Here is a 57,671-nt window from a genome sequence, read left to right as displayed (position 1 = left end):
TCGTATGCACCTTATGCCCGCGCTCTGCATCGGATCTGTGCGGAAGAAAAGTTCCACGCCCAGCACGGGGAGAGTATCGTCTTGGAGTTGGCAGAAGGCACCGATGAACAGCGCCAAATGCTGCAAGATGCCATCCATCGTTGGTGGCCTGCCCTCTTGATGTTTTTCGGACCGCCGGAAAACGGCAACATTACGAGCAATCAGGAAGCCAACATGCGCTACAAGATTCGTACACAGACCAATGAAGAATTACGCCAAGTATTCCTGAAAAAGTACTTGCCGCGTATTTTCCACCTCGGCTGCACAGTTCCAGACGATACGATTTACTTCGACGAGGCAGAAGACAAATGGGTCTACCAACAGCCTGATTGGGAAGAGTTCAAGCAAATCGTCAAGGGGAACGGACCACGCTCCGCTCACCGTCTGAATCTTCGGGTAATGTCTTATGAGGAAACCAAATGGGTGCGCGATGCGATTATGTCGTACGGCCGACAAGTAGGGTAGGTGAATGTGGATGAGCAACGAAAACTTTTTCATATACGAAGTATTCAGCCAAAAAAGCGTAAATGCTCCGTTCGTCCAACAGTTCAGTTTGTTGGCACCCAATAAAGAAGTCGCATTGAGCATGGCGAGGGAGAATTTCTTGCGCCGTGAGCCTTGTTTTAATTTGTGGGTAGTCAAGCGCGACGACATTTTTGGACTTCCGCCAGAGGAGCGTCCTTTTCTGGAAAGACTCGACAACAAGAGCTATCGGGAGACCAAAGGGTACGGCGACTTGCAGTCAAGATGGCGCCACCATCGCGAGCAGTACGAAGAAAAACAGAAGCATGCAGGCAACGGCAGTTAAGCAGGAGGGATACAATCATGGGCGACCGTTTACATGTAGAAACAGTAGAAGCAGCAAACCAAAACCCGTCATTTGCAAAAGCCTTGACCGACCTGTTGTTCCAGCTTGCTGATGACGATTTTATATTGGCTTATCGTGGATCGGAATGGCTGGGGCTTGCTCCGCATATTGAAGAAGATGTGGCGTTTTCATCGATGTCTCAGGACATGATGGGCCATGCGGTGATGTTCTATGAAATGCTTGAGCAACTAGGAATAGGCAAAGCAGACGATCTCGCACAGCTCCGCGAGGCGAAGGTGTTTTCCAATGCGATCTTGGTAGAGCGTAAAAACGGCGACGGCGATTACAACGATCATCCTCATTACGATTGGGCTTATGCGATTGTTCGCAGCTATGTGTACGGCTTATACAAGCAGGTTCGCTTGGAGGCTCTTACGCAGTCGTCATACGCACCACTTGCGCTTGTCAGCCGCAAAATGATGACAGAGCATCGCTATCATCTGATGCACTGGCAAGTTTGGTTGAAGCAATTGGCGAACAGTACGGCTGATGCGCGTCAGAGACTGGAGGCAGCCATTGCAGAAGTTTGGAAGGATGCCGGGGAGCTGCCTCATCTTGGACCAAACCAGAGCGATATCGTTCAATTTGGCTTGATTGCAGAAGAAGAGCAACTGAAACAAAAATGGCTGACTTTGACCAAAGACATTTTCGAAAAAGCAGGACTCGACTGGCCGGGTGAGCCAGGAGTGCCACAAGAGCGCGGCCGTCACGGTGAACATACTGCTGATCTGGTGCAAGCTTTGGCTACCTTGTCTGAAGTGTATCGCATTGATCCGGCTGCAGGCTGGTAAAAAGGAGTGATTCTCTCATGGCGCAAGAAGAACTGCAACTGCATGAAGGGCTTGAAGCGACATGCTGGGAACTGCTGCAGCAAGTAACGGATCCCGAAATTCCGGTGATCAGCATGGTGGAGATGGGGATGATTCACAAAGTGCGCATCGAGGCAGACATCGTACACGTCGAGGTGCTCCCTACCTTTGTCGGTTGTCCGGCACTCGAGATCATGAAGAAGAACATCACAGAAAAGCTGGTGGAGGCAGAAGGAATCAATCAGGTCCAGGTAACGTTCGTCTATGATCCAGCCTGGACATCTGATCGTATCGCCTTGGATGCTCGCGATAAGCTGAAAAGCTTTGGCATCGCGCCGCCACCGCTTGACTTCAAACCGGGGGATACATGGGAGGTAGCCTGTCCCTATTGTGATTCTCCGTATACACAAATTGAGAATCTGTTTGGCCCTGCTGCTTGTCGAAGTATCTTGTATTGCCGGCATTGCAAGAATCCGTTTGAGGCCCTAAAACCAATCTATTGAGAGAGATTGAGAGGAGCGAATGTCATGGGAGAGTACAAGCAAATGTTTATTAATGGAGAATGGGTGACTGCCGAGAGTGGAGAATCCATTCAGATTACGAATCCTGCTACAGGGGAAACAGTTGGAACAGTAACCTTCGGCGATGGTCGCGATGCCAACAAGGCCATCGACGCTGCTCATCAGGCATTCCCAAGCTGGTCTCGATTGACCGCTCGCGAGCGCGCCAAATATTTGTACAACTTGTCTGAGCTGGTGAAAAACAATCGGGACGAACTGGCGGGCATCATTTCTGCTGAGATGGGTAAGCCTTTGGGCGAGGCAAAAGGCGAAGTGCTGGGTGCCGCTGATAACTTTGTCTGGTACGCAGAAGAAGCCAAGAGAGTCAACGGAGAAACGATCCCATCCTCGGTTGCGAACAAGCGCATCATGGTGCTGCGTCAGCCTGTAGGGGTGGTAGGGGCGATTACCCCGTGGAACTTCCCGGTGAACATGGTTGCACGTAAGATCGCTCCGGCGTTGGCTGCCGGTTGCACGGTAGTTTTAAAGCCAGCAGAAAGCACGCCGCTGTCTGCGATTCGCATGTTTGAGCTGATTGAGCAGGCTGGCTTTCCAAAAGGCGTCGTAAACCTCGTCATTGGAAATCCTGAATCGATTGGGAAGGAGTTCATCGACAATCCGAAGCTCTCCAAAATTGGATTTACAGGCTCCACTCGTGTCGGCAAGCTGCTGATGGAGGGCGCGGCAAAGCAAGTGAAGCGCGTCAGCATGGAGCTTGGTGGTCACGCGCCGTTCATCGTATTCCCGGATGCCGATCTGGATGCAGCCGTAAAAGGTCTGTTTGAGAGCAAGTTCCGTAACTCCGGTCAAATGTGCATTTGCACGAACCGTCTGTACGTCCACGAGGATGTCGCAGACGCTTTCACAGAAAAGCTGGTAGAGCGTCTGAAGCGTGCGAAGGTAGGGGATGGTCGCCAGAAAGAGACAGAAATCGGTCCACTGGTGAACGAGCGTGCCCTGAACAAGGTGCTCGAGCATATCGAGGACGCCAAGGACAAAGGCGGGCAAGTAGTATACGGCGGAAATCGTCTGGTTGAAGGTGATTATGCGAAGGGCTTCTATTGCGAACCGACCTTGCTTGCTGGTGTTACATCGGATATGAAAATCTCCTTTGAGGAAACGTTCGGTCCTGTCGTTCCACTCGTGCGTTTTACAGAGGAAGCGGATGTCGTACAGATGGCAAACGACACGCGGTACGGCTTGGCTGCTTATGTGTACACTCGAGATAATCAGCGTTGCTTCCGCATGGCTGAGCTCCTCGAATACGGAATCGTTGGGATCAATGACGGATCGCCTACCCAGACACAAGCGCCGTTTGGCGGTTTCAAGGAAAGCGGAATCGGCCGTGAGGGTGGCCGCTACGGAATGGATGAGTACTTGGAGACGAAGTTCGTTTCCTTTGGACTGTAAGATAAGAAGAGAGGAAGAGTTCAGACAAGATCTGGACTCTTTTTATTTTCATATAGGAAAGGTTTAAAAAGGTATCGATGAACCAATAAAGCTGGTGAGAAGAAAAAGCACAGGTCTCGTAGACCTTGACAAAGCCTACCCAGTCTCCACTTCCAAAAGGGGACCCGCTTGTCGAACACTTCTTCCTTGAGAATCTTCCGCCCGTAGGGTGGCTTTGGCTCGACGGTCCCCTTTTGGAAGTGGAGACGGACAGTCAATCCCCTTGCGGGCGTGTCAGAGTCGAAGAGAGCTGTGCTTTTTCTTCTCCTCCACTATGTTGACTCAAACAAAAAGAGTCTTCTCTTTTAATATGTCTATTTTGTGAATGGTATTGTTCAACACTTTGTTCATTTTTGTCTACAAAGAAAAAGGGAATCAACGGTATAATGGAGATTGGATCAAGGGTAACATTTAATAGATAAAAATTGGTATTTCATATTGACACAAAACGTACATATGACGACGCCCAGCGAGTGAGGTATCGTCCAAGATTTTACATTTGGAAGGGAGGATATAAACATGGGGAATGAACATCAAATGCACGAGATGTCACCGGCTGCAGGATCAGCAACCTTCTCGGATTTATGGAGTCCGGATGTGATGCTTTTGTCGTTGCTTGTGACGACTGTCTACTTTCTCGTAACAGGTCCTATGCATAAACGTTTTGAAAACGCTACACCGGCGACTGGCAAGCAAAGATTGCTTTTTGTGTTGGCAATCGTGTTGTTTTACGCCGCACAAGGAAGCCCTATCAGTTATTACGGCCATCATTACATGTTTAGTTTGCACATGCTCCAACAATCGATCTTGTACTTTGCCCTGCCGCCGCTTATGCTTCTGGCAATGCCTGAATGGCTTTTGGCCAAGATTTTCCGTCCGAAAGCGCTAAAGTTCATCCTGAACTCTTTGACACATCCGTTAGTGGCAGCGCTGTTGTTCAACTCACTGTTTTCGTTTTACCATGTTCCGTTTATCTTTGATGCCGTCGCGATCAACCATGAGTGGATGACGTTTTATCATGTCATTCTCGTGATTGCTGCATTTGCGATGTGGTGGCCAATTGTGAGTCCGTTGTCTGATAACAAGCGACAACTGGCCGGATTGAAAAAACTATCGTACGTTTTTGCAAACGGTGTCTTGATTACGCCAGCCTGTGCGCTGATTATTTTTGCCTCGGAACCGCTGTACGCTACGTATATAGCTGCTCCACAGCTATTCCAGAGCCTCGACGCTTTTAACGATCAGCGTCTTGGCGGAATCATTATGAAGCTGGTTCAGGAGCTTGTTTACGGCTGCGTGCTGGCCTATGTCTTCTACCATTGGTACAAGGCAGAGAAGCAGGACGACATGCCGATGGATCAATCTTTCGGTGCTGAAAAGCCGACTTTTTAAATACGCGCGAACAGCAGAAACGCTTGTTGAATGAGGTGGAAAAATGGGGCTCATATTGCCTACGGTAAGTACGGCTTTTATTGTCATTAGCGGAATTCTCGTTGCGATTGGCTGGTACGCCATTGCGAAAAAGCAAGTAGAAAAGCATATGAAGATTATGAAGTGGGCTGCGATCTGTGCCACGATCTTCTTTATCACGTATGTTTCCAGAACGGCGTTTATCGGAAACACGCATTTTGGCGGGCCAGACAGCATCAAACCAATCTATCAGACATTCTTGTTCTTCCACATCATCCTGGCAACAGTCGGTGGTGTGATGGGGCTGATTACACTCAGATACGCTTACACGAAAAACTATGCTTCTCATCGTAAGATCGGTCCTTGGACTTCCATTGTGTGGTTTGTCACCTCGATTACGGGAGCTGCGGTTTATCTGCTGCTGTACTGGATTTATCCAGGTGGCGAAACATCTGGCGTGCTGGATGTAATTTTTGGTAAGTAATCGTTTTCGTAGTTTTTGGGGCATTGGATACAATGTAGTTAGTTTATCCAGTCATGATTCGGATGTTCAGATAGAAGGAAACAGGAGGTACAAAACGTGGACCAGCAAATGACCGTGCAGGAATCGCTTGATGCCGATGCTTCTTTGCAGACACAGCCGGTAGGGCCAGCTACCTTTCGGGATTACGTACAACTGACGAAGCCTGGCATTACCCTGTCAAACTTGATGACCACTTTTGCTGCTTTATGGTTAGCGTCCTACGGTTATCCGAACTGGAAACTGGCTCTATTCACCATGCTAGGAACCGCTTTGGTCATTATGTCGGGTGCGGCTTTAAACAATTTCTACGACCGTGATCTGGACAAAAAAATGAAGCGGACGCAAAATCGTGCGGTAGCGACCGGAAGAATTTCTGCACGTAACGCGATCCTCTTAGGGATTGGCCTGCTGTTGGCAGGGGTTGCTGTATTGGCTGTCTATGCGAATCCCTTGGCGGCGGTTTGGGGATTGATCGGTCACATTTTTTATGTGCTGATTTACACGCCGCTGAAACGAGTGACCACTCTCAATACGGTGATTGGCGGTATTTCAGGTGCAGCTCCTCCGGTGATTGGGTGGGTAGCGGTAACAGGCACCATGGACATGACTGCTTGGCTGTTGTTCCTGGTTTTGTTCTTGTGGCAGCCTCCCCATTTTTTGGCGTTGGCCATGCTGAAAACAGAAGAATACCGTGCAGGAAATCTGCCGATGCTACCGGTAGTAAAAGGCTTTGCCGAGACCAAGCGACAAATGATGCTGTGGGGTTCGGTGTTGTTCCCGGCTTCTTTGCTGCTGTTTGTCCATGCTAGCCTAGGCTATGTGTATTTACTCATCATGGGCGTGATGGGGATTGTGTACATGGTTCTGCTTTTCCAAGGGTTCAAAACCAAGGATGATCTCACGTGGGCACGCAAACTGTTCGGTTTTTCCATCCTTTATTTAACCGTGTTTTGTGCAGCGATCGTCATTAGTACCATGGTCAACTATTATTGACACGAAACACTCACTAAATGTTCACGGAACATCCCTTGCTTAGCAGGGGATGTTTCATTATCGTAAAAGAGGACATAGAACGAGGTGTTGTTTGATCCTCACAAGAAACAGGGTGAATTACTATGGAAAAATGGCTGAAGCCGTTAGCTTTTCTTGCTACCTTGATCATGTTTATCGTGATGGTAGCCGGTTCGCTTGTTACCAAGACAGATTCAGCACTCGGCTGTGGAAATGACTGGCCGCTGTGCAACGGTAAATGGGTTCCGGAATACACATTGGCATCCATTATTGAATATTCTCATCGCCTGATTACAGGTGTTGCCGGTATTGTTGTCGTGATTTTCTCTGTACTTTGCTGGCGCTATTACAAAGGCAACCAAGAAGTTCGCAATCTCGCTATTTTTGGTTTGTTTTTCATCGTAGTGGAATCCATTCTCGGTGCTTCTGCCGTTATTTGGCCACAGTCCTCATCTGTTTTGGCTCTGCACTTCGGATTCTCCTTGCTTGCTTATTCGGGCGTATTCTTGTTGAGTGTATTCGTTTATCAGCGGGAAAAAACGCAAAGCTTGGTGAAAACGACCGTCTCAAAAGGCTTCCGCAACTGGATGTGGTTCGTCGCTACTTATACGTACGCTGTTGTTTATCTCGGAGCGTATGTCAGACATACGGGTTCAAGTATGGCATGCAGTGACTGGCCACTGTGTCAGGGACAGGTCATCCCAGAGTTGTACGGACAGACCGGTATTCATTTTGCCCACAGAATCGCTGCGTTGGTGTTGGGATTCTTGTTGCTGGGGACAATGATTTACTGCATACGTCATTTCAAGGAAAAACGGCGTGATTTGTACGGTGCAAGTATCCTGAGCTTTATTCTTTGCATCGCGCAGGTGTTCAGCGGCGGCTTCGTGATTATCTACAAGCTTCACCTGTACGCTACGCTGACTCACTCGATGATTATCACGATTTTGTTCGGGATCATCTGCTACATGTGCTTGCAGACGTTGAAGTCACCGACAAATGAAAAGCTGAGAAGATAAGAGGAAAAGCTGCGCTCCTGATTCGTGGGAGGGCAGCTTTATTTTATATAATGTGGCCGTAGTAAGGGAAGAAGCGCATTTCCAGTCTGCGCTTCGGCCTACGCCCCGCAAGGGGTGATTCACTGGCCGCTATGAAATAAATGGCGGGAGCGCTTCAAATGTTTAAGTTTCGAGGAAGGATCTCATAGGTGAAGCTGAAATTCCCCGCCATTTATTTCATAGCTGGGTAGGGCTCCAGAGGCGCTTGGACTGGAAATGCACTTCTTCCTACGCGACTGGAGAACATGTGGCAGGGCTTCGACCCCACCACAACCGTAACGATAGAAGACAGCGAATTTACAGACCGTCAGGCTATTGCCCAGACGGTTTTTCAACATTCAAAGGTACAAAAACACCATTTTCCCAACGATAAATTTGCAAAGAAGTATCAGGTTTGCCCGGAAGTGGTTCACCTGTATCCGGGTTTAGCTCCTGCTGTGTTTGCCAGTGGTAGAGCAAAGGTTTTTCAGTGTCGTCGTGAAGGATTTGATAACTGCCGACAGTCCGGAAAAGTTGACCACCTGGTATGGAAACCGTTTCCCGCAGCAGCCCTTCCCATGCTTTGACCAGACGCCCTTTGTCCAGATACCATAGATTCGCCTCGTAGATACATATGCCTGATCCGCCAGTATGATGGACGGTTTCAAAGACTCGTTTTTCTGCAAGCAAACGCAGTTCAGCGTCGTCGTATTTGTCGATCTCGGAGTGATTCACTTCACGCGTAAAGTCCCAACGATCCAATTGCAGGCGTGGTGGATTCCATTTCTCTTCCGCGATGAGGGCATACGTACGATCAGGCTTTTGATCCAAAACGTAAAAATTCCCGATATGTACGCTGCCGTTATGCTTGGCGACAATTTCTAGTTCCGGATCATCATCCAGATTGACGAGTTGAAAATCAAAGTAGTCGGAAACAACTGGATCTTTGGCTTGCTTGTTAATCCAATCCATTACTTGGGTCTTGGTAGGCTCTCTGGAGGCAAGGGAAGAGGGGGCAGTGAGGACGAGACTGGAGACGGCAAGTCCTACTGTCAGGGTGAGCAACAGGCGGGAATTACGCAACGGTAACAAGCTCCTTTCCGGGTTGAGATCGATCAATCGCGATCTGTTCAGTTGGAAGACGAGCAGCCAGGAGCAAAAGTTACGAGAAAAGTGGAGTAAATTTCAACCGCGAACAGCGCTGTCTTTTGTTACAATGAAAAGCAAACACATGATCGTGGAGAGTGATAGTAATCATGCGGATATTACATACAGCCGACTGGCATTTCGGGCGGCAACTGGAAGGGCGGGACCGCCGGATTGAACAAGCGGCGTTTGTGGACGAGCTCTGTCACATAGCTGATGAGCGGGAAGTGGATTTGGTGCTCATTGCCGGGGATGTGTACGATTCGGTCAATCCGCCTGCTTGGGCGGAAGAGCTTTTTTATGATGCATTGGAGCGCTTGTCTTCGGAAGGCAGGCGAGGAGTTGTCGTGATCGCGGGGAACCATGATCAGCCTGAGCGGGTGCGAGCAGCAGCGCCGCTTGCTACAAAGCATGGGATCGTTTTGTTGGGCTTGCCAAAGGAAGCACCATTGCTGACACAAGAAGTATCGTCTGATCGCGTGCAAATTGTGCAGGGAGGCCCATCTTGGCTGGAGATGAAGATTCCCGGCTGCGCTGCGAATGCGGTAATTTTGGCCTTGCCTTATCCTTCTGAATCGCGATTAAAGGAGCTGTTGAGCGAAAGCTTTACCCAAGAGCAGATGCAGCTTGCCTTTTCCGAGCGCATTGCGCAATTGCTTGCTGATCTGTCTGTTCATTTTCGCGAGGATACAGTCAACCTGGTCACGAGTCATTTGTTTGTCATGGGCGGTAAGGAAACAGATTCTGAGCGTCCGATTCAAATTGGGGGAGCACTGACTGTATCGCCACAGGCTTTTCCGAAGAACGCTGATTATGTGGCGCTCGGTCATCTCCATCGACTGCAAAAGCTCAGTGACAAGCCGTTGGTACGTTACAGCGGCTCACCGATTTCGTACAGCTTTTCCGAAGCAGGACAGAGCAAGGCAGTCGTACTGGTTGAGGTGGAGCCAGGGCAAGAAGTGCGTGAGGAGATCATTTATTTGACGAGCGCACGACCGTTAGCACGTTGGAGGGCGACGGAGGGAATCGAGCAAGTCGAGCGCTGGTTGGAAGAGGGACGCGATGCAGGGGCGTGGATTGACTTGGAGCTGCATGTGTCTGGCGTGATCGACCCGGCAGAATTTCAGCGTGTCCGCAAGCTTTCAGATGATTTCTTGAAAATACAGCGTGTTGTCGTGAGGGAAGAGCGTGAGGAGGAAGAGGAACAGCGGGTCGAGCTGACAGAGCTTTCGTCCGATCAATTGTTCAAACGCTTCTATGAACGGAGGCGGGGAGCAGAGCCGGATGAGCAGTTGGTGGCCTTGTTCCAGCGTCTATTGGCAGAAACCGGGGGAGAGGGGGAAGTAGAGTGAGACCGATACGATTGAAGCTGGCAGGGATGCACAGCTATCGAGAAATGCAAGAGGTCGATTTCGAAATGCTGTGTCAGGCGGGACTATTTGGGATATTCGGCCCGACTGGAAGCGGGAAATCGACGATCTTGGACGCGATCACGCTTGCGTTGTACGGGCAGGTCGTCCGGCTGGGCGGAGGTAATCACCCGAAAGAAGTGCTGAACCAGCTGGAGCAGCGCGTTTTCGTTTCCTTTACCTTTGAGCTGGGAACTGGCGATGAGCGCAAGCAATATACAGTGGAACGGGAATTTGGCTTAGATAAAAAGGGGAACAAGCGACAGCCGGAAGTAAGGCTGATTCAGTCGGGAGCCTTGACCGGAGAGCCGGATGTCGTATTGGAGTCCAAAGCCACGTCCGCGACAGCCGCGATTGAGGCACTGATTGGTCTCACTTTGCAGGACTTTACCCGGGCGGTCGTTTTGCCACAGGGTCAATTTTCCCGCTTCTTGACGCTGAAGGGCAGTGAGCGCAATGAAATGCTGCAACGGATGTTCCGCCTACATATTTATGGGGAAAAGCTGAGTGAGCGCGTACGGCACGCTTTGGAGCAGGTTAAGGAACAGATGCATCGCTTGCAACTGGCGAGCGCAGCTCTGGGTGAAGCAGGTCCGGAAGCCTTGGAGCTGGCGAGACAAACGTGGGAGGAAGCTGCGCAAAAAGAGCAGGAATTCACCCAGCAAAAACAGGAGCTGGCAGGGAAGCTCAAGGAGCTGGAGCAGCTTAACCAGTGGCATCAGGAGCTCGTGCAAGTTCAGGCGCAACTACAGCAGCAGGAAGCAAATGAAGCGGAAATGACAGCCCTAACGGAGAAGATTCGCGAATGGGAGTCGAGTATTCGACTGTGGCCATTACTCCAGCAATATGAGCGTTTGGATCAGGAATGGCATGCGACCGGTACGGCATTGGAACGTAGCCGCGAACAACAGGAGAGTGCTCGTTTGGCCGTAGATGAGGCAGAGCAAGCGTATCAGAAGGTCCATGCCGAGTTGGCTGTACAGGAGCCCTTACTGATTCAGCAAAAGGGCAGACTGGTACAGGCGCAGGAGTGGGAAGAGGAGCTAAAGGCGATCCGGGAAGAGTGGACAGGTCTGGAGCGAGAGTGGAATGAAGTGTCAGTCGCCTTGACTAACATAGAACAACAGCTGGAAAAGGATGAGGCCGACTTAAAAAACTGGGAGCTTGCGTGGGCGGATCTGCAAGAACAGATGAAGCAAGTCACGATCTCTCCCGAATGGCGAGCACAAATAGCGACAGCCAGAGAAGCGAAGCAGCAGTGGGAGCGGGACCATGCCAAGGTACGTGAGCTGGAAAAAGAACAACTCGCAGCACAGGAGCACATTCAGGCGGCAACCCATACTGCCGATGAGCACAAGCGCAGCTGGGAAGCGTGCGCGAATCGCTTGGCACAAAAAAGAGACGCACTGGCAGCACCAGCCGACTCGGCATTGATGAGCGAAGCAGAATGGGAGAAAGCAAGGAATGTACTGGCAGATATGAAGCAGGTAGGTCGCCAGTGGCGGGAAGTATTACAGGCTTTCTCATCATGGCAGGAGAAGTCGCAGCACATCGTCCAGGAGCGTAAGCAATTGGATGAGCGCAATCAAGAGCTGACTCGGGCAGTAGAGGCAAGCGAAGCACTTGTGAAGAGTCAACTGGCCCAACGAGATGAGCTGCGCCAGGAATGGGAACGCTGGCAGCAGGAGAATATGGCGCGATTTTTGCGCGAACGTTTAGAGGAAGGCAAGGAGTGTCCGGTATGTGGTTCCGAACACCACCCGCATGGCCACCAGAACCATACAAAAGCGTCTGAAGCAGGGACGGAGGGTGACGCGCTTCGTGCCCGGATCAAAGCGTCAGAAGAGGCTTTGCGTACGGCTGAACAAGAAGCAGGCAAGAACAAGGAAGCTTGGTTGGCAGCAAAGGGAGCGCTTGCTGCTTTTGATGAGCGCCTAGCGAGTGTAAAGGCTGAACAGGAACAGTTGGAAGCGCGCTTGGAAGCGATCAAGGAAGAGTGCCGCGGGTACGGACAGCCTTGGGTCGTAGATTCTTTTGAAGAGCTACTCGCCGTCTATCAGCGCGAGGAAAAAGAACTGATCGCCAAGCAAGCGGAAAGAGAGCGACTAAAAGCAGAGCGTGAGCAATTGCAGCAGCAGTTGGAGGTCTTGCGTGAGGAAGAAGCGGAAAAGAAACGCTTGATGGAGCGGAGCACGCTGTTGCTCGAGCAGGCACAGAAGGCAATCGATGAGAATAAAGAACGCATGGACGCTGCTTCCACGCAAGAAAAGCAATCAAGAGAAGAGCTGGACGCGAAGCGCAATGAGCTTCCCATTGAGGAAATCGAACAGCGGTACGAAGAAATCGGAAAATCAGATCGCCGTTTGGCAGAACTTCAGCAGGTACGATCAGAGAAAGAAACGCTACGCGGAAAGCTGACGATGCAAGTAGAAGCTGCCAAGTCGCGCAAGGTAGAGGGCAAATCACGGGAAGCGGCGCTGAAGGAAAAGCTGGAAGATAGAAAGCGCATGTGGGAACAAAAGCATGCCCAATGGCTGGAGCGCACGGGAGGACTTACTGCGCAGGAGTGTTTGATGCGGGTCGAGGATTCTCTCCTCGGTTTGCGTCAAGCAGTCACGCTGGCAGAGACAAAGCGCAAAGAAACAGCCGAGGCGCGAGAAACGGTGCAAAACAATCTGGTCAAGTATTCAGAGACGCTGGCCATCCTTACACGGCAACGCACGGAAGCTCACGAGACATTGTACCAGGGCTTGCAGGAAACAGGTCTCGGTACTGTCGAGTATGTTCGGGAAAGGTACGCAGAGCGTGAGCAATTGCCGCAGGCACGGGAACAAGTCGAGGCTTACACGCGAATCGCAGGGCAGCTTCGTTATGAGGAAGAAAGGTTGCAGCAAGCAGTAGCAGGCCGTTCGTTTACGCAGGAAGAGCTCACCACCGCTAAAGAGGCGTGGGATCAATGGGAGCAAGCCTTCCAGGAAGCGCAAAAGCAAGTCGCTGTCGCCAAAGAGCACGTGGATCGCATGGAAAAAAACCATGACAAATGGCAAGAGCTTCATAAAGAGATGGTCCAGCAGCAGGATGAGCAGAGCCGCTTGGAAGAGTTGAAAAAATTATTCGAAGCCAAGGCGTTTGTCCAATTCATTGCGGAGGAAAAACTGGTATCAATCGCCAGAGACGCTTCCTATCACCTGAAGCGGATGACCGCCAATCGTTACGGGCTGGAAATCGGCGACGAGGGCGAATTTGTTTTGCGGGATGAGGGAGCTGGAGGAATGCGCCGTCCAGTAAGCACATTGTCTGGCGGGGAAACATTCCTGACCTCCTTGTCGCTGGCTCTTGCCCTGTCGATGGAGATTCAAATGCGTGGCGGGCGCCTGGAGTTTTTCTTCCTGGACGAAGGCTTTGGGACACTCGATCCGGAGCTTTTGGAAGTCGTTATGGATGCGCTTGAGCGACTGCGCATGGACGATTTCACTATCGGAGTCATTAGCCACGTCCCGGAAATACGTGTGCGCATGCCGCGTCGTCTGGTCGTGACACCTGCAGAACCGATGGGAAAAGGCAGCATGCTGCATCTGGAAATGGAGTAGGGAAGGGGAAAAATCATGACAGTCCAATTTATACTGGGACGGGCAGGAACGGGGAAGACAGAATCAATTCATCGGCAGATGCAAGCCCGGCTGCGGGAAAAGCCGTTGGGTTCGCCTATGATTCTGCTCGTGCCGGAACAGGCCAGCTTTCAGGAAGAGTATGCGCTCGCCACACTCCCAGAGCTAGGCGGTGTAATGGGGACACAGGTGCTCAGCTTCGGTCGATTGGCTCACAGGCTCATGCAGGAGCTGGGCGATCTGACTACCGTGCCTGTTGACGATCTGGGTAAGCATATGGTTTTGCGCATGCTTTTGGAGCGGCACAAGGAAGAGCTGAACCTATTCGGGCGCTCGGCGACACAGCCTGGGTTTGCTTCTCAGCTCGGTCGCTTGATTAGCGAGTGCAAATCGTATGGGGTATCCTTTACTCATTCCGAGAATCTGGAGTGGGGAGGAGCTAATCTCAATCAAAAAATACATGACCTTCGCTTGATTATGAATGCGTACGAGGCTTACTTGTCAGAGGGGTATTGTGATGCAGACGACATCCTGAACCGAGTGGCAACGATGGTGCGTGATTCCACGTACATCAAGCAGGCTGAAATATTTATCGATGGCTTTACCGGGTTTACGAATCAAGAGCTTCGCTTGATCGAGCAGTTGATGCAGCACGCCAAGCAGGTGACGATTGCGCTGACGCTTGACCCGAATGAACGTGACGCCTCTGTGGATGAACTGGGGCTGTTCCATCCTACACTGCGAACATACCAAGCCTTGACACTGATGGCGCGTGAATCGGGTGTATCAATCGCCAAGCCGCTTTTATTGACCGAGGCACAGCGATTCAAGAGCAGTCCATGGCTACGTCAGGTCGAACAAGTGTATTTCCAATGGGGGGACCCGCCGATCCCAGATCAGCCCGGACGAGCGGACGAAGTGACGATGCTCTCAGCAGTGAACAGGCGGGCAGAGGTAGAGGCCGTGGCGCTGAAGCTCCTGACTCTGTCGAGAGAAGAGGGGTATCGTTGGAAGGACATGGCGATTTTGCTTCGGGAAATTGGGACGTACGCGGATGAGATTTCCGCTGTGTTTACCGAATACGGCATCCCGCACTTCTTGGACCAGAAGCGCTCTGTCATGCACCATCCCTTGGTGGAGCTGGTGCGCTCGGCATTGGAGGTCATTGTTACGAGGTGGCGCTACGACGCTGTTTTCCGCTGCTTGAAAACAGACCTGCTCCTGCTGGATATCACTGATGAGCATACAGCTCGGAAGGAAATCGACCGACTGGAAAACTACGTGTTGGCTCATGGTGTCTTTGGCTATCAATGGGCAGAAGAATCTGCTTGGCATTTCCGCGGGCAGGCTGGCGTTGAGGAAGATGCGAGAATCGATGAGTTGAGACGCAAATACGCAGCACCGCTCCTGTCCTTTGAAAAAGAGATGAAGCAAGCAACGGGCATAAACGTACAGGAAATGACTCTTGCCCTGTACAACCTTCTGATCGCGCTGGACGTGCCTAACAAGCTGGAGCATTGGCAGCGAAAGGCGGAAAATGACGGCGATCTCGATGCAGCACAGGTGCATGGACAAGTATGGACAGGATTGATCGAGCTGATGGATCAGGTCGTGGAGGTCATGGGCGACGAGAGCATGGACCTGGCGACATTTGCCCGGGTGCTCGACAGTGGTCTGGAGACGATTGAATTGGGACTCGTTCCCCCGGCACTAGATCAGGTGCTGATCGGGGCTATGGAGCGCTCCCGTCAACCCGATGTCAAAGCTCTGTTTTTGCTTGGCGTAAACGAGGGTATTATTCCGTTGCGTCCAAAAGAAGAAGGGATTCTGGATGAAGCGGAACGTGAGCGACTGGCTGAAATGGGTATGTCTCTGGCACCGAGTGCGAAGCAACGGCTGATGGCTGAACCTTACCTGCTGTACCAGGCGATGACGAGACCGTCGGAGAGGCTGATCCTGAGCTGTGCGTTGGCGGATGAAGAGGGCAAGGCCTTGTTGCCTTCCTCTGTGTTTACCCGCATCCGTGAAGTGCTTCCGGATATCCCGCATCAGGTGTTTTACAACGAACCGACGGGGCAGCACGAGACAGATGCATTCCTGCTCGGACATCCAAGACGTGTGTTCCGCCATCTATTGACGCTATTGCGATCGATGAAGAAAACAGGAGAGCTGCCAGACTTCTGGTGGGAGGTATACGACTGGTATATTCGTGCTTCTTCCGAGGTCAAACGGGAGCAGTGGCTGTTGTCCGGCTTGCGCTACTTCAATCGACCGCAGGAGCTGGACTTGGAAACGAGTACGACCCTGTACGGAAAACAACTAAAAATGAGCGTGTCCCGTCTGGAGCGGTTCCAGTCATGTCCGTTCTCGCATTTCTCTTCCCATGGTCTCAGATTGTCGGAGAGAACGATGTACAAGCTGGAGCGTTTCGATGTGGGAGAGCTGTTCCATGCTTCACTCAAGCGAGCCGTTGAAAAAATGAACGAAGACAATCTGGAGTGGAGCAAGCTGACGGAAGACAATAGCATGCAGCTTGCAAATGTAGTGGTAGAAGAACTGGTTCCAGCGACTCGCAGCAGCATTTTGACGCGGACAGCCCGGTATCGTTATTTGTCTGGCAAGCTGAAGCGAGCAGTTGGCCGGGCGATTTACGTACTCGGGGAGCATGCGAAGCGCAGCCGTTTTGCCCCAGTAGGACTGGAGGTTTCGTTTGGGCCGAATTCAGATTTGCCGGGATTGGCTTTAACCCTTGAAAATGGCGTGGAGCTTCAGTTAATCGGACGGATTGACCGCGTTGACCAATCACTGGATAGTGAGGTCCCGTATTTGCGCGTGATTGACTACAAGTCCAGTCCCAAGCAGCTGTCTCTCTCCGACGTTTGGAATGGCCTGAACTTGCAACTTCTCGTCTATCTCGATGTCGTCGTGGCCAATGCCGAGGAATGGTTAGGGAAAAAAGCCGAAATGGGAGGCGTTTTCTACTATCAGGTAGCCGATCCTTTTGTGACGGCAAAACGCTTGCTGACGGCTGACGAGGCGGCAAAGGAGCGGGCAAAGCGATTGCGCATGAAAGGCTTGATGCTCGCAGATCCAGAGCTGGCACGAATGATGGATGGCTATGTAGAGCAAGGGGCGTCAGAGCTGGTGCCATTTGAAATCAAAAAGGACGGAACACTTTCGTCGCGATCATCCGTGGCAACAGCCGAGCAGTTCCAAGCCTTGACCTCCTATGTTCGCGATACCGTGAAGCAAATCAGTACGCGCATGACCAACGGGGAAATCCAGATCGAACCGTACACAAACGGAACAATGACCGCTTGTGATTTCTGTTCGTACAAGCCAGTATGCAAATTTGACGGAGATGCGGGCGGGAATGAGCACCGACAGCTTGCCAAGTGGAACAACAAGCAAATATGGAGCATGCTGGCAGAGCAGCAGATGGCGGGAGAAGGAGGAATGACCGATGGTGGATCAACAATTGCAGGCCAAGCCTGAACAATGGACGGACCAGCAATGGCAAGCGATTATCCAGCGCGGGAATAATCTCCTGGTGGCAGCGGCAGCAGGCTCTGGGAAAACCTCAGTCCTGGTTGAGCGGATTATCCGACGCATCATGGACGAGAAGGACCCGGTTGGAGTCGATCAGCTATTGGTGGTGACCTTTACGAATGCGGCTGCGGCAGAGATGCGTCACCGGATTGGCGATGCCTTGCGAAAAGCATTGAAAGATGCCCCGCACTCTTCACACCTGCGTCGACAACTGGCGTTGCTCCAGCGGGCGACGATTACGACACTTCACTCGTTTTGCTTGGGGATTTTGCGCCAGTATTACTATCTGATTGAACTCGATCCTGATTTTCGCATAGCCGATCAGATGGAAGGGGAGCTTTTGCGGCAGGATGTCTTGGAGGAACAGCTCGAGAGCTGGTATGAGAATGACGCGGATTTTCATGCATTAGCTGATGTGATGCTGGACGGTCAGGACGATCATGCCCTCACCCTATTGCTGCTTAGGCTGTATGAGTTTTCACGCAGTCATCCAGCACCAGAACAATGGCTCGGGGAAGCGGCAGGAATGTTTGCGGTTCACGATAAAAACGGTCTGGACGGGCTCGTGTGGACCAGGAGCGTGCTGCGTTCTGTGGAGCTGGCACTCGGTGGAATGACGGCTAAGATGCGCAGGGCAGTTCAGTTGGCAGGCTCACCGGAAGGGCCTGCTGGCTATTTGCCTTTGCTTGAGGCGGAAGCGGCTGCCCTGCATCGTGCAGCAGCGGCTTGCAAAGATGGCTGGGAAGCGACTGTCGAAGCTGTTCGAGGAGTTGTATTTGCCAAGCTGCCTCCAGTGAAAGGCACAGATCCGCTCGTGAAGGAGCAGGTGCAGGACCTGCGAAACAGTGTGAAAAAGGAACTGGCAGAGCAAATCGAGCAATACTTTTCTACGACAGCCGAGCAGTACGTCGCCGATTTGCAGCGGCTTGCTCCTCACATGCAGACATTAGCTAGGCTGGTTACAGCATTTTCGGATGCTTTTCAATTGGAGAAGCGCTTACGTGGCTTGGTCGACTTTGGCGACTTGGAGCATCTGGCTCTGCGCGTTTTAACCGAAACGAATGAGTCTGGGGAGACTGTTCCTTCGTCTATCTCGACCCAATTGCGTGAACAGTTCGCTGAAGTGCTGGTAGACGAATATCAGGATATCAACCTCGTGCAGGAAACCATCTTGCAAATGGTTTCCCGAGACGGAGTGGATGGTCAGCCAGCGAATCGTTTCATGGTGGGGGATGTGAAGCAGAGTATTTATCGGTTCCGCTTGGCAGAGCCGAAGCTGTTTCTCGAAAAATATGTGACCTATCAAAAAGATGGTGATGCTGACGAAGCTTGCATCGGTCGGCGCATCGATCTGGCGGCGAACTTCCGCAGTAGAAGGGAAGTCGTAGATGCCGTTAACTTTTTGTTTCGCCAGATCATGTCTCACGGGGTAGGTGAGATCGGTTATGATCCTTCGGCGGAGCTGATCAACCGTGCGTCTTATCCTGAGGCACAGCCGAACCGTTTGCAGGCTGAGATGCATCTGATCGACCGGAATGCAGCGATAGCAGAAGAAGGTCAGGCGGTAGTTGCAGAGGCGACAGATGAGAGCGAAGCAGGTATTCCCGAGGGAGATTCGGGAGAGGAAGCGAGTGTTGCACAGCTGGAAGCACGACTAATTGCCAGCCGCATTCGTCGTTGGATGGAGCCGGGCGAGGGAGAAGAGCCACTGCTCGTTTTCGATAAAAAGGCTGGAGGAATGCGCCCGCTGGCCTATCACGATATCGTTATTTTGCTTCGTGCGACCTCTGGCTGGGGGCAGACGATGCAAGAGGAGCTGCACGCAGCAGGAATTCCTGTGTATGCGGAGCAGACTGCGGGTTATTTCGCGGCGATTGAGGTAGAAACGATGCTCTCCTTGCTGCGTGTCATTGACAACCCGCTCCAAGACATTCCATTAGCAGCTGTATTGCGGTCTCCTATCGTCGGCTTGCGAGAGGAGCAACTTGCTCAAATCCGCATTCACTACGCGACAGGGCCGTTTCACCAAGCGGTACTCCAATATGCAGAGGAACGTCCGGCCCAAGAGCCTTGGGAGAAAAGGCTGCGACAGTTTTTTGTCCGATTGGATCTATGGCGGACAGAGGCTCGCAGAGGTGCTTTATCAGAACTGCTGACGATGCTGTACCGGGAGACAGGCTATCTCGATTATGTGGCGGCTCTGGAAAACGGTCAGCAGCGACAGGCCAACTTGCGTGCGCTCTATGATCGTGCGAGACAATACGAAGCTGGCTCCTATCGTGGCTTGTTCCGCTTTTTGCGCTTTGTCGACCGTTTGCAAGAAGCCGGCAATGATATGGGCGAAGCAAGAACCATCGGGGAAAACGAGGATGTTGTACGCATCATGACGATCCACAAAAGTAAGGGGCTGGAGTTCCCTGTTGTTTTTGTGGCGGGCATGGGCAAGCAGTTTAATACGATGGATTTGAAAAGCCAGTTTTTGCTGCATAAAGATCTGGGCTTTGGACCGATGGCTATTGAGCCCTCCATGCAGCTACGCTATCCGAGTCTGGCTGCGCTGGGCATCCGGCAAAAGCTGCGCCGGGATATGCTGGCAGAGGAGATGCGTGTGCTTTATGTGGCTTTGACGCGTGCACGCGAGAAGCTCATTCTTGTCGGTTCATCCAAGGATCTCGCAAAAAGTGTGACAGATTGGGGCAGACAGGATGACAGCGAGCGGCTCAGTGACGAAGACTTGATTCAGGCAAAGGGAAATCTGGACTGGGTGGGGCGTGCGATGCTGCGACATCCTGGTGCGGGAGTGCTGCGGGCATATCCGGAGCAACAAGGCTCAGGAGAAGTCGTGAGAGTCAGAAGTGTGTCGGATGATTCGGTTTGGTCGTTTCACTTCTATCAGGCAGATGAGCTCCGTGCCCAAGGAGAGTCAACCAACGACGAGGTGTCTCTGTGGGAACGCATGACCAGACGAGAGGCGATCCCGGAACGACCGTCTAATGATACTTTGCGAGAGATTGTCGACAAGAGATTAGGATGGCAGGACCCACATCCAATTGCGCCACGCGTAGCTGCAAAATGGAGTGTCAGCGAACTCAAGCGACATGCCAAAGTCAGCAAAGGCGGTCAGTCCCTCATACTTCCGTCCATTACGGAAAAGCCAAAGTTTTTGTCTGAGCAAAAATCCACTCGACTGACAGCAGCAGAAAAAGGGACAATCACACACTTAGTGTTCCAGCATCTCGATTTGAAGCGTCCGCTGGATGAAGCAGATATTCAGGAGCAGGTGACGGCACTCGCGGCACGCCGCTTTTTGACTGACGAGCAGGTACGAGCAGTAGATGTTCCCCAGATCGCCCGATTCTTCGCCGATCCTTTGGGGCAGCGAATGAAGGCGGCGGCGGTCGTGCATCGTGAACTGCCGTTTACCCTCGTGATTCCTGCTTATGAAGTAGAAGCTGAGTTAGGTGAAGAAAGCGACGAGCAGGTTGTCGTACAAGGAGTCATTGATTGCCTGTTGGAGGAGCAGGATGGCAGCCTCGTCCTGATCGATTTCAAGACAGATTGGATGGCAAACGAGGCGACTGCCGCAGCCATCGAAGAGATGAAAAGAAGATACGAAGGCCAGATCAGGCTATACGTCCGGGCGATCAAGCAGATCATCAAGCCAAAAGGGAACGTGTCTAGTTATCTTTATTTACTCTCAGGTGGATTCTCACTTTCGATTTCGGATGAAAGCATGGATTAGTATGTTGGACCGTCAGAGTCAATGGCTCTGGCGGTCTTTTTGTTTATTAGAGCTGCTGTGGTGGGGGAAGAAGCGCATTTCCAGTCTACGCTTCGGCCTACGCCCCGCAAGGGGGAATTGACTGTCCGCTCCGGAATAAATGACGGGAGCGCTTCAAACGTAGAAGTTTCGAGGAGGTAGTTCATAAGTGAAGCTGAAATTCCCCGCCATTTTTTCCTGCGCTGAGGTGGGCTCCAGAGGCGCTTGGACTGGAAATACGCTTCTTCCCACGCGGCTTTTGGTTAAAAGAATTCAAGGAAGCCGCTTTGAACTGTCCCTCATTATGTTTTAAGAGCCGGAAAAGGATCAAAGCCATACGAAAGCACTGTCACATGTTTGGAAGGAGACCGCCCGAACGAAGAGAGGATATAGGCGACTGGAAAACATGTGGCAGGGCTTCTCCCGACCACTATGGTTAGAAGACAACCACTATTGGTTTTACGGAATGGGAACGTACGTGCTATAATTGGTTAAAATTTTCCTAATTTACATAATGATCAAACAAGGAGCGAATCCAATGAAGATGTTTTTCCAGTATAACTGGCAGGTACGGGACGAGTGGATGGTATGGTGTAAGCAGCTTCCACCAGAAGAATTGCTGCGCGAGCAAACAGGTGGGGCTGGCACGATTTTGTACACCTTGTTTCACATTGCTGACGTCGAGTATAGCTGGCTTCGGGGTGTACAGGGGAAGCCGGATATTCAGGTGGCATTCGAAACATACAAGACGCTGGAAAAAATAAAAGAGCTATCAGATGCCTGGCGCGTAGAATTGATTGATTTCATCGAGAATTGGTCAGAAGAGATGGAGAACGAATCAGTAAAGGTCGCCTGGGATGATGAAGTGTACACAAAGGGCGAGTTGCTTCGTCATGTCATCGCCCACGAGATTCACCACATGGGGCAATTGTCCATTTGGGCGAGAGAGCTTGGGATTCCACCTGTTTCTGCCAATGTCATTGGGCGCGGATTAGCACGCAGGTAGCCCTGACAAACCTCGATCTGAGCTGCGCCAGTGCATAATTTTCCTCTTAACGGATCATACTCCAACTGTTTTCAATCACGATTGGAAGTGAATGACCCGCTTGGGAGGTCGCACATGATGTCATGGAAAAATCAGTTGCTGAGGAAAACGTCGGTAGCGCAAATGCTGGAGCATGTGGATAAAAACGAAAGCTCTCTCAAAAAGTCATTAGGTGCTTTTGACCTGACAATGCTGGGGATCGGCGCGATCATGGGAACAGGGATTTTTGTGTTAACGGGAGTTGCAGCAGCCTTGCACGCTGGACCAGCACTTGTTTTGTCATTTGTTATTGCGGCAATTGCCTGTGTGTTTGCCGCACTCTGCTATGCAGAGTTTGCGTCGACTGTTCCGGTGTCGGGAAGCGCTTATACATACAGCTATGCGGCATTTGGCGAGTTTGTCGCCTGGATGATCGGGTGGGACTTGATTCTCGAATACGCAGTGGCTTGTGCTGCGGTGGCAAGCGGATGGTCGGGATATGCCCAGGGATTGTTAGCCGGGTTTAATATCCATCTGCCGCATGCGCTCACGAGTGCGTTTGATGCATCAAAAGGAACGATCATGGATCTACCTGCGGTCCTCATCATTGTCATCATTACAGCTTTGTTGATGAAGGGAACGAGAGAGTCAGCGAGCTTGAATACCATCATGGTGTTAATAAAAGTGGCGGTAGTTGTCCTGTTCCTCGTCGTTGGGGTCATGTATGTCAAGCCGGAAAACTGGAGTCCATTCATGCCGTTTGGTTTTGCGGGAGTAGCGACTGGTGCCGCAACGGTGTTTTTTGCTTTTATCGGATTTGATGCGGTGTCTTCTGCGGCCGAAGAAGTGCGCAATCCCCAGAGAGACATGCCAATCGGGATCATCTCTTCTTTAGTCGTGTGCACGATTTTGTACATTGCTGTCTCGCTGACATTGACAGGGATTGTTCCGTACAAATTGTTGAATGTCAAAAATCCAGTCGCGTTTGCGCTCAGTTATGTCAATCAGGACTGGGTAGCAGGCTTTATTTCGTTGGGAGCCATTGTCGGGATCACGACAGTTTTGTTAGTGATGATGTATGGACAAGCCCGGATGTTTTTTGCGATGAGCCGAGATGGCTTGCTCCCTGAGCTCTTCTCGCACGTACATCCCCGCACACAGGTACCACAAAAGAGCACGCTCGTCGTGGCAGCATTAGTAGCAACCCTCGGTGGATTATTGCCCCTCTCCAGCTTGGCTCAGCTCACTAACATCGGAACGCTGTTTGCTTTTATTTTGGTCTCGGTTGGACTGGTTGTACTGCGCCGCACTCATCCGCGATTACCGCGGGCTTTTCGCGTCCCATTTGTTCCGCTTGTTCCTTTGCTCTCGGTTCTCTTTTGCGGATATCTCGTTTTCAACCTGCCCACGCTGACAAAGATCGGTTTTCTTGGTTGGCTGTCGGTAGGAGCGATCGTCTATTTTCTTTATGGCCGCAAACACAGTCGATTGGCAACAAAAGACGACTCCTCCCAAACATAAATGGCAGGTTCATTTGTTTAGGCATGTTCTACGTGAGCATGTCTTTGTTTGCTATCTGACAAAGCGATCCTATTCATGGTAGAGTAAAAACAACCAAAATGACGAGGGAGGGCAGGCTATGAAGCGAAAAAGAGCAGATCGACCTGGTTGGAGACGTGTCAAGCGATTGGGCTACCAGCAAAAACGGGTAGAATCTTTATCTTTCTCAGGGTACGCTGTCCGCCTGACTCTGGATGAAGTAAGTGAGCCTGCCTACATGCCTGTCGGGGACAAAACTCTGTGTGTGGGCGATAGAGGATATGTGTACTTGCAGTATTTTCCCCATGGTCAAGCTTATGCCGTTACGAAAATGATGGATGAGTTAGGGAATACCGTGCAATGGTATATCGATATTTGCCGGGGACATGGCAAGGATGAGAACGGGCATATCTGGTATGACGATTTGTACCTCGACATCGTGGTACTGCCGACAGGAGAAGTATACCTGCTTGATCAGGATGAGCTCGATGAGGCATTGAAAAAAGGCGTTATCACGAGCGAGTATCACCAGTTTGCCTCTGAGACCGCTGATCTTTTATTACGAAATATTTTGTCGGGCAAACGGGATGACTTTGATTTTCCAAATTTTTTTGTATAAACGTATGAAAGAACGAAGGCGGTTGTTGCTTTCGTTTTTTTTTTTTGGTAGACGTACGGCTTTTTGGAGTGGAGACGGAGGAGGCCCAGAGTTTGCTCCCAGTTTTCTAATTTAGGAAGGTCACGATGGATGAAAGAGTTCCTAGTCCAAAATAACCGTATTTTTATTTCGTGTAAAAAACTGTATGTTACGCCTTAAAAATGAAATACGATTTTTATGTACACACAAACTATTTTGGAGGAGAAGTATGAAGAATTTATTTCAAGCCTTACTCGCAGTAACACTCATGTTCAGTCTAACCCTAAACAGCAACAACGTATCAGCAAAATCGGAGCAAGAAGAGCTTGGTGTACCGAATCAGTTCCTTGATGATGAGCAGCTAGAGGAAATTGACGCGAAATTCAAAAGTGAATACCAACTCGATAGCACGTATATTTCCGACAACCTAATCAGTTATCCAAAGCCTGGGGATGTGTTCGTATCAGTTTCTAATCCTATTATTGCGCAGACAGATGTTCCTACAAACATTCAACCTGCGCTAACATTCTCGGTGCCAATTGCTTTTGACAATGATCCGTCAACAGTAGTATCTCTCTATAAGGTTAAAGGAAAATCACCAGTCAGCGGAAAATTGGAGATTAAAAATAACACCCTCTATATTCGTCCTGACAAGACTTTGGAATCAAATACGAAATATGCGATCGAGATCGACAAAGGAGCAATTGTAAGCACCACTGGTTCTACTAAATTGATCGATAAGTATTCAACTCAGTTTGTGACCAGCAACAACCAAGCGCCTATAGTAATCGATGTAAAGCCGTATGAAGAGGAAACAAAAGTGGATGTAAATGCGGTGATTACAATTAAGTATGATCGCAAAGTGAAAAGTGGCACAAACGAATTCCTATTAATGGATGACAATGCTGCGGAGGTTCCTGCAACTTTTATCGTCAAAAATGACACTGTAACGATCCAACCGAATGCACCTTTAAAAAATAATGCAGAGTACCTCTTAGCGGTAGCCCAAGGAGCAGTAAAGGATACATCAGGGAATGAAAGCTATAAATATTTTTCCTTGTTTTCAACAGGCACCCCATCTGATGCAGGGGCCATTCCTAAGAATCCAGAACCAATTGATCTAGAATTAGATGACATTTCAGTAGAGTTTGAGTAGAAAAAATCAGTGAAGATTGGATTGAAATTTGCGACTGCTACATTAAAGGGCGACAAGTGTATAGGGTGAAATGTAAAGATAGAAGGGGTGTCTCTATTCCAGAGATGGCCCTTTTTTCCTTTTTTGAAGGAGATAAATATATGATAACGTGGGCACTCGGACATTTGGTCACTCTCGCTGATCTGAAGCGTCGATCAGCAATTCAGCTCGTGGCGAATCGAGGATTTGCCGATTTTGCCGTCCCCATTACGCTTGGTCGTGATCTTTGCTGGATATGGGAGTAGAAGTAGCCATCATGATCGGAGGAGGCAATATTTTTCGTGGAAACATGGCCGATCAATGCAGTCGCCGAACCGTACATTCGCCTGCTGGCCGTTCATCATTTGGAAAAGGGACATGTGGTTATCTTCGCTGGGGGAAATGGTCAACCGTATGTGACCACTGACTATCCGGCTGTCCAGCGGGCGCTCGAGGTAAGCACAGACGCCCTTTTAGTCGACAAATCCTGATAGAAGAGACAGCGGCAGTCTGGGACGAGAAAATACAGTCCTAGACTGCCACGGATTATTACATCTCACCTGGCGTTTTCTGCCCGATGGGGGGGATATGCCGAAGCTTGATCACGGTGAGTATGGCGATAGTGATCATGAGCCCGCCGCTAACGGCCACAACAGCATGCATGCCGTCGTTAAATGCTATCTGGGCGCCATGAAGAAGTGTTGAACCAATAGGTTCGGGTAAAGCTTTAGCCGCTGAGACTGCCCCAGCCAGACTTTCGTGGGAAGCTCCGGATGTTAACGGCGTAACCCCTTTTGGTATGAAGCCAGCAATTTGAGTGCGGTACACGTATGTTCCGATACTGCCTAATACAGCGATACCAAGTGCGAATGCGAATTCACCGCTCGTTTGGAGCAAGGACGCTGCCGAACCCGCTTTCGCTGGCGGGGCCGAGCCAATAATTAGATCGCTGGACAAGCTCGCAAACGGGGCTACTCCCACATTAAAAAAGATATAACCGACGATCAGGGTAGAGAGCCCGGATCCCATCTCTACCTGGGACAGTAAAATACAACCAGTCGCCGAGACGGCAAGGCCTGCCCCGATAAGGTGCGACGGTCGAACTCGCCGAGCGATGATCGGCGACAACAACATACCCGCCATCGACGCAACCACTCCCGGAAGCATGCACATCGCTGCTGCAAGCGGAGATAGTCCTTCCACGAATTGAAGATGCTGTGCGATGAAGAGCATGGAAGCGCCTGTCAAAGTGATGCCGAACAAGCCGCCCAGTGCCGTGCTGAAGGCGGGGTTTGCAAATAGGCGCAAGTCCATTAGCGGACTGTCCAAACGTTGCTGCCGTCTTACAAATAACATCCCGAAAACAACTCCAGCCGCGATGGCAATGAGCGGCAAAGTCTGTAGACCTTGCTTAGCGATTTCCTTTAGCCCGTATATTGCTGGTAGAATGGTACACATCGACAGCATGACGCTAGTCATATCCAAATGACCAGGTGCGGGATCCCGATATTCGGGCAGAAGATGGGGCGCAGTCAACAATAGCAGCGCCATGACTGGAACACCGAGTAGAAAAATCGAACCCCATGAAAACTGCTCCAGCATCATTCCGCCGACTACTGGGCCAAGCGCCATGCCTCCCATGGAGCACATGAACCATATGCCTATGGCGAGGGCACGCTGCTTATGATCACGGAACATATTGCTGATTAAAGCCAGGGACGAAGGCGATACCGTCGCCCCGGCTATGCCGAGCAGCGCCCGTGCTGCAATCAGCATTCCAGAGGTGCTGGAATAAGCGGCCAACACCGAAGCCGAACCGAATGCCGCTGCGCCGATCATCAGCAGTTTACGGCGGCCGAGCCGATCCCCGAGCGAGCCCATCGTGATCAGAAACCCCGAGAGCATGAAGCCGTATATGTCCATGATCCAGAGCTGTTCTGTACTGTCAGCGCCGATAGAGACGCTTATGTGAGGAAGTGCGAGAATCATGACGGACAAGTCTATCGAAACGAGCAGTGCAGGCAATGAAAGCACGGCAAGTCCAATCCATTCGTTCAAACCGGCCCGGTTACTCGATTCAAGCGCAGCATCTTTCATTGGCCGTCCAGAACCTTTCCGAGCTTATCCAACATCACCTTTGTTCCGTGCTCACGCTGTTCAGGCGTATCGAGACCGTCCAGAAAAACGCCCTGCTCGGTATAGATCAAGCGCGTGCCGCCGTCCACGGAATCGAATTCCACTGTCGTCACGGAGACAGACATCCGCTTGTCTTCCATGTCCAGCGTGTATGAGTATACAATTCGCCTATTCTGAACGATTTCCTGATAGCAGGCATCGAATGTGTAAACGGGTCCCCCAGGAGGACCACCGCGATTGAATTCGCGGCCACCGACGCGGAAGTCGAACTCGTCGGCTTTAGGGAACCAACCGGCTTTGGCTGCTTGACCCGCCCATGCAGCGAATACACGGGCATGGGAATGCTTATAGTTTCGTTCGATGACAAATGTGGAATGTTTGGCAAATCTTTCACTCACAGTCGAAACCTCCTTGTCCGGGTTCTTCCGGATGCTCATCTAAATATTCACCAAGTCGGTCGAGGTGGCGATCCATACTCGATTTTCTCTCGGCGAAAAATTTCTCATGGTTCATTCTCATCGTTCGTATGATGTTCATGAAATGCTCAACGGTAAACGGTTCGTTCCTTTGCATCCGACTCGATACATTCTCCAGCTCATGCAAGAGTTTCTGCTGCATGCGGATACTTTCTTTCAGGCTGTCTATTTGAATGCTAACGATGTCTGACAGGCTGAGTTGGTCTCCGGTCATAACGGCTTTAATCTGCTCGAGCGATAGCCCCAACTCCTTTAAGGACAAAATTTGCTGTAGGCGTGAAATGTCCTTTTCGGTGTAGAGTCTGTATCCGGATGGCGAATAGCCGGATGGAGAAAACAAGCCTATCTGATCGTAAAAACGTAAAGTTCGTATCGTAATTCCCGCCATTTTCGCAAGTTCTCCGACTTTCCAATGTTGTTTCATGATCAGCCCCTTTCTTGATCGCTAGCGTTTCACCGGTAACTTCACTATAAACCGTTACGTTACGTAATGGTCAAGGAGCCTTTTGAATTTTTTTCCAATGCGAAAGTGAGCTTGCCCGTTAGCGTTTCATAACCCTAAGTTTAAAACTTTATTTTCTCGAAACATTTCGAAGCCCCTTCTTCCTGCTTTTTTGTTTACAATGGATACAGATTGTTGAATTGGTTTGAAAGGATGTCGTACATGAGTAAAACAGTTGTACTGGCAGAAAAGCCTTCGGTTGGACGTGACATTGCCAAAGTATTGCAGTGTCACAAAAAAGGAAACGGCTTTTTTGAAGGAGATAAATATATTGTGACATGGGCGCTCGGGCATTTGGTCACCCTCGCTGATCCAGAAGCGTACGGGCAGCAATTCAGCTCGTGGCGAATTGAGGATTTGCCGATTATGCCGTCCCCATTGCGCTTGGTCGTGATCAGGGAAAGCAACAGGCAATTCCAGGTCGTCAAACAACAAATGAGACGCAAGGATGTCGGGCAGATCGTCATTGCGACGGATGCAGGGCGTGAAGGAGAACTCGTCGCCCGGTGGATTCTCGAGCTGGTTCACGTGAATAAACCAATCAAGCGTCTGTGGATTTCCTCGGTGACAGATAAGGCGATCCGCGAAGGCTTCCGTAATCTGAAGGACGGCAAAAACTATGAAAACTTGTTTGCCTCCGCAGCTGCTCGTGCAGAAGCCGATTGGCTCGTTGGAATCAATGCCACACGCGCCTTGACGTGCAAGCATAACGCCCAGCTCTCATGCGGTCGCGTCCAGACGCCAACACTTGCTATTGTGGCAACGCGAGAAGAGGAGATTCGCCGCTTTACACCCAAGCCATTTTACGGACTGTCTGCGGTGGTCCAAGGTCCGATTCAGCTCCAATGGCAAGATCAGCAAACGAAGGATTTCAAAACATTTTCCAAGGAAAAAGCTGATCAGCTAATAGCCGTTCTCAAACAGGAGAAAAACGCAGAAGTCGTCGAGGTTACTCGTGCACACAAAAAGACGTATGCTCCACAGTTGTACGATTTGACGGAGCTGCAACGGGATGCCAACCGGATGTTTGGCTATTCACCAAAACAGACACTGTCCATCATGCAAGGGCTGTATGAGCATCACAAGGCAGTGACGTACCCACGAACCGACTCTCGCTATCTCTCTGCTGATATCGTCGAGACGCTGCCGGATCGAATCAAGGCTGTCCAAATGAAGCCATATGCGCCCCTCGCCGCCAGAATCCTGCGTGCGCCGATCAAAGCGAACAAATCGTTCGTGGATGACAGTAAAGTATCGGACCACCATGCGATCATCCCGACAGAGCAAGCTGTTTTTCTCGGTGATTTGAGTGATAAGGAACGCAAAATTTTTGACCTCATCGTGAAGCGCTTCCTGGCCGTGTTGCTGCCTGCCTTTGAATACGAGCAAACAACCATCCAGGCGAAAATCGGGAATGAAACCTTCCTGGCAAAAGGAAAAACCGTGCTCTCCCAAGGCTGGAGAGAGGCGTATGACCACGATGTAGAAGAAGACGACGTGAAGGACGGCGTAAAGGAACAAATCCTGCCTTCTCTTGCCAAAGGAGATCGCCTGCACATCCAGTCGATATCCCAGACCAAGGGCGAGACGAAGCCGCCAGAGCCATTTACAGAAGCGAGCCTGCTGTCTGCGATGGAAAACCCGGCGAAATACATGGCGAACGAGAGCAAGGATTTGATCAAAACGATAGGGGAAACAGGCGGACTAGGTACGGTAGCAACCCGCGCAGATGTGATCGAGAAGCTGTTCAACAGCTTTTTGCTAGAGAAGCGCGGCAAGCATATTTTTGTTACCGCAAAAGCCAAGCAGTTGCTAGAGCTTGTCCCAGATGAAATGCAGTCGCCGACCTTGACCGCCCAATGGGAGCAAAAGCTCGGTGCCATCGCCAAGGGCAGCTTGAACAAGCGAGCGTTTATCGAAGAGATGAAATCGTACGCCAAAGAAGTCGTCCAGCAGATCAAGAATAGCGATCAGACTTTCCGGCACGATAACCTGACCAGAAGCAGGTGCCCGGAGTGCAATAAGTTTTTGCTCGAGGTAAACGGAAAGCGCGGCAAAATGCAGGTGTGCCAGGATCGGGAATGCGGTTATCGCAAAAGCATTCCCAAGCAGACCAATGCCAGATGTCCAAAATGCCACAAAAGATTGGAGCTGCGCGGAGAAGGGGAAGGACAAACCTTTGTCTGCGCGTGTGGACACAAGGAAAAACTGAAGACCTTCCAGGAGCGTCGGGACAAGGAAAAGGGCAGCAAGGTTTCGAAGAAAGAAGTAGCCAAGTATTTGAAGGGGCAAGACAAGGAGCAGGACGAAGGAATCAACTCAGCGTTGAAAGACGCACTGTCCAAATTAAAGTTCGACTAAAAGGCGTGAAACAAAAGGCGGCCGACCATTCCAGTCAGCCGCCTCCTTCTGTTTACTTTTTCTCCAGCACAGCAAAGTAATTGTCTTCATCGTCTGCGAAGTTAAAGACGCGGCCAGAAGGCATCGTAACAATGTCTCCAACCTTCACATTTTTATTCATGAGGTCGTTACGCAATTCCTCGATATTTTCTGAAAAGAGCAGGAGTGAAGGAGTGCCAAGATTCATTCCGGGCGACATTTTCGCAACGAATTCCTTATTGTGCAGAACGATGCTTGTTTCAGCGCCTTGGGCGGGAGCAATTTCAATCCATCTCATTTCACCGTTCTTCTCTTCTGAAACAACACGGAACCCTAGCTTTTCCGTCCAAAAGTTCACTGCTTGATCCTGGTTATTGACATACAGCATGATTTGACCGACTTTGCTAATCATCATAAACATTGTTCACTCCCTACATGGTAGTTAAAAACTCGATGCTCCTAATCCTTTCCATCCCGACGGTATCTGATACCCGATGCCAACGGGCTTGTCCAGCTTGTCTTCATCATAGCATGAAGAATCAGACAGGATTTCTTTTCAATTGCGCATTTTAGAAAAAGAAATTGCATTTCGTAAAAGAGGAGCATATACTCACAATTAAAAGTGAGTAATCACTCGCTTATCTAAAAAGCTCATCTCAAGCCTAGTTCTGTGGCTTGTTTTTTCACACAAAAAGAAAAGTGATTACTCACTCTATTATGTAGGTAGGGGGAAGCGGTTATGAAACCAGTTGTTCGCTCTATTTGTATCGGGGGACTGTTACTGGCATTGTCGGGCTGCAATTGGACATCCGACAATCATCCGTCACTGTCTGGCACAATCGAGGCCATTGAGCTGCCGATTGTAGCTGAAGTAGGCGGATTGGTGACAAACGTTACGGCAGAAGAGGGAAGTGCAATAAAAAAAGGACAAGTGCTGGCTCAAATCGATAAACGAAGCTACCAAATGACTGTGGCAGAAGCACAGGCGGTACTGGACCAAGCGACAGCCAGACTAGAAGAGGCGAGAGCGGGTTCACGGGACACGACGATCCAAAGAAGCATGGCCAACGTCCAGCAAGCAAATGCGAATATTCAACTGGCCCAAGCGAGAAAAAATCAGGCGGAAGCAGGAAAAGCCCGGGCTGCTGAGCAGATGACGCAGGCAGAATCGCAATGGCAGGGGGCGCAGCAGACCCTGTTGTATCAACAAAAAAGACTCGAGGAAGCAACAGCACTCTTCGAAAAAGGAGCGATCTCTGCCAAAGACCTCGACACGCAAAAAGAAGCAGTGAATCAGGCAAAAACGCAGGCAGATCAATGGGCGGCACAAGTAGCGCAGACACAGGCACAGTACCATTCTGCACAAGAAGACATCGCTGCTGCTGCGGCCCAAATCGGTACAGCCCAAGCCGCGCAAGCCGGAGCGCAGGCAGATCTCGACCAGGTGAAGGAAGGAAGTACCGATTACGCGATTCGGGCACTGCTCGCCGCCCAGCAGCAGGCGAAAGCGAAACTGGATCAAGCCTTATTACAGTTGGAAAAGTCCAAGATTACAGCAACAGATGATGGTACACTCTTGCGCTCCTCTATCGAACAGGGGGAAGTAGCCAAAACAGGCGCTACCTTGTTTACAATGATGAAGCCAGATCAGCTCGAGCTCGTCGTGTACATCCCGGAAGCACAATTGAATCAGGTGAAAAAAGGACAAAAGGTTGGCATCAAGGTAGATGCCTATCCGGAAGAGACGTTTACGGGAACGATCAGTCGCATCTCGGAAAAGGCAGAGTTTACGCCGAAAAATGTCCAGACACCGGATGAACGCACCAAGCTTGTGTTCGCTGTTACGATCCACATCTCAGATGGACTCGACAAAATCAAACCAGGTATGCCTGCCGATGTGCTGCTGGGAGACGAGGAGGGAGGTCGATGAGCGCCGCTATCCAATGCGAGCAGTTGACGAAGCGTTTCGGTGATCGAGTAGCTGTGAACAGCCTGACACTGATGGTTCCGCGAGGTTCGATTTACGGTTTTTTGGGTCCGAATGGCTCAGGGAAATCGACCACAATCCGGATGCTTTGTGGCTTGTTGACCCCGACGACCGGAAAGGGGACGGTTCTTGGCTTCGATGTCATGACACAGAGCGAGGAAATCAAGCAACGGATCGGATATATGTCACAAAAGTTCAGCCTGTATGAAGATTTGACAGTGGAAGAGAATCTCGATTTTTATGCAGGGGTTTATCGATTAGGTGCTACAGAACGCAAGGAGCGGAAAGCGGAACTGATTGAGATGGCAGGCCTGACAGGCAGGGAAAAGCAGCTTGCGGGATCGCTGTCAGGGGGATGGAAGCAACGCCTCGCGCTCTCCTGTGCTCTTTTGCACAAGCCGGAGCTGTTGATTTTGGACGAACCGACAGCAGGAGTCGATCCTGTTTCTCGTCGGATTTTTTGGGACGTCATTCATGAGCTGGCGAGACAGGGGATCACCGTGCTGGTAACTACACACTACATGGATGAGGCGCAGACATGCGATTGGATCGGCTTTATCTTTTTCGGCAATCTGCTGGCGGAAGGCACTCCACAAGCGTTGATCGATCGTATGGGAGTAGGCAATCTGGAGGATGTCTTCATCGATCTGGTTAGGCAGGAGGAAGCCAGACAGGCGGCGGGGGAGGGAGCCCGATGAGGCATTTTGTCTGGGAGCGTTACTGGTCTGTCGTGAAGAAGGAAGTCATCCAAATCAAGCGGGATCGTCCCAGTCTGGCGATTGCACTGGTCATGCCGCTGATGCTGTTGTTTTTGTTCGGATATGCTGTTAATACAGACGTCAATGACATCCAGATGGCCGTCTGGAATCAAAGCCCTTCTGCTGCCAGTCGAGAGCTGGTGGATCAGTTCGTCCATACACGTGTATTCGAGGTGGCAGCCCATGTAAGTGGCTACGAGGAGATCGAAGCCATGTTAGACGATGGCTCCGTAAATGTCGCGCTCATTATCGGGCCGGACTACACCCGCAAGCGTGATCGCAACGAGCCGGTAGATGTGCAGATGCTTATTAATGGTTCCGATCCGAATATCGCCCGGACTGCCACTTCTCAAGCCCAGTTGATCGTCCAACATCAAGCGATTACGTTGCAGGAAATAAAGCTGCAAAAACAAGGCTTGGGGGAGCTGGAACAGCCACTCGGCTTGGATACACGCGTGCTGTTTAACCCCAATATGGAGAGTATCGTCTTCAATATTCCCGGCTTGATCGGCTTGATAATGCAAAACGTCACGATGATTCTGACGGCGTTTTCCCTCGTACGTGAGAAGGAGCGAGGAACGATGGAGCAGTTAATCGTGACTCCGATCCGCCCATTGGAGCTGATGCTCGGCAAAATTACCCCCTATGTAGGTGTAGGTCTCTTTTCGTTTTGTCTGGTGCTCTTGGTTGGAACGTATTGGTTCGGGGTCCCGGTCAAAGGCAGCATTTCGCTTCTCGTGACTTTGTCTGTCTTGTTTTTGGTGACGACGCTTCTCTTGGGCATTTTCATTTCTACGGTGGCAAAGACTCAGCTTCAAGCGATGCAAATGGCATTCGCTTTTATTCTGCCTAGTGTGCTTCTCTCCGGCTTTATGTTCCCGCGCGATTCGATGCCGCTCGTGATACAATGGTTAGGCGGGCTTGTCCCGTTGACCTATTTTCTGGAAATCTTGCGAGGAATTTTCTTAAAGGGCGTGGACATCGATGCGCTCTGGAAGGATGTCGTCGGAATGAGCGGTTTTTGTCTCTTGATCCTGACCGTCGCTATCCTGCGATTCCGCAAGAAGATCGAATAAGAGGAGCGTAATGGGTGATGAACAAGCCGCCAACATTTGTAGAGGGCCTGTTGCAATATGTAGAAGAGTTGAAAGATGAGAGCGAGATGACGGAGAAACAGCGTAATATTTTGCGTGCATCGGTGAAGCTGTTCGCCGAAAAGGGCTTTCATGCCAGCTCCACCTCTGAAATTGCCAAAGAAGCAGGAGTGGCAGAGGGAACGATTTTTCGCCACTATAAATCGAAAAAGGATATTTTACTTGCCGTCGTTGCACCAGTATTGGTCAAATTCGCGGCGCCGTTTATCTTGAAGGATGTCCGTGAGATCTTCAAAGAGCAGAATAAAAAAACATTCTCCCAAATCGTGACAGAGCTGTACCGAAACCGGATCGACCTGGTGCTAGCGAATGAAAAGCATATTCGCATTTTGCTGCAAGAAGCCTTTTTCCATGACGAAATCAGGGAAGCACTCATCGCTACCGTTTTCACGGGTGTGAAGGAGATGGCAAATAAGCTGATCGAGGCAAAGGTCGAGGTAGGCGAATTGCGTCCGCTCCCGACACAGGCTGTCTTTCGGGCGATCCTGTCCTCGATGATCGGGCTCGTTCTGTTCCGGCAAGTTCTGGATACCGATGAATTTACACAGTTCAGCGATGATGAGCAAATCGCTCTGACCGTAGATATTTTGCTTAACGGGATTGGAAATCACTCTATCTAAATTTTTTTATCGATAAGTGAACATTTTTCTCTCTATTTGGGTATAGAAATCCCTTCTGGGAATGGTATAATTGCAAACAACTTTTTGCTGTTTTTGATTATGGAGGAGAGTAAACCATGCAATTGTTATCAGAGAGAGAATGGCTCGCGTATCGAGAGAAAAACAAAGATCGTGCGCGCATGCTGATTTCTTGCCCGGACCGCGCGGGTATCGTCGCGGCGGTGTCGAACTTCTTGTTCCAACAGGGAGCCAACATCGTTCAGTCTGACCAGTACACGACCGATCCGGAAACAGGCCGATTTTTCATGCGCATTGAATTCGATCTCATCAATCTGGACGAGCGCTGCGAAGAGATCAAGGAAGCATTCAGCCCTGTCGCCGAGAGCTTTGGCATGGAATGGTCGTTGGTCGAAGCGAACAAGCGCAAGAAGGTCGCGCTGTTTGTTTCCAAAGAAGATCACTGTCTTTTGGAGCTCTTGTGGCGCTGGAAGTCCGGGGAGCTGTTCGCGGATATCGCGGTTGTCGTCAGCAACCATCCTGACATGCAGGAGACAGTCGAGTCCTTCGGCATTCCGTATCGCTGCATTCCAGTCACGAAGGATAACAAGCCGCAGGCAGAAGAAGAGCAGATTGCAGCGGCGGAGGGTGTTGATCTAATCGTTCTGGCTCGCTACATGCAGATTTTGTCCCCGCGCTTTTTGGAGGACTATGCGATGCGAATTATCAATATCCACCATTCTTTCCTCCCTGCCTTTGTCGGAGCGAAGCCTTACGAGCAGGCGTATCGTCGCGGTGTGAAGCTGATCGGAGCGACTGCGCATTACGTTACGGAAGAGCTGGACGCAGGGCCGATTATCGAGCAAGACGTTCAACGTGTATCGCACCAGGAAGACGTCGAGGCATTGAAGCAGTTGGGACGTCAGGTAGAGCGTACGGTGCTTGCACGTGCGGTTCGTTGGCATCTGGAGGATCGGGTGCTGGTGTACGGTAACAAGACGATTGTGTTCCCATAAGCATTGCGTATAAAGAAGAGGCTATTCCTTTGAGGAAAAGCCTCTTCTTTCGTTTTGATTCGTCTTATTTTCAAATCAGTTTCTCACGCTTTACCAACTCCAGAAACTGAGTAACAACAGGCCGCTGTTCTGTCTCATCGTCACGCGTGCAGACATACAACGGACGCTTGATCTCTACTCCTGATACGGTTACACGACCGACCTCACCCTGCTCTACCATTTCCCTGACGGCCAGAGCAGGAGCCAACATCGTCCCATATCCCGAACGAACGGAGTGGATGGATTCGACCAGACCGTGATACTGAATACCGACCTGTGGACGTTTCACACCATGCTCGCGACAGAGGGCAAAAAGCCAATCGCGGGTCGAACTGCCTTGCTCCCGCAACAAAAATGGTTCCTCCACGAGCTGCTCCATACGGATCTCTTTTCCTGCAAGCGGATGATGGGCGGGCAAAATAAACCAATAGGGTACATCCATCAAATGATGCCGATTGATAGGCAGCTCATCCCACGATTCTTTGAGAATAACGGCCACATCGACCTCGCAGCTAAGAAGCAGCTCAATGGATTGCATGGAATTACGCGTGCGAATTTCCACATCGACTCCTTCATAATTGCGCTTGTACTGAGCCAGCCATTGTGGCACGAGATAATGCGAGGGGAGATAGGTAGAAGCAATCCTTAGTCGTCCTTTCTTCCCTTGCTTGATTTCTGTTAGCTGTGATTCGATTTCCCGTTCCCAGTCGTAAATGCGGCGTGCTTTTTCAAAAAGAAAGCGCCCCTCGTAGGTGAGAGCAATACCGCGACCATCCGGGATGAGCAAGGTCATGCCCCATTCATTTTCGAGCTTGCGGATTTGGGCACTTACGGCAGGCTGGCTGATCGAGAGTGCGATTGCTGCTTCGGTGACACTGCCTCGTGACGCTACTTCTACAAAAATGCGGAGTGCATGTAAGTTCATCCTGTACCTCGATTCATAACTTTTGTTTATGAGTAATAGATAAAGATGTATTAGAAATGATGAGTGATTGCGCGTAAGGTATAGCTCAGAAAGACGTAAAAACGAGTAGAGAGAAGGATCAGGAGATGAGAGAAGTCAGTGGAAAGACACAAGTCGTGGCAGTCGCACTGGTGACAGCATTATGTATGATAGGGGATTCGATGCTGTATGTGGTGCTTCCTCTTTTCTGGAAGGAGGCTGGATTAACATCGCTGTGGGAAGTGGGGGTATTACTTGCGGTGAACCGCTTCATCCGCGTACCACTCGGCCCTCTTGTTGGAAAATGGTATGAACGCTCAGGAGGACGCACGGGTTTGATTGTGGCAGTGGTGTTGGCTTTTCTGACGACGCTTTCGTACAGCTTGGAAGGCTTTTGGCTGTGGCTTCTGATGCGATGCTTGTGGGGAGTCGCTTGGACCTTTTTAAGGCTAGGTGCGTTTTCCTTGATCGTGACCGTTTCCGAAGGGCATAATCGCGGGCAACTCATGGGCTTGTACAACGGACTGTATCGATTGGGCAGTCTTGGCGGCATGCTGGTCGGAGCACTACTGGCCTCTTGGTACGGGCTTTCTGTTGCTGCCATTGTACTTGCGGTGCCTTCCTTGTTCGCATTCATTCTTGTTTTTCGCTATATACGCCCTTCCTTTACCAATCAGCATCTGACAGACGTGAAGCAGATGGATGCAGGAAAACGCTTGTGGAGTCAGGTGCAGGTACTGTTGACACTGACGACGGCATTGCTCGTCACGATGGTGTACCAGGGGGTGTTTACCTCCACGTTAAGCAGAGTGGTCGAAGTACGTGAACCGCTTATCATGATGGGTGGAGTCGTGCTGGGGGCAGCAGTGATTGCAAGTGTGATCCAAGGCATCCGCTGGGGGTGGGAGCCGTGGGCGGCCCCATTGGTAGGCAAATTGTCGGACAGGCATGGTCGGACGAATCTATTCATCGGGACGTTGCTAGTCGCCTCCATTCTGTTTGCCTCGTTGCAGACAGCGTCTTCGCTTTTGCTATGGTTTGCAATTTTATTCGGCATTCAGTTGACCGCGACGATTATCACGACCGTGATGGATACCCTTGCGGCAGATGAAGCTGCGAGACAGGCCAACAGCCAAGCAGTAATGACACAGTATTCAGTCGTGAGTGATCTGGGCGCGGCGTTGGGGCCGCTCCTTGCTTTCTGGCTAGATGAACACGTAGGTCTGGGTCCCATGTACACCGGAATAGCGATGATCTTGCTTCTGGTTGGTCTTGTATGGCTGTGGCGCCCGAAGCTGGTCAAGATGGAAAGCGCTTCTTGATGGTTGTCATGACGTGAGCAATGGCTGCCTCCTTGTCAGGACCGTGGAGCAGCATGTGGTTCGAATGCTCGTACCAGGTGATCTGCGGGGAGGCAGATTCGTCTACACTGGTTGCGAGTATTTGTGCGCTCACGGCGTGTACAGTATCGTCTCGCCTTGCTTGCAGCAGAACGTAAGGGGTCGTAATTTGAGGCAAAAGCGGCTTCGTTTCTGCCAACAGCCTGCGAAATTGCAGCATACTGCTAAAAGGGATTCTGCCGATGCCGTGTATATAGCGTTTGGAGTGGGTAGAGAAATCCTCACGCAAATAGTGCATTGCCTCTTTGACATCCCAATATTTATAAGGGGTGTTGATCGTAAATAGCAGGGCGACGGGATATTTCGTCGTCAAGTGAAAGGCGAGCAGTCCCCCCATGGAAAATCCGATGACCACGATGGTGTCAGCGCGCATAGACAGTCGCTTGTAGCCTTCTTCTGCCGAGCGAAGCCAGTCGTGGCGGGTGCTTTTTGCCATGTGTCGACGAGTAGTCCCATGTCCCTCCAAGGTAGGGCATTCCACCTGATAGCCAGCCTCGCGGAGCTTTTTGGCGAGTGGGAGTATATCGTTGATGTCTCCGGCAAATCCATGGATAAGTAAGCAACCGACTGTTCCTGACATGGAATCTCTTCCTCTCAGATACTGGGAAATTTGATGGATCATCCATATTATATACGAAAAGGTGAGAAGGAGGCGACCGCGCAAGTGTGCCCACACCGAGCAAAAAAGGGAAAGAAAAAGCGACTCCACGCAGCTGCGATGAAGTCGGCTATTTACTCACGGGGGTTCTGTACCTGAAAAATAGGTTACAGCCCAATTGTTTTCAGTTCTGGAGAGATAAGTAGCGTAGGTTGCGTGCAGGCCTGGATATCTTCCGCTGTATAACCTTCTGCTACCTCGACGAGGACGAGCCCGTCTGGTGTCACGTCCATGACAGCTCTGTCCGTAATAATACGGTTGACAACCTTCTTGCCGGTAAGTGGCAGGGCGCATTCATTCAAGATTTTTGTCTCACCATGCTTGTTGACATGATCCATGATGACGACGATTTTTTTCGCGCCGTGGACGAGATCCATGGCACCTCCCATGCCCTTGACCATTTTGCCAGGAATCATCCAGTTTGCGAGATCACCCGCAGCAGAAACCTCCATCGCTCCCAAAATAGCGAGGTCGATATGGCCGCCGCGAATCATCGCAAACGATTCTGCACTGGAGAAGTAGGCCGCACCTGGAATAGCCGTAACGGTTTCTTTTCCGGCATTGATGAGATCAGGATCGAGGTTTTCCTCTGTCGGGTATGGACCAATTCCGAGCAAGCCGTTTTCCGATTGCAGAACAACTGTTTTTCCTTCCGGGATGTAGTTGGCGACGAGCGTGGGCATTCCAATCCCCAAGTTTACGTAAAAGCCATCTTCTATTTCCCTGGCGGCACGAGTGGCGATTTGCTCACGTGTAAGCGACATCTGTGTTTTCCTCCCTTGAATGTAATCCGGTACTCTCTTTTGCTGCTTACGAGCGGACAGTGCGTCGTTCGATACGTTTTTCGAACGAAGGTGCCTGTATCACACGTTGCACATAGACACTTGGTGTGTGAATATGCTCAGGGTCCAGTTCACCTGTCTCTACGATTTCTTCCACTTCGACGATCGTGATTTTTCCGGCTGCTGCCATCATCGGATTGAAGTTTTGGGCTGTTTTGCGGAAGACGAGATTGCCCATCTTGTCAGCCTTCCACGCCTTGATCAGTGCGAAATCACCCGTGATGCCATACTCAAGCAGGTACTCTTTCCCTGCGAAATCGCGTGTTTCCCGTCCTTCAGCGATAGGTGTGCCGACTCCAGCTGGAGTATAGAATGCCGGAATTCCAGCTCCGCCTGCGCGAATTCTCTCCGCCAGCGTCCCTTGTGGCGTCAACTCGACTTCGAGCTCACCGGACAAAAATTGACGTTCGAACTCCTTATTTTCACCCACATAAGAGGAGACCATTTTTTTGATTTGCTTTTCGCGTAAAAGGAGACCGAGTCCCCAATCATCTACCCCGCAGTTATTTGAGACGACTGTCAAGTTTTTCACTGCTTTGTCTCGCAGGGCAATAATCAGATTCTCCGGAATTCCTACCAGTCCGAAGCCGCCCACTAATAAAGTGGCACCATCGTGAATATCAGCCACGATGTCCGTGTAAGAAGTATAGATTTTGGCCATGACGATCACTCCCACCATGAAAAAGTAAAGGATTTTTGTAAGCGCTAACAATAGGGCGATGCTGTTGCCCCGTTTTCCTGCCCTTCTATCATACTAGATACGAGTTACAAACAAGTGACGAGACATTTGGATTATAAAAAATAATGTAAAATGACAGAAAAGTAGTACAACTATACCATTTTTTTCTGTAAAATATATTTTGTCAACATTCGTCGTTTTTTTGGTCAGTATTAGGAAGATTCAGGGGGAAATGTGGGGTTGCAGGAATGAAAAATACGAATAAATGGATAAGTCTTACGGTTGTGGTCCTGCTGCTCGTAGGGTGCGAAAAGCTAAATGAGGGAGTTTCAAGTCTGAAACGAACGAAAGAAGAAACGGTCATCAAGGTGAAAACAGTAAGTGCCTATACGGTGGAGAATGGCAAGGATGAGCGACTGATGGAAGTAGCAGGTGTAGTGGCACCGCGTCAGGAGCTGGCTTTATCGTTTGGTGCCTCAGGCAAAATTTCAGGCATTCTCGTAGAAAAAGGAGCTGCTGTCAAGGCGGGGCAGACGTTGGCGACATTAGATGGAACGGCCTTGCAGCAAGGAATTCACGCAGCCCAAGGACAAGTAGCAAGTGCTGCAATCAAGCGGGAAAAGGCCGCCAAGGGACCGGAGAGTCATGAGGTGCAGACCAAGAAGCTACAGGTAGAAAAAGCGAGAGAACAAATGCAAAAAGCTCGCGACGAACTCACCAAAGCGGAGATTTTGTATGCGAATGGAGCCATCTCGAAGGATGAAAAAGACAAGCTGTCCTCTGCACTGCGACAAGCCGAGCTGAGTCTGGAAGAAGAACAAGTGGCGTACAACAACCTGCTGAAGGGCGCCGATCCACTGGACATCGAAGAAGCGAATGCAAGCATCCAGCAGGCCAATGTTCAATTGAGCCGCGCGAAGCAGGAAGCCGCTGATGCGGTGATCAAAGCTCCGTTTACAGGCGTGGTTGCAGCGATCTCCAAGACCGCGTCGGAGCAAGCTGGACCTGGGACAGAGGTCATTCGGATGGTCGATACGAGCTCCTGGCTTGTCAAGCTGCAAGTAGAAAGGGAGCAAATCGCCCATTGGCAGGCAGGTAAAGTGGTAAAGGTGAAGGCCCCGGACGGCAGTGAAGCAGAAGGAAAAGTGACGTTTGTCTCACCTGTTATGGATACCAGCTTGGGGTCTTATCCAGTCGAGGTGACCGTAGACGGCAAGAATGTAGCGTGGAAGGGTGGCATGACTGTCACTTGTATGTATCCGCTACCGGCGTCAAATGTTGCGCTCGTTCCTGTAAGCAGCATCGGCGTCTCTGATGAAGAATATTACGTCATGAAAATCAATGAACATTCAGTGGAAAAGACGTTTGTCAAAGTGGGGGCATTGCAAGGAACCTTCTATGAGGTAGTGGAAGGTCTCGTGCCTGGTGACCAAATTGTTGCTTCAGGCTTGTCGTATGTAGTGGATGGTGAGGCGGTGAAGGTGGCGGATGAATAACAAGACATTTTTATCGATTATCCCCTCCTTCGCCCGTATCCTGGCGGTCATTTGCTGCCTACTTGCGGTAGGAGCTTGGTTCGGGCTGGATATCAAGACGTTCCCGGATCGGTCTGTGCCTGAATATACAATCAGTCTCTTGGCACCCAAACTTTCCTCTGCGGAAGTAGACGAATCGGTTGCGAGAAAAGTAGAGGAATCGGTACGTTCATTGGGCAGTGTGCTTACGATTGCTTCCGAATCTCGGATGGGGTCGGCAGTTATTACTGTAAAAACATCGGAACAAATCGGTTCGGATTATAAGGAACGGTTGGAAAAGAAGCTGGGAGAAATCACGAAGCAGCTACCCGTGCAGGAGTGGAGCGTCAGTCAAAGCAATCTCGCCGATAGCAAGATTGGCTTTTATGTCCTGTACGGCACGGACTTGCAGACCTTGTCTGACGTTGCCCAAAATACCGTCTATGACAAATTGATCAATCTGCCAGGGATCGCTCGCATCGAAATGGACAAGCAAGCCTTGAAAGAGCAGGTAGATATCATTTTCCGACCGTCCATGTTACTCGCCTACGGGCTCACACCTGCTGATGTTCTGTCGCAACTGCCGACAGATGTGGTTGGAGAAGAGGTAGGCTCTGTTGGAGCTGATAAGGATCGAACCATGATTCAATGGACGAGTAAATCGGAAGGGCTGCAAGATCTGGGTAAGCACTTGATCTCCACCGATAAAGGATACGTGCCACTAAACACGTTGGCTGACATTCGTGATCGACGCGGGAGCAAAGGCGAACAAATCGGGATGTATCGTGGCTCGCCTGCCTTAGGAATCACGGTGTACGCAGCAGATGTCGGGCAATTGCCTGTCATCAGCAGGCAAGTAAAGGAAGCGGTTGGCGAGTTGAATCAGGCTTCAGGCGGCAAGTACCGCCTCGATTTGTTTCGTGACGACGCGCAGACAATCACTGCTGCATTGAGACAGCTTGGGGCACTGGCTGTTCTAACGGCTGTCATCTGTTCGCTCTTTTTGTACCTGACCCGAAAACAATGGGCAGGGGCTGTACTCGCGCTTTTGGCAAACGTTCTAGCGGTCGGCAGTGTTCTTGGAGGCATGTGGCTTTGGGGAATCCCATTGACGCTCTCCACGCTTGGACCACTCGTGTTATTTTCGCTATTGTTCACAGGAGCAGGCTCTGCGTTGTTTCATCAGTTTTCAGGATTGCCCTCGTACTCGCTTGTTCGTTGTTTGCAAGTGGCGTGGGGGTTGATGAAGCCGTTTTTGCTCACGATTGTCGTAGTGGCAGCCTGTTGGACAGGTGTCGTTTACACGGATTTCCTCAAGGCAGAAGACAAGGTTGTCTTATACGATGCTTGGCCCGTTCTTTTGCTGGGGACGTTTGCTCTTATTCTTATCTATGGATTTATCACGCCAGTACTGACAGGAACGTGGCTGGAAGCTTCCGACCGAGTAGAGGAGGAAACACCACGGGCTTCCAATAAAGTGACAAGGTATTTTCAAGCTCGCTGGGAACGACTGGTGGAACAAGGGTACTTGCCTTATGGAATCACACTGGTTGCCTCGCTTGCCTTTGTCTTTTTGCTCAAGTCATTTATTCTTGTAGATCCGTACGCCAAGCTTGATTATGGCGACAAGTCGCTTTCATTGCCAATGGTGCAGGGAAGTAGCATCGATGAGGCCATGCGGGCAGCACAAATAGCCGAGGAGCGCTTGCTCGCCATTAACGAAGTCCGAGATGTCTACACGATTGCCTCCGAAGAAAATCTGAGCTTTCAACTAAAGCTCGTGGACAAATACGATTGGACGCAATCAGTCTCAGATCTGGAAAAAGTACTGGACAAAGAGCTGCGAGATATTCCTCAGACAGATCCGTTTGCGCTGGTCATTAATAAAGATAAGGCAACTCGCCTTGTCTTGACGATCATGGGGCCATCCTTGCAAACGACGCAGAACATTGCCAATGAATTATTGGCCTTCATGGAAAAGCAGAGTGCGAAGGATAAAGAGGGGCGAGAACTTGTAACAGATGAACGAATCGGTCCAGGTGCAGAGGGGACTTTTATCGACATTCGTCCAAAACAAGAGATGCTGGCACGCTATCGGATTACGCAAGAGGAGATCAAGAGACAACTGGAGAGCTATTTGGGAGAAAAAACAGCTGGCAGTGTCTATTGGAATGAGCGTCAGGTACCTATCCACGTACGATTCCCTGACGGGTGGATGGACTATCCGGATCAAGTGAAACAGATTTTAATTCGAACCTCACAAGGTACGGTGCGATTATCTGAGCTGGTAGATTGGTCGATCGGCAGCGAACCGCCCATTTATCAACGGGAAGACGGACTGTATGTCTTCAAGGTAAGCAGTGCCGTCACAGACCCAAGTCGAATTGAGCTGTGGTCTTACATCATTCCATATACCATGCAAGAAAAGGTGACGATACCCGAAGGCTATACGGTATATAACGACGATGAGCTGAAGAAATTGGAGGAGAAAAAGCTCAACAAGGTTGATTGGAGCAGCCGGTTCTTGACGATTGGCAGTCTGGTTGCCCTCGTACTTATCATGAGCTTGCTTTTGCAACGAAGAACGCGCGATGGATTATTTGCCCTCGTTCTCTTGCCCATCTTGTCTGGAGGCTTTGCGTTGGGATTGCTGTGGTTGGATCGACCCATGAACGTTATGAGCTTCTATGGTATGGTGGCTGCCATTGCTGTCATCGTTTTGCAGGCACTTCTTGCGATGGATGAGCTGTACAAGGCTCAAGCTGAGCAGGAGCGAGTTTGGGACGGTATCAAGCTGGGGGCCAAACGCACCATGCTTAATCAAGCGGGGATATATTTGGCGATCGCGTTAGCTAGCCTTCCGCTTGCTGGGGGCTTGGGTACTGGGAATGATTCGTTTGCGTCCTTTGCCAGCGTATTGTTGTTTGGCATTCTAATGGGGGCTTTTGCCACAATCGTACTTCTTCCTGGTATGCAACATGCCGCTGTGCAAAGACAGGCGGCCCATTCTGAGATGTCCTTGCCGATCCTCGCGCGTCATTTGCGGATTTGGTGGGAAAACAACCAGGTACGTCGCCGCGATTTCAAAGAAAGGAAACGCGAACAGGCCCGCTCACAAAAAACAGGGCAAGCCGAAGTCTCAAACCACGATTCCCGGGAGTATGTGCCTGTACAAGAGGACTTCCTGCCTCTGTCTTCTTCTACACATGACGCCAACCGCTAAAATAGGTTGGCGTTTTTCTTTTTCAATCGTTCACGTAGCTGTAACCGACTAACCAGGTATGCGTCATGGTAAGATAGGAAAGAGAATCGAAAGCAGGGGGTAACAAACACGTGCGTCGATATCGAAAAGTATGGGATTACTTGCTTTTGATGGCCATTCTCCTCGGGTTGTTCATTTCTTCTTCACAGCCATACGCCAAGCAAGACATGCGAGGGACGATAGACAAGCTAGTGGATGAACAGAGCTTACAAGACCGTTTAGGCGACATATCCATTCCTTACGGAGGCAAGGATGTCAGTCTGGAAGAAAAGGGAGCGGCTGGTTTTATCGAGTTCTTGATACGGAAAGGGACACACTTTACTGTTTTTGCTCTCTTGGCTTTTAGCTGGTATCGCGTGTTTTCGCATCATCTCTCGTTTGGGCAAGCACTGCCCTGGAGCGCTTTTTGCAGTGTGATGACGGCTGTTTTGGATGAATGGCACCAGACGTTTACACCGGATCGAACCGGAATGGTGCAGGATGTTTTGCTCGATGCATCTGGATCTGTCACGATGTTGTTGATAATTGCTCTCAATTATCTGTATTCACGAAGAGCATATCGTTATAAAATGTAGGGAGCCTATCCATCCTATGAGGAGAGAAGGCTGCGATTGAATGATTGGAGAGTGGATTAGATCGTGGTAGGAAAAAAGAATGTTCTTGTACTGAACTGCGGAAGTTCTTCGGTGAAGTACAAGCTGTATGAAATGCCTTCCAAAACATTGATTGCGCATGATTATTTGGAGCAAATCCAGCGTGACCAATATGAAGATGCTATTCGGGGAGTGTTTGAATCCCTCAAACAATATTCGATAGATATCGTTTCCCATCGTGTTGTCCACGGCGGAGAAGCATTTAAGCAGTCCGTTATTATTGATGACCAAGTAAAAGACGAAATTCGTAGCCTGTCCCGTTTCGCCCCGCTTCATAACCCCATTAACCTGACCGGGATTGAAGTTGCACAGAGTCTGTTTCCTGATTTGATTCACGTAGCTGTTTTTGATACAGCGTTCCACCAAACCATGCCACCATCCTCTTATTTGTACGCACTGCCTTATGAATACTACGAGCAATACGGTATTCGCAAATACGGTTTCCATGGAACGTCCCATCGCTATGTAATGGGCCGGGCAGCAGAAATGATGGGTCGCCCGAAAGAGCAGCTACGTCTGATCAGCTGCCACATCGGAAGCGGGGTAAGTATCACGGCGATCCGAAATGGTGAATCGTATGATACGTCGATGGGTATGACGCCGTTGGCTGGTTTGTCTATGGGTACGCGCAGCGGAAACATTGACCCAGGTATCATCCCGTATATTGAGGAAATTGAAAAGACTGACACGGCTGGCGCTATTAAGATTCTGAATAACAATAGCGGTCTCATGGGCGTATCGGGTGTATCCAATGATTTGCGTGACGTTATGAAAAAAGCAGAAGAGGGACATCTCCGCAGCAAGCTCGCGCTGGAATTGTTTACTACTATTCTGCATAAGCATGTGGGACTGTACCTTGCACGACTGAATGGAGTTGACGGTATTATCTTTACGGCGGGTGTCGGAGAGAATAGTGCTGCCGTGCGTGATTTGGTGTGCTCTGGTCTGGAATTTGCCGGGGTAAACCTGGATCGTGAGGTAAACCGTACCAGCAAAGGTGAGACATTCATCAGCACGAAATACTCTCCGGTAAAAGTCATGGTCATCCCGACAAATGAAGAACTTGTCATGGCAATGGATGCATTCGAACTGGGGCATAACTAGCTTAGAGTGTGTGCCTAGAAAGAATAGGCTTTTCAGTATTGGAATTTCTCTGCTATACTAAGAGAATGAGGCTTCTGGTTTGAGGTTCTCACCATTTTTCTGAAAAAATAAAAGGAGTGCAAACTGGATGGCAGTACAAGTGGGAAGCATCATCGAAGGAAAAGTGACAGCGATTAAACCGTTTGGGATGTTCGTAGCAGTCAGCGAAACCGAGCAGGGGCTGGTCCACATTTCCCAAGTAGCAAACGGTTTTGTTAAGGATATCAATGATCACTTTACCGTGGGGGCACAAGTAAAGGTAAAAGTACTCTCCATTGATGATGCAGGTAAAATCTCGCTTTCGGTTCGCGCAGCACTCCCAGCGCCTGAGCGTCCGGAACGTGAAGAGCGCCGTGGTGGTGGATATCGTGGAGGCGACCGCGGAGGGAATGCAAAACGAGATAGCGGAGCTTCTTTCGAAGACAAGATGAAAAAATGGATGAAGCACAGCGAAGAGAACCTTGCGACAATCAACAAAAAGAACGCAAAACGCGGCTACTAAGCCTTGCGATAACGTAAGAAGGACGGGATCAAGCTCCCGTCCTTTTTTGCGTTTTCTATTCGAGAGGATTCCCCTCTTTTTCCCAGTATTCAATCCCGCCGAGCATCTCTTTCACTCGAAAACCGAGAGCGGCCAGTTTCGCGCATGCCTTCGCTGCACCGTTGCAGTTGGGACCCCAGCAGTAGACGACCATGAGCTTGGTCGGGTCCAGAGCAGCCGTCGTTTCAGCGGAAATAAGCGAATGGGGGAGATTCAGAGCTCCGGGAACGTGACCCTCCCGATACGCTTTCTCGCTGCGAGCATCCAGGATGTAGAAGCCTTCCACTCGGTTTTGGATGTCATTCCATACATCAGCGACATCTGTCTCGAGAGAAAGCTTGTTGAGAAAATGAGTACGGGCTACTTCAGATGGCGCGGCGGGTGTTTGCAAAACAAGGGACATATCAAAATCCTCCTCGTTACGTGTGATGGTTATGTACAAAGCATAGCATTGAACCAACCATCACAGTTATCTATACTATTCAATAAGGATCATTACTGATTTCTATGGGAGGAAGCGGGATGGAGCTGGTCTATTTACATACTTTTCGCGAAGTAGCCCGGTATGGGAGCTTTACACGGGCAGCAGAAGAACTGGGCTATGCTCAACCGACGGTAACGGCACAAATGCAAAAGCTGGAGCAGTCGTATGGAGCCCCGCTATTTGAGAGATACGGACGCAAGCTGCGACTGACGCAAGCAGGGGAAGCCTTGCTGCCGTACGCACGGGAATTGATTCGTCTGTATGGGGAATCTAAAGAAGTGATTAAGCAACAGACAACAGGCCCAATTGCCATTGGAACGATTGATACATTGGCGGCGTTCTTTCTGCCGTCGTATTTACAGGCTTTTTGTCAGCAATATCCTCAGGTTGACTTAGTATTGCAGACGGCTGGAGAAGCAGAAATTGTACAACAGATCAAGGATGGCTATCTCGATATCGGGATCATTTTCGATCGTCCTTGTACAGACCCTGAGCTAGTCACCCACGTTATTCGCGAGGAAGAATTGGTGATCATCATGCCACCCACCCATCGATTTACGACAGCAACAGCACTCACGGTCCATGATTTGGGTGGGGAACCGCTTGTATTGACCGAAGAAGGCTGTACGTATCGGGGCATGCTGCTGGAGGCATTGGGAGAGGCTGGGATGAGTCAGCGAATCGCCTGCCAGTTTAGCAATCCGGAAGCGATCAAGCAGTGTGTGCGCTGTGGCCTGGGTGTTGCTTTGCTGCCGCTCATGGCGGTCAAGAGAGAGCTCGCAGAAGGGGTGCTCACAGCCATCCCGTTTCAGTCAGATAAGCCGCCTTTTTCCATACAGCTTGTTTATCATAAAAAGAAATGGCTATCACCTTCGATGGTGACGCTTGTGGATACGATTACGAGATTACAGAGAGAGGAATCGTGAGCAGGATGCAGCTAGATACTTCACCATTTGTCGCATGTACATCCGAGGAGACAGTCCATCCGGGAGTGCGGCTCTATACTGTCAGCTACTACAGTCAAGACTTGCTGGTAAAAGCTGCCTTGGCTGTTCCAGAGGCCTATTTTCAGGAGGGAGCATGTTTGCCAGCTCTCCTGTATTGCCGAGGCGGGATTAAAGGAGTGGGACGGGTCCGACCTGAGAGAATCAGCCAAATGGCCGCCTTTGGCTACCTGGTCCTCGCCCCTCATTACCGTGGCAACGAAGGCGGAGAGGGCCGGGATGAATTCGGTGGGGCAGACAGGCATGATGTGTTTGCTGCATTTGAATTGCTCCGCAATCTGGAGAAGGTGGACAAGGAGCGAATCAGCGTCTACGGCTTTTCACGCGGTGGCATCATGGCCTTGTTTGCTGCAATGGAGTGCAAGGGCGTATTATCCTGCGTCGTATGGAGTGGCGTCAGCGACATGTTTTTGACCTATGAGGAGCGGGTTGATCTGAGAAGGATGCTGCGTAGAATCATCGGTCACCCGCGCAAGCAGGAGGATGCCTACCGCGATCGGACGCCTTTGTATCGGATGGACGAGATTTCTTGCCCTGTGCTGATCATACATGGAACAGAAGATGAGAATGTGGGAGTGGAGCATGCTCATAAATTGGCAGATGCGCTGACGCGGGCAGGCAAACCGTATGAAAAATGGCTGGCGCAAGGGGCCAGCCATCTGTTTGTCGGGGAAGAAATGGAGATGTATACGCGCAAGATGTTCGCTTGGCTGGATGCGCAAGCCTAATCTTCTTTTGGTGTAAGCGGAAGCGTGATGATGATTTCCGTTCCTTTTCCCAGCTTACTGTTCACGTGCAGCTCCCCACCGTGGTTTTCGACCATTCGTCGGGAAATCGGCAGCCCCAGTCCTGTCCCATCCTCTTTTAAGGAGAAGAACGGATCGAATATACGCACCAGATACTCTTGAGAAATGCCTTCTCCCGTGTCTTTGACATGAATATGGACAGCCTGATCGTCCAGGCGGCTTTCAATGGAGAGAACGCCGCCGTCTTTCATGGCTTCAATGCTGTTTTTCATTAAATTTAACAGGATTTGCTTTAATTGCTCGACATCGACGTGAATGCGAATGCGCGGATCACAGTGATCTACGATTTCAATCCCATGTAGCATAGCCTCGGCATTCATCAAGGGAAGAATCGAATGAACGACACCGGTTAGCGCAACCTCGCGATAATCGGGCTTGGACGGTTTGGAGAGCATCAACAACTCCGTCACAATGCGGTTGACCCGTTCAATTTCCTGCAAAATTAAAGGCAAATAGTACAAATCGCGCTCTTGATCCGATAAACGCTGTTCCAATAGCTGAATAAAGCCGTAGATGACCGTTAGCGGATTACGAATTTCATGAGCGGCTCCCGCTGCCAACTGACCGACCATCGCCAGCTTCTCGGATTGATTCAAGTACTCTTGAATTTGCTCCTGCTCCGTAATGTCCAGGAAGGCGACCATCCACCCGGTTTCCTGATCGTGGTGATGATTGTGCAAAGGGATGTAGGAGACCAGGGCAATGAATGGCGTGTCGTCTTTTTTGTACAAGGTCATTTTGCGATTGACGAACCAGGGAGTCGGCTCGTTGCATGTGGGTGCTTCAAAGGAAACCTTGGACACGGGGTAACCGTGATCGTCGAGCTTGACCAAATGCTGTGCCAACTGGTTTACATGAAGACCGACTGTCGCATGGGAGTGAGTAATAATCCCAACAGGCAGAGAGTTTAAGATTTGCTCCCGGATGTTTTTTTCTTCGGTCAAAATTTGCCGTTGCCTTTCATCTTGTGCGAATAGATTGGCGATGCTACTCGACATTTTGTTGAACTCCTGCGCCAACTCAAGGAATTCGTCTTGATGGGTATAGACGATTTGTTGGCCGAATGTTCCTTTCGATACTTCACGCGCTTGCTGCATCAGCGACTGGATTGGGCGCAATAGCTCATTGCGGAAGTAAAACGTACAGAACAGCCCAAACAAGATAGAGGCTACAGAAACGGAATACGTCAGGATCAACGAGACTTTGATGCTCTCATTTGAATTCTGAAACTCTTTGTTCGTCTGATACTCGAGCTGATTGAGTGAAAAGGACAGATCGCGTTCCAACCGGTCGAGCAATGGCTGTACTTCATTGGTAAGGACATAGCTGACGGCGGGAACATTCCCTGCTTGCAGCAACGGATTGATTTTGTTCAAAAAAATAAAGTCCAGTTTTGATATCGATTCAATAATCGTAAACAAGCCACTGTTCGCCTCCGTTTTGGGAAGCGAGGAAAAACGAGCCGTATCGATCAGATTTGTATAGTACTGATCCAGGTAAGACTCGTTGCGCGTCAATGTATACATGTTCAACGCATATGTCTTGGTGTAAATCTGGTTTTTGACTTCCAATAAGGCGCTCGTTTGCGGTAAGAGGTTTTGTGTCAAATACACTTCATCAGAGGTGACCTTGGTCATTTGATAGCTGAACAGGGTCGTTACGCAACCGATGAGAAGCATCATTACGAGATAGCTGAGCATGATTTTTTTCTGAAACCCGAGATTGCTGAAAAGGGGCATGCTGATTAACCTCCATACGAGCCACGGGAAGGAATGAGATTTTGCAGTTCCCGTTCTAAATCTTCACGTACATTTGCTGGCACCATGTGTCCGAATTGACTGAGATGGTTGACTCCTTCGGCAAGTCCGTACATAACTTTTCCATTGGGGAGATCCCCTTGAATAAACTGTTCCATGATGATGCGGTAGCACTGACGAACATCCTGCATCATGGAGGCCAGCACGAAGTCAGGAGCGATGTAGCGCTGATCAGCAATATATCCGATGGTGAATACTCCTGCGCGCTGCGCTTCTGTAATCACTTCGAGATTGAAGCTGTCGCCTGTGGTGTAGATGACATCCACACCTTGTGCAATCATGTCGCGAGTCGTGCGAATGGCCCCCTCAATATCATTGAAATCAGGAACTTTTCCCACGACGATAGTGGTTTTGGGCGACGCCTTTTTCACGCCATCGATAAAGCCTTCTACTTGATGGAGTTCTGTGGGCTTGTCTACCATGATGTACCCGACTTTATCCGATTTTGTCATTTTGGCGGCTAGGATACCCACGAGCTTGCCAGCAGGCTTCATATCGTAACGAATCGTGGTCTGATTCGGATGCGGAGCCTCTCCGTTAAAGGAAACAAAGTGTGTTTTCGGATACCGAAGCGCCACGTCTGTAAAAGGATCAGAGAAGATGAGGCCATGACCGAGTACGAGATCATAGTCGTTAGCTGCATATTTCTCAGCCACCTTCGTAATCTGCTCCGGTTTTATATTATTGGCGATTTCGAGTGAAAAGTTAAATCTTTTTTGCAGTTCTGTCATACTCTCCAACGCACTGCTGTTCCAGCCCTGATCATAAGTGGGGCCCTCCAGCAACAGGGCGACACGCACTTTTTCAGAAGAATGGCTGCTTTTATTTATGACTTTATCAAGATGCTTCATGCTTGTAACGAACTGACTGGTAATGAGCAGAAGCAGCCCGACTACCAAACCGGTAAATAAGACGGGAAATGGCAGCAGCTTTGGCATGCGGGATTCCTCCATAGAAAAAAAGCATAATCCACTTGAAAATATAAATACACGTCATGCCTATTATATCGGTTCTCTGAAGGTTGTGCATGGAAAAAAGGGATACGGACAGGCTAATCGTATGGAGAACATCCTGCGAAGCGGGAACAGAAGGGAGGCGTACACGCGATGGAAAACGATATGGTGGAAATCCCCCAGATTCATATTCCGGATGAGGTCACACAGGTCGATCGACCAGAAATTGGAGAGACTACTCCACACCCGAAACCAGACAGCCCTCTGGCGTCGAGCGGGACAGCTGAACCCGCCAGTGATAGCGATTCGAAAGAAAGCAGCGAGCGAATCGGCTTTATTTCATAATACCGATCGGAGTTCGCGCCATTCGACAAAAGAAGTCATTTTCTCTCGTGGACAAGGCTTGCGATTTCTGCAAAAGTAGGAAGTAGAATAGCAAGCGAGATGCGAGGGGATAAGACTGCATGGCCCGATTGCTGATAGTAGATGACGCAGCCTTCACGAGAAGGGTGCTGACGGATATGCTAGGCGAACAACATGAAGTTTGTGGAGAAGCGAGCAATGGTTTGGAGGCAATTGAAAAGTACAAGGAGCTCAAGCCAGATATTGTCACCATGGATATTACCATGCCGCACATGCACGGGATTGAAGCCATGCGTCACATCTTAGATTTTGACCGTGATGCCAAAATTTTGATCTGCTCGGCAGTCGGGCACCGGCAGAAGGTGCTGGAAGCGATGAAAACAGGAGCGAGTGATTTCGTCGTGAAGCCTTTTCAAAAAGAGCAGATACTTGATGCCATCGCCCGACTTTTGTAAACCGGAAAAAGCAAACAGCCGCCAAATCCCGGGTGGGAAGGCGGCTGTTTTTTTAAAAGCCAGGATTTACAAGATGATTTCTGTTCCAATGCCATTTGCTTTCGCCCGTTCATAGACCGTTTTGGCAACGGCTGTGTCCAAATAGGCAACACCCACGGATTTGTACAGCGTGATTTCGTCATCGTTTTCTCGGCCAGGTTTTTTCCCAATCAGAATGTCTCCCAGCTCAGCGTGCATTTGTTCAAAGCTCCATTCACCGCGTTCAATCGGAATGAGCAGATCGCCGGCTTCGTGCTGGGCTCCCTCGAGTGTATCGACCACGACTTTGCTGTTTTGTACAGTAGTCAGGTCGACCTCCTGCATATGAGGAAGAAAAGCACCGATGGCATTGATATGCGTACCAGGACGCAAGCGTGTTCCATCAAACAACGGGCTGGTAGCCTTCGTGCTGCAAATCACAATTTCGGCATTCGCCACCGCTTCATTGGCATCATCCATAACCGTGATTTCGCCTTGCCACTCGGGATAGAGCGAGAGCAGTGTTTGTTTCATTTCGTCCGCTTTCTCACGTGTGCGGTTATAAAGATAAATGTTTGTCAACAGACGGACTTCCATGACGGCTTGAATTTGTCCGATCGATTGTGCCCCGCATCCCAATACAGCGCAGCTTTGCGCATGTTCTTTTGCCAAGTATTTGGTTGCAACGCCACTGCTTGCACCTGTGCGCATAATCGTCAACAGGCTCGCGTCCATCATCGCCACATGCTGTCCCGTTTTAGCTTCGGTCAACACGATTACACTTTGGAGTGCTTTGATATCGTGCTTGTGATTTTCCGGGAAAATGCTGATGATTTTTACCGCTACGTAATTGTCCGTTTCCAAATAGGACGGCATGTATAGACTGGTTGCTCCGTATTTCGGATGGTCAATGGCAGTACGAACAGGGGTGGTAACATTTCCAAGCATATGCTCACGGAAGACGTGTTCCACATCTTCCAAGCAATCTTTCATCGTATAGATTTGTTCAATGTTTTCACGGCTTAATACTAGCATCTCATTCTTCCTTTCCATCAGGATTCGTCCAAATCCAAATCCTTTGTTTCCTTCGTAGCAGAAACCGCAATGAGAGAAATAACCCCGGAAATGACAATGTACAAAGCGATTGGCACCCACGAGTTAAAGGAGCTTAACAAGGCAGTAGCGATCAGTGGAGCAGTACCGCCTGCCAAAGCAGCACCGAGCTGGTAGCCAACCGTTACCCCAGTATAGCGTACATTTGTACTGAAAATCTCGGAGAACATCGTACCCAATACAGCTGTGACCGGAGCCCAGAGAATCCCGAGTCCGATGACTGTAGCGACGGTAAGCCAGAGAGCTGATTTCAATGACAGCATATAAAAGTAAGGGAATGCAAACAGCATCATCGCTATCGTTCCCACGACATACAAAGGCTTTCTTCCTACTTTATCTGACAGCATGCCCATGTACGGAATCGCGATGGTTGTCACTAATGTGGCGATCGTCACGGCATTGAGTACCGTTATTCGGTCGTAGCCCAAGTAGTTCGTCGCGTAGGCAATAATAAACGTCGAGAAAATATAGAACGGTGCCGTTTCTACCACTTTGGCTCCGACGGCAATCAGAACAGCTTTCCAGTGATAGCGAAATGTATCTACGATGGGAACTTTCGCAATGTTCCCCGTCTTTTTTGCTTCTTGAAAAGCTGGCGTTTCATCGATGCCATTGCGAATCCAGAGTCCTAAAAAGACGAGCGCTGCACTCAATAGAAACGGAATTCGCCAGCCCCAAGACATGAATTGATCATCGGGAAGCGCACTCATTAAAGAAATGGCCAACGTACCGAGAAGCATACCGATCGTTACACCCATTTGCGGGATACTCCCAAAAAAGCCGCGTCTGCCTTTGCCGGAGTACTCTACGGCGAGAAGCAATGCGCCTCCCCATTCGCCGCCGATCCCTAAGCCCTGAATCAAACGCATCAGGACGAGAAGAATCGGAGCCCAGATGCCAATAGCATTGTAATCAGGCAGCAAGCCGATTAAGACGGTAGCACCTCCCATCAGCGACAACGTCAAGACCAGCGTCTTTTTACGACCGATTTTGTCCCCGATATGACTGAAGATCACGCCACCCAAAGGCCGGATGAAAAAGGGAAGACCAAATGAGAGATAAGAGAGCAATAAGCCTACAGTTGGATCAGACGAAGGAAAAAATAGCTTGTTGAATACGAGCGATGCCATGGTTCCATACAGAAAAAAGTCAAACCATTCAATGGAGCTGCCAATCAGGCTCGCGACCAACGCTTTGTTTTGAACCTTTTTGGAAACGCCCGCTTGTGTTTGTAATGCCATCGGGTAATCCTCCTTTGTCGGTAGATATTGAAGTATCACTTCAATTTAAGAGTGAAGTAGCACTTCAATTTTTACAAATAAAACGATTACAAATCTGATAATAATAAAGATTATAAAATGCAACACAATTTGTAGCAATAGTAAAAATTGATACTTATGCTAACTTTACAACTTTTTTCGGGAAAGAGTATGATAGACCTATCCTTTTTACGGCGAGGTATGCAAATGGAACCTACCATTGGTGTATTAATCAAATCGCTTCGTGTCGGCAAAAAGAAGACACTCAAACAAATTGCGGAAAAAACACAGCTGTCGATCAGCTTTTTGTCCCAAGTAGAGCGTGGGAAGTCTTCCATTACGCTAGAGTCATTGAAAAAAATTTCGGAAGCCTTGGGAGTGAGCCCAGGCTATTTCTTTTCGGGTGAGTCGAGTGGAGGGAATGGGCAGGTACGCAGAGCGAGCAAAGAGCGGTCTGGGCTTTTGCATGCGCCTTTTGTGTATGAGGACCTGTCCGGTGATTTGGAGAATCCGTCGCTGGTACCGATTCTTGTCACGCTTTCACCGCATGGAGAAAAAGGCACGCCTTTTGTACATAAGGGGCAAGAGTTTATCTACGTCCTTGAAGGTGTGTTGACTCTTTTGCTGGGGGAAGAGGAGCATGATTTGTTCCCTGGCGACAGCATTCACATGGATTCATCCGTTCCGCACAACTGGGTGAACCGTACAGGAGAGGTCACCAGATTTCTTTGTGTCAATTCGCATGACAGCGACATGATTCCGACCGCTTCTTATTAATTGACCGAGAGCATTTAGCGAAGTCATGTTTTCTACTATAATAGAGGAACGCGTAGAAAAGAGCGGTAAAGAGGTGAAAGTGTGCCCGTAGAGCCTAACTATTTTCAACAGTATCAGCATGCTGATATCGAAGAATTAGCTGATGTCATTGGAGAACTTTTGCAAAATCCGATAACGGTTGAAGATGCCGATCATAAACTGATTGCTTACAGCTCACACGGAGAAAGCACAGATGAAGCGCGCTGGTCTACCATCATGGGGCGACGGGTACCGGAAAAAGTGCTGACGCGCCTTTGGAAGGACGGCGTATTTCAGGAGCTGTTAACGCAAGACGACCCCGTACACATCCCGGCCAAGGACGAAATCGGTTT

The 57,671-nt window shown here is 50.0% G+C and carries 50 protein-coding genes and 2 pseudogenes (2 of these 52 only partly in view); 37 read left to right on the top strand and 15 right to left on the bottom strand.

Features of this window, described 5'->3' with window-relative positions:
* From paaA to HP568_RS12115, 9 genes are all read left to right on the top strand, one after another.
* A protein-coding gene (paaA, locus tag HP568_RS12155; protein WP_048034705.1) for a 1,2-phenylacetyl-CoA epoxidase subunit PaaA crosses the window boundary here: on the top strand, positions 1–504 show its 3' portion. It extends 465 nt beyond the left edge of the window; 504 of the gene's 969 nt are visible here — the last part of the coding sequence; its start codon lies off the left edge, out of view; the stop codon is at positions 502–504.
* Positions 505–514: 10 nt separating this feature from the next.
* Positions 515–847, top strand: a complete 333-nt coding sequence (paaB, locus tag HP568_RS12150) for a 1,2-phenylacetyl-CoA epoxidase subunit PaaB (RefSeq protein WP_015893218.1) — start codon at positions 515–517, stop codon at positions 845–847.
* Positions 848–864: 17 nt separating this feature from the next.
* Complete coding sequence (gene paaC, locus HP568_RS12145) at positions 865–1,698, top strand: 1,2-phenylacetyl-CoA epoxidase subunit PaaC (RefSeq protein ID WP_173629197.1); 834 nt, start codon at positions 865–867, stop codon at positions 1,696–1,698.
* Positions 1,699–1,715: 17 nt separating this feature from the next.
* The gene (gene paaD, locus HP568_RS12140) at positions 1,716–2,219 is read left to right on the top strand and encodes a 1,2-phenylacetyl-CoA epoxidase subunit PaaD (protein WP_173629196.1); all 504 of its coding nucleotides are present in this window, start codon (positions 1,716–1,718) and stop codon (positions 2,217–2,219) included.
* Positions 2,220–2,243: 24 nt separating this feature from the next.
* Positions 2,244–3,686 (top strand): NAD-dependent succinate-semialdehyde dehydrogenase, encoded by a 1,443-nt coding sequence (locus tag HP568_RS12135; RefSeq protein ID WP_173629195.1) that lies wholly within the window; start codon positions 2,244–2,246, stop codon positions 3,684–3,686.
* Positions 3,687–4,244: 558 nt separating this feature from the next.
* Positions 4,245–5,117: a cytochrome c oxidase assembly protein gene (locus HP568_RS12130; RefSeq protein WP_048034701.1), complete on the top strand. Its 873-nt coding sequence runs from the start codon at positions 4,245–4,247 to the stop codon at positions 5,115–5,117.
* A gap of 43 nt (positions 5,118–5,160) precedes the next feature.
* Positions 5,161–5,619, top strand: coding sequence for a DUF420 domain-containing protein (locus tag HP568_RS12125; RefSeq protein ID WP_048034700.1), 459 nt, complete (start codon positions 5,161–5,163; stop codon positions 5,617–5,619).
* 96 nt (positions 5,620–5,715) lie between these two features.
* Positions 5,716–6,651 (top strand): heme o synthase, encoded by a 936-nt coding sequence (gene cyoE / locus HP568_RS12120; protein WP_173629194.1) that lies wholly within the window; start codon positions 5,716–5,718, stop codon positions 6,649–6,651.
* A 122-nt stretch (positions 6,652–6,773) separates the two neighbouring features.
* Positions 6,774–7,688 (top strand): COX15/CtaA family protein, encoded by a 915-nt coding sequence (locus HP568_RS12115; protein ID WP_056492217.1) that lies wholly within the window; start codon positions 6,774–6,776, stop codon positions 7,686–7,688.
* Positions 7,689–8,039: 351 nt separating this feature from the next.
* On the opposite strand, the gene HP568_RS12110 is transcribed toward HP568_RS12115, so the two are convergent.
* Positions 8,040–8,789 (bottom strand): hypothetical protein, encoded by a 750-nt coding sequence (locus HP568_RS12110; protein ID WP_048034697.1) that lies wholly within the window; start codon positions 8,787–8,789, stop codon positions 8,040–8,042.
* A 173-nt stretch (positions 8,790–8,962) separates the two neighbouring features.
* Between HP568_RS12110 and HP568_RS12105 the strand changes: the two genes are divergently transcribed.
* The 4 genes from HP568_RS12105 to addA are packed head-to-tail and all read left to right on the top strand — an operon-like array spanning position 8,963 to position 21,160.
* Entirely contained in the window at positions 8,963–10,204 is a 1,242-nt protein-coding gene (locus HP568_RS12105) for an exonuclease SbcCD subunit D (RefSeq protein WP_048034696.1), read from the top strand.
* On the top strand, positions 10,201–13,851 hold the full coding sequence (locus HP568_RS12100) for an AAA family ATPase (protein WP_173629193.1): 3,651 nt from the start codon (positions 10,201–10,203) through the stop codon (positions 13,849–13,851). The genes HP568_RS12105 and HP568_RS12100 overlap by 4 nt, the downstream gene beginning before the upstream one ends.
* A 15-nt stretch (positions 13,852–13,866) precedes the next feature.
* Entirely contained in the window at positions 13,867–17,364 is a 3,498-nt protein-coding gene (gene addB, locus HP568_RS12095; protein WP_173629192.1) for a helicase-exonuclease AddAB subunit AddB, read from the top strand.
* Positions 17,333–21,160 carry a helicase-exonuclease AddAB subunit AddA gene (gene addA, locus HP568_RS12090; RefSeq protein ID WP_173629191.1) on the top strand — a complete coding sequence of 1,276 codons (3,828 nt, stop codon included), beginning with the start codon at positions 17,333–17,335 and terminating at the stop codon, positions 21,158–21,160. Before addB ends, addA begins: the two co-directional genes overlap by 32 nt.
* Here addA and HP568_RS29530 read toward each other — a convergent pair.
* Complete coding sequence (locus tag HP568_RS29530; RefSeq protein ID WP_217366547.1) at positions 21,157–21,345, bottom strand: hypothetical protein; 189 nt, start codon at positions 21,343–21,345, stop codon at positions 21,157–21,159. The two genes, addA and HP568_RS29530, sit on opposite strands and share 4 nt — an antisense overlap.
* A gap of 371 nt (positions 21,346–21,716) precedes the next feature.
* Here HP568_RS29530 and HP568_RS12085 point away from each other — a divergent pair, with 371 nt between their 5' ends.
* From HP568_RS12085 to pyrH, 6 genes and pseudogenes are all read left to right on the top strand, one after another.
* Positions 21,717–22,184, top strand: a complete 468-nt coding sequence (locus HP568_RS12085; protein ID WP_173629190.1) for a DinB family protein — start codon at positions 21,717–21,719, stop codon at positions 22,182–22,184.
* 117 nt (positions 22,185–22,301) lie between these two features.
* Positions 22,302–23,723, top strand: a complete 1,422-nt coding sequence (bcaP, locus tag HP568_RS12080) for a branched-chain amino acid transporter BcaP (protein ID WP_375154937.1) — start codon at positions 22,302–22,304, stop codon at positions 23,721–23,723.
* Between the two features lie 118 nt (positions 23,724–23,841).
* Positions 23,842–24,360: a ribonuclease FAU-1 family protein gene (locus HP568_RS12075; protein WP_048034690.1), complete on the top strand. Its 519-nt coding sequence runs from the start codon at positions 23,842–23,844 to the stop codon at positions 24,358–24,360.
* A gap of 247 nt (positions 24,361–24,607) precedes the next feature.
* A complete protein-coding gene (locus tag HP568_RS12070; protein ID WP_048034689.1) occupies positions 24,608–25,534 on the top strand; it encodes an Ig-like domain-containing domain in 927 nt (308 codons plus the stop codon).
* Between the two features lie 104 nt (positions 25,535–25,638).
* Positions 25,639–25,798, top strand: a pseudogene (locus tag HP568_RS12065) (hypothetical protein); the annotation flags it as partial.
* Positions 25,797–26,037: pseudogene (gene pyrH, locus HP568_RS12060) on the top strand (UMP kinase); the annotation flags it as partial. The pseudogenes HP568_RS12065 and pyrH, both read left to right, overlap by 2 nt.
* Before the next feature lie 64 nt (positions 26,038–26,101).
* On the opposite strand, the gene HP568_RS12055 reads toward pyrH, so the two are convergent.
* Genes HP568_RS12055 through HP568_RS12045 form a run of 3 tightly spaced genes read right to left on the bottom strand, consistent with a single transcriptional unit; the run spans position 26,102 to position 28,588 of the window.
* Positions 26,102–27,649 carry an MFS transporter gene (locus HP568_RS12055; RefSeq protein ID WP_173629188.1) on the bottom strand — a complete coding sequence of 516 codons (1,548 nt, stop codon included), beginning with the start codon at positions 27,647–27,649 and terminating at the stop codon, positions 26,102–26,104.
* On the bottom strand, positions 27,646–28,086 hold the full coding sequence (locus tag HP568_RS12050) for an SRPBCC family protein (protein WP_173629187.1): 441 nt from the start codon (positions 28,084–28,086) through the stop codon (positions 27,646–27,648). Before HP568_RS12050 ends, HP568_RS12055 begins: the two co-directional genes overlap by 4 nt.
* On the bottom strand, positions 28,079–28,588 hold the full coding sequence (locus tag HP568_RS12045) for a MerR family transcriptional regulator (RefSeq protein WP_048034685.1): 510 nt from the start codon (positions 28,586–28,588) through the stop codon (positions 28,079–28,081). Before HP568_RS12045 ends, HP568_RS12050 begins: the two co-directional genes overlap by 8 nt.
* A gap of 240 nt (positions 28,589–28,828) precedes the next feature.
* Between HP568_RS12045 and HP568_RS12040 the strand changes: the two genes are divergently transcribed.
* Positions 28,829–31,027 (top strand): DNA topoisomerase III, encoded by a 2,199-nt coding sequence (locus tag HP568_RS12040; RefSeq protein ID WP_173629186.1) that lies wholly within the window; start codon positions 28,829–28,831, stop codon positions 31,025–31,027.
* Between the two features lie 52 nt (positions 31,028–31,079).
* On the opposite strand, the gene HP568_RS12035 is transcribed toward HP568_RS12040, so the two are convergent.
* On the bottom strand, positions 31,080–31,457 hold the full coding sequence (locus HP568_RS12035) for a VOC family protein (RefSeq protein WP_173629214.1): 378 nt from the start codon (positions 31,455–31,457) through the stop codon (positions 31,080–31,082).
* A gap of 327 nt (positions 31,458–31,784) precedes the next feature.
* On the opposite strand from HP568_RS12035, the gene HP568_RS12030 reads away from it, so the two are divergent.
* The 5 genes from HP568_RS12030 to purU all read left to right on the top strand — a co-directional run bounded on the left by HP568_RS12030 (position 31,785) and on the right by purU (position 36,577).
* On the top strand, positions 31,785–32,975 hold the full coding sequence (locus HP568_RS12030; RefSeq protein WP_173629185.1) for an HlyD family secretion protein: 1,191 nt from the start codon (positions 31,785–31,787) through the stop codon (positions 32,973–32,975).
* Positions 32,972–33,730 carry an ABC transporter ATP-binding protein gene (locus HP568_RS12025; RefSeq protein WP_048034682.1) on the top strand — a complete coding sequence of 253 codons (759 nt, stop codon included), beginning with the start codon at positions 32,972–32,974 and terminating at the stop codon, positions 33,728–33,730. Before HP568_RS12030 ends, HP568_RS12025 begins: the two co-directional genes overlap by 4 nt.
* Positions 33,727–34,866: an ABC transporter permease gene (locus tag HP568_RS12020; RefSeq protein WP_048034681.1), complete on the top strand. Its 1,140-nt coding sequence runs from the start codon at positions 33,727–33,729 to the stop codon at positions 34,864–34,866. Before HP568_RS12025 ends, HP568_RS12020 begins: the two co-directional genes overlap by 4 nt.
* 17 nt (positions 34,867–34,883) lie before the next feature.
* The gene (locus HP568_RS12015; RefSeq protein ID WP_007728114.1) at positions 34,884–35,564 is read left to right on the top strand and encodes a TetR/AcrR family transcriptional regulator; all 681 of its coding nucleotides are present in this window, start codon (positions 34,884–34,886) and stop codon (positions 35,562–35,564) included.
* A 116-nt stretch (positions 35,565–35,680) separates the two neighbouring features.
* Positions 35,681–36,577 carry a formyltetrahydrofolate deformylase gene (purU, locus tag HP568_RS12010; protein ID WP_048034680.1) on the top strand — a complete coding sequence of 299 codons (897 nt, stop codon included), beginning with the start codon at positions 35,681–35,683 and terminating at the stop codon, positions 36,575–36,577.
* A 70-nt stretch (positions 36,578–36,647) separates the two neighbouring features.
* Here the strand turns inward: purU and HP568_RS12005 are convergent, their stop codons facing one another.
* Positions 36,648–37,541, bottom strand: a complete 894-nt coding sequence (locus HP568_RS12005) for a LysR family transcriptional regulator (protein ID WP_173629184.1) — start codon at positions 37,539–37,541, stop codon at positions 36,648–36,650.
* Positions 37,542–37,666: 125 nt separating this feature from the next.
* On the opposite strand from HP568_RS12005, the gene HP568_RS12000 reads away from it, so the two are divergent.
* The gene (locus tag HP568_RS12000; RefSeq protein ID WP_173629183.1) at positions 37,667–38,881 is read left to right on the top strand and encodes an MFS transporter; all 1,215 of its coding nucleotides are present in this window, start codon (positions 37,667–37,669) and stop codon (positions 38,879–38,881) included.
* Here HP568_RS12000 and HP568_RS11995 read toward each other — a convergent pair.
* The 3 genes from HP568_RS11995 to HP568_RS11985 all read right to left on the bottom strand — a co-directional run bounded on the left by HP568_RS11995 (position 38,859) and on the right by HP568_RS11985 (position 41,120).
* Entirely contained in the window at positions 38,859–39,623 is a 765-nt protein-coding gene (locus HP568_RS11995) for an alpha/beta hydrolase (protein WP_173629182.1), read from the bottom strand. The two genes, HP568_RS12000 and HP568_RS11995, sit on opposite strands and share 23 nt — an antisense overlap.
* A 101-nt stretch (positions 39,624–39,724) precedes the next feature.
* Positions 39,725–40,381, bottom strand: coding sequence for a CoA transferase subunit B (locus HP568_RS11990; RefSeq protein WP_173629181.1), 657 nt, complete (start codon positions 40,379–40,381; stop codon positions 39,725–39,727).
* Between the two features lie 46 nt (positions 40,382–40,427).
* Positions 40,428–41,120, bottom strand: a complete 693-nt coding sequence (locus HP568_RS11985) for a CoA transferase subunit A (RefSeq protein WP_015893185.1) — start codon at positions 41,118–41,120, stop codon at positions 40,428–40,430.
* A gap of 266 nt (positions 41,121–41,386) precedes the next feature.
* Here HP568_RS11985 and HP568_RS11980 point away from each other — a divergent pair, with 266 nt between their 5' ends.
* The 5 genes from HP568_RS11980 (at position 41,387) to HP568_RS11960 (ending at position 48,212) form a co-directional block, all read left to right on the top strand.
* Positions 41,387–42,634 carry an efflux RND transporter periplasmic adaptor subunit gene (locus tag HP568_RS11980; protein WP_173629180.1) on the top strand — a complete coding sequence of 416 codons (1,248 nt, stop codon included), beginning with the start codon at positions 41,387–41,389 and terminating at the stop codon, positions 42,632–42,634.
* Positions 42,627–45,875: an efflux RND transporter permease subunit gene (locus tag HP568_RS11975; protein ID WP_173629179.1), complete on the top strand. Its 3,249-nt coding sequence runs from the start codon at positions 42,627–42,629 to the stop codon at positions 45,873–45,875. The genes HP568_RS11980 and HP568_RS11975 overlap by 8 nt, the downstream gene beginning before the upstream one ends.
* 110 nt (positions 45,876–45,985) lie before the next feature.
* On the top strand, positions 45,986–46,489 hold the full coding sequence (locus HP568_RS11970; protein WP_048034673.1) for a VanZ family protein: 504 nt from the start codon (positions 45,986–45,988) through the stop codon (positions 46,487–46,489).
* 63 nt (positions 46,490–46,552) lie between these two features.
* Positions 46,553–47,671 (top strand): acetate/propionate family kinase, encoded by a 1,119-nt coding sequence (locus HP568_RS11965; RefSeq protein ID WP_048034672.1) that lies wholly within the window; start codon positions 46,553–46,555, stop codon positions 47,669–47,671.
* A gap of 127 nt (positions 47,672–47,798) precedes the next feature.
* On the top strand, positions 47,799–48,212 hold the full coding sequence (locus tag HP568_RS11960) for a S1 RNA-binding domain-containing protein (protein WP_048034671.1): 414 nt from the start codon (positions 47,799–47,801) through the stop codon (positions 48,210–48,212).
* Positions 48,213–48,267: 55 nt separating this feature from the next.
* Here HP568_RS11960 and HP568_RS11955 read toward each other — a convergent pair whose 3' ends face one another.
* Positions 48,268–48,654, bottom strand: coding sequence for a rhodanese-like domain-containing protein (locus HP568_RS11955; protein ID WP_173629178.1), 387 nt, complete (start codon positions 48,652–48,654; stop codon positions 48,268–48,270).
* Positions 48,655–48,773: 119 nt separating this feature from the next.
* On the opposite strand from HP568_RS11955, the gene HP568_RS11950 reads away from it, so the two are divergent.
* Together HP568_RS11950 and HP568_RS11945 are read left to right on the top strand one after the other, a co-directional pair.
* Positions 48,774–49,661, top strand: a complete 888-nt coding sequence (locus tag HP568_RS11950) for a LysR family transcriptional regulator (RefSeq protein WP_173629177.1) — start codon at positions 48,774–48,776, stop codon at positions 49,659–49,661.
* 5 nt (positions 49,662–49,666) lie between these two features.
* The gene (locus tag HP568_RS11945; RefSeq protein WP_173629212.1) at positions 49,667–50,467 is read left to right on the top strand and encodes an alpha/beta hydrolase family protein; all 801 of its coding nucleotides are present in this window, start codon (positions 49,667–49,669) and stop codon (positions 50,465–50,467) included.
* Here HP568_RS11945 and HP568_RS11940 read toward each other — a convergent pair.
* Positions 50,464–52,284 carry a sensor histidine kinase gene (locus HP568_RS11940; protein ID WP_173629176.1) on the bottom strand — a complete coding sequence of 607 codons (1,821 nt, stop codon included), beginning with the start codon at positions 52,282–52,284 and terminating at the stop codon, positions 50,464–50,466. The genes HP568_RS11945 and HP568_RS11940 overlap by 4 nt on opposite strands.
* Positions 52,285–52,289: 5 nt before the next feature.
* Positions 52,290–53,300, bottom strand: coding sequence for a BMP family ABC transporter substrate-binding protein (locus HP568_RS11935; RefSeq protein ID WP_048034666.1), 1,011 nt, complete (start codon positions 53,298–53,300; stop codon positions 52,290–52,292).
* A 168-nt stretch (positions 53,301–53,468) separates the two neighbouring features.
* Here HP568_RS11935 and HP568_RS11930 point away from each other — a divergent pair, with 168 nt between their 5' ends.
* Complete coding sequence (locus HP568_RS11930; protein WP_048034665.1) at positions 53,469–53,660, top strand: hypothetical protein; 192 nt, start codon at positions 53,469–53,471, stop codon at positions 53,658–53,660.
* A gap of 119 nt (positions 53,661–53,779) precedes the next feature.
* Positions 53,780–54,133 (top strand): response regulator, encoded by a 354-nt coding sequence (locus tag HP568_RS11925; RefSeq protein WP_048034664.1) that lies wholly within the window; start codon positions 53,780–53,782, stop codon positions 54,131–54,133.
* A gap of 66 nt (positions 54,134–54,199) precedes the next feature.
* Here HP568_RS11925 and HP568_RS11920 read toward each other — a convergent pair whose 3' ends face one another.
* Together HP568_RS11920 and HP568_RS11915 are read right to left on the bottom strand one after the other, a co-directional pair.
* Positions 54,200–55,186, bottom strand: a complete 987-nt coding sequence (locus tag HP568_RS11920; protein WP_173629175.1) for an ornithine cyclodeaminase family protein — start codon at positions 55,184–55,186, stop codon at positions 54,200–54,202.
* Positions 55,187–55,203: 17 nt separating this feature from the next.
* Positions 55,204–56,505 carry an MFS transporter gene (locus HP568_RS11915; protein ID WP_173629174.1) on the bottom strand — a complete coding sequence of 434 codons (1,302 nt, stop codon included), beginning with the start codon at positions 56,503–56,505 and terminating at the stop codon, positions 55,204–55,206.
* 225 nt (positions 56,506–56,730) lie between these two features.
* Between HP568_RS11915 and HP568_RS11910 the strand changes: the two genes are divergently transcribed.
* Together HP568_RS11910 and HP568_RS11905 are read left to right on the top strand one after the other, a co-directional pair.
* Positions 56,731–57,300 carry a helix-turn-helix domain-containing protein gene (locus HP568_RS11910; RefSeq protein WP_048034661.1) on the top strand — a complete coding sequence of 190 codons (570 nt, stop codon included), beginning with the start codon at positions 56,731–56,733 and terminating at the stop codon, positions 57,298–57,300.
* A gap of 81 nt (positions 57,301–57,381) precedes the next feature.
* Positions 57,382–57,671: the start of a PucR family transcriptional regulator gene (locus HP568_RS11905; protein ID WP_048034660.1), read on the top strand. Its footprint extends 949 nt past the window's final position; only the first 290 of its 1,239 coding nucleotides appear in the window; the start codon lies at positions 57,382–57,384; its stop codon lies off the right edge, out of view.

This window comes from Brevibacillus sp. MS2.2 (assembly GCF_013284345.1).
Taxonomy (GTDB): Bacteria; Bacillota; Bacilli; order Brevibacillales; family Brevibacillaceae; genus Brevibacillus; species Brevibacillus brevis_C.
Note: the sequence above shows the minus strand (reverse complement) of the source record. Positions and strands in the feature narration are given on the sequence as shown.

Coding starts and splice junctions, on each gene's coding strand:
- paaB (WP_015893218.1), top strand. CDS start 515: ATGAGCAACGAAAACTTTTTCATATACGAAGTATTCAGCCAAAAAAGC.
- paaC (WP_173629197.1), top strand. CDS start 865: ATGGGCGACCGTTTACATGTAGAAACAGTAGAAGCAGCAAACCAAAAC.
- paaD (WP_173629196.1), top strand. CDS start 1,716: ATGGCGCAAGAAGAACTGCAACTGCATGAAGGGCTTGAAGCGACATGC.
- HP568_RS12135 (WP_173629195.1), top strand. CDS start 2,244: ATGGGAGAGTACAAGCAAATGTTTATTAATGGAGAATGGGTGACTGCC.
- HP568_RS12130 (WP_048034701.1), top strand. CDS start 4,245: ATGGGGAATGAACATCAAATGCACGAGATGTCACCGGCTGCAGGATCA.
- HP568_RS12125 (WP_048034700.1), top strand. CDS start 5,161: ATGGGGCTCATATTGCCTACGGTAAGTACGGCTTTTATTGTCATTAGC.
- HP568_RS12115 (WP_056492217.1), top strand. CDS start 6,774: ATGGAAAAATGGCTGAAGCCGTTAGCTTTTCTTGCTACCTTGATCATG.
- HP568_RS12105 (WP_048034696.1), top strand. CDS start 8,963: ATGCGGATATTACATACAGCCGACTGGCATTTCGGGCGGCAACTGGAA.
- addB (WP_173629192.1), top strand. CDS start 13,867: ATGACAGTCCAATTTATACTGGGACGGGCAGGAACGGGGAAGACAGAA.
- addA (WP_173629191.1), top strand. CDS start 17,333: ATGGTGGATCAACAATTGCAGGCCAAGCCTGAACAATGGACGGACCAG.
- HP568_RS29530 (WP_217366547.1), bottom strand. CDS start 21,345: ATGAACTACCTCCTCGAAACTTCTACGTTTGAAGCGCTCCCGTCATTT.
- HP568_RS12085 (WP_173629190.1), top strand. CDS start 21,717: ATGAAGATGTTTTTCCAGTATAACTGGCAGGTACGGGACGAGTGGATG.
- bcaP (WP_375154937.1), top strand. CDS start 22,302: ATGTCATGGAAAAATCAGTTGCTGAGGAAAACGTCGGTAGCGCAAATG.
- HP568_RS12075 (WP_048034690.1), top strand. CDS start 23,842: ATGAAGCGAAAAAGAGCAGATCGACCTGGTTGGAGACGTGTCAAGCGA.
- HP568_RS12070 (WP_048034689.1), top strand. CDS start 24,608: ATGAAGAATTTATTTCAAGCCTTACTCGCAGTAACACTCATGTTCAGT.
- HP568_RS12055 (WP_173629188.1), bottom strand. CDS start 27,649: ATGAAAGATGCTGCGCTTGAATCGAGTAACCGGGCCGGTTTGAACGAA.
- HP568_RS12045 (WP_048034685.1), bottom strand. CDS start 28,588: ATGAAACAACATTGGAAAGTCGGAGAACTTGCGAAAATGGCGGGAATT.
- HP568_RS12040 (WP_173629186.1), top strand. CDS start 28,829: ATGAGTAAAACAGTTGTACTGGCAGAAAAGCCTTCGGTTGGACGTGAC.
- HP568_RS12035 (WP_173629214.1), bottom strand. CDS start 31,457: ATGATTAGCAAAGTCGGTCAAATCATGCTGTATGTCAATAACCAGGAT.
- HP568_RS12030 (WP_173629185.1), top strand. CDS start 31,785: ATGAAACCAGTTGTTCGCTCTATTTGTATCGGGGGACTGTTACTGGCA.
- HP568_RS12025 (WP_048034682.1), top strand. CDS start 32,972: ATGAGCGCCGCTATCCAATGCGAGCAGTTGACGAAGCGTTTCGGTGAT.
- HP568_RS12020 (WP_048034681.1), top strand. CDS start 33,727: ATGAGGCATTTTGTCTGGGAGCGTTACTGGTCTGTCGTGAAGAAGGAA.
- HP568_RS12015 (WP_007728114.1), top strand. CDS start 34,884: ATGAACAAGCCGCCAACATTTGTAGAGGGCCTGTTGCAATATGTAGAA.
- purU (WP_048034680.1), top strand. CDS start 35,681: ATGCAATTGTTATCAGAGAGAGAATGGCTCGCGTATCGAGAGAAAAAC.
- HP568_RS12005 (WP_173629184.1), bottom strand. CDS start 37,541: ATGAACTTACATGCACTCCGCATTTTTGTAGAAGTAGCGTCACGAGGC.
- HP568_RS12000 (WP_173629183.1), top strand. CDS start 37,667: ATGAGAGAAGTCAGTGGAAAGACACAAGTCGTGGCAGTCGCACTGGTG.
- HP568_RS11990 (WP_173629181.1), bottom strand. CDS start 40,381: ATGTCGCTTACACGTGAGCAAATCGCCACTCGTGCCGCCAGGGAAATA.
- HP568_RS11985 (WP_015893185.1), bottom strand. CDS start 41,120: ATGGCCAAAATCTATACTTCTTACACGGACATCGTGGCTGATATTCAC.
- HP568_RS11980 (WP_173629180.1), top strand. CDS start 41,387: ATGAAAAATACGAATAAATGGATAAGTCTTACGGTTGTGGTCCTGCTG.
- HP568_RS11975 (WP_173629179.1), top strand. CDS start 42,627: ATGAATAACAAGACATTTTTATCGATTATCCCCTCCTTCGCCCGTATC.
- HP568_RS11960 (WP_048034671.1), top strand. CDS start 47,799: ATGGCAGTACAAGTGGGAAGCATCATCGAAGGAAAAGTGACAGCGATT.
- HP568_RS11955 (WP_173629178.1), bottom strand. CDS start 48,654: ATGTCCCTTGTTTTGCAAACACCCGCCGCGCCATCTGAAGTAGCCCGT.
- HP568_RS11950 (WP_173629177.1), top strand. CDS start 48,774: ATGGAGCTGGTCTATTTACATACTTTTCGCGAAGTAGCCCGGTATGGG.
- HP568_RS11945 (WP_173629212.1), top strand. CDS start 49,667: ATGCAGCTAGATACTTCACCATTTGTCGCATGTACATCCGAGGAGACA.
- HP568_RS11940 (WP_173629176.1), bottom strand. CDS start 52,284: ATGCCCCTTTTCAGCAATCTCGGGTTTCAGAAAAAAATCATGCTCAGC.
- HP568_RS11935 (WP_048034666.1), bottom strand. CDS start 53,300: ATGCCAAAGCTGCTGCCATTTCCCGTCTTATTTACCGGTTTGGTAGTC.
- HP568_RS11930 (WP_048034665.1), top strand. CDS start 53,469: ATGGAAAACGATATGGTGGAAATCCCCCAGATTCATATTCCGGATGAG.
- HP568_RS11925 (WP_048034664.1), top strand. CDS start 53,780: ATGGCCCGATTGCTGATAGTAGATGACGCAGCCTTCACGAGAAGGGTG.
- HP568_RS11920 (WP_173629175.1), bottom strand. CDS start 55,186: ATGCTAGTATTAAGCCGTGAAAACATTGAACAAATCTATACGATGAAA.
- HP568_RS11915 (WP_173629174.1), bottom strand. CDS start 56,505: ATGGCATTACAAACACAAGCGGGCGTTTCCAAAAAGGTTCAAAACAAA.
- HP568_RS11910 (WP_048034661.1), top strand. CDS start 56,731: ATGGAACCTACCATTGGTGTATTAATCAAATCGCTTCGTGTCGGCAAA.